The sequence below is a fragment of the Caldicoprobacter faecalis genome, assembly GCF_900115765.1.
GTDB classification, from domain to species: Bacteria; Bacillota; Clostridia; order Caldicoprobacterales; family Caldicoprobacteraceae; genus Caldicoprobacter; species Caldicoprobacter oshimai.
On record NZ_FOXR01000004.1, the window covers coordinates 57672 to 115342 of the forward strand.

Annotated in this window: 53 protein-coding genes, 8 tRNA genes, 2 pseudogenes and 1 riboswitch (2 of these 64 cut by a window edge); of the genes and pseudogenes, 14 read left to right on the top strand and 49 right to left on the bottom strand. The window is 46.2% G+C overall.

Annotated elements, in window-relative coordinates; translation table 11 throughout:
- Nucleotides 1-1227, top strand: partial view of an NCS2 family permease gene (locus tag BM241_RS02640; protein ID WP_092281976.1) — the 3' portion only. The gene continues 195 nt to the left of window position 1, outside the view; only the last 1227 of its 1422 coding nucleotides appear in the window; the start codon falls outside the window, past its left edge; the stop codon is at nucleotides 1225-1227.
- Nucleotides 1228-1356: 129 nt separating this feature from the next.
- Here BM241_RS02640 and BM241_RS02645 read toward each other — a convergent pair whose 3' ends face one another.
- From BM241_RS02645 to BM241_RS02695, 11 genes are all read right to left on the bottom strand, one after another.
- Nucleotides 1357-3984, bottom strand: a complete 2628-nt coding sequence (locus tag BM241_RS02645) for an ABC transporter permease (RefSeq protein WP_092281977.1) — start codon at nucleotides 3982-3984, stop codon at nucleotides 1357-1359.
- Nucleotides 3981-4664, bottom strand: coding sequence for an ABC transporter ATP-binding protein (locus tag BM241_RS02650; protein WP_025747162.1), 684 nt, complete (start codon nucleotides 4662-4664; stop codon nucleotides 3981-3983). The genes BM241_RS02645 and BM241_RS02650 overlap by 4 nt, the downstream gene beginning before the upstream one ends.
- 217 nt (nucleotides 4665-4881) lie before the next feature.
- Nucleotides 4882-5439: a hypothetical protein gene (locus tag BM241_RS02655; RefSeq protein WP_207648952.1), complete on the bottom strand. Its 558-nt coding sequence runs from the start codon at nucleotides 5437-5439 to the stop codon at nucleotides 4882-4884.
- A gap of 106 nt (nucleotides 5440-5545) precedes the next feature.
- A complete protein-coding gene (locus tag BM241_RS02660; protein ID WP_092281979.1) occupies nucleotides 5546-6202 on the bottom strand; it encodes an ABC transporter ATP-binding protein in 657 nt (218 codons plus the stop codon).
- Nucleotides 6203-6221: 19 nt separating this feature from the next.
- Entirely contained in the window at nucleotides 6222-7028 is an 807-nt protein-coding gene (locus tag BM241_RS02665) for a hypothetical protein (protein WP_092281980.1), read from the bottom strand.
- Nucleotides 7025-7657 (bottom strand): hypothetical protein, encoded by a 633-nt coding sequence (locus BM241_RS02670; RefSeq protein ID WP_143094039.1) that lies wholly within the window; start codon nucleotides 7655-7657, stop codon nucleotides 7025-7027. Before BM241_RS02670 ends, BM241_RS02665 begins: the two co-directional genes overlap by 4 nt.
- Nucleotides 7658-7785: 128 nt before the next feature.
- A complete protein-coding gene (locus BM241_RS02675) occupies nucleotides 7786-8616 on the bottom strand; it encodes a hypothetical protein (RefSeq protein ID WP_207648953.1) in 831 nt (276 codons plus the stop codon).
- 86 nt (nucleotides 8617-8702) lie between these two features.
- Complete coding sequence (locus tag BM241_RS02680; RefSeq protein WP_092281981.1) at nucleotides 8703-8969, bottom strand: hypothetical protein; 267 nt, start codon at nucleotides 8967-8969, stop codon at nucleotides 8703-8705.
- Between the two features lie 395 nt (nucleotides 8970-9364).
- Nucleotides 9365-10369 (bottom strand): sensor histidine kinase, encoded by a 1005-nt coding sequence (locus BM241_RS02685; RefSeq protein ID WP_207648954.1) that lies wholly within the window; start codon nucleotides 10367-10369, stop codon nucleotides 9365-9367.
- 189 nt (nucleotides 10370-10558) lie between these two features.
- Nucleotides 10559-11227, bottom strand: a complete 669-nt coding sequence (locus tag BM241_RS02690; RefSeq protein ID WP_025747170.1) for a response regulator transcription factor — start codon at nucleotides 11225-11227, stop codon at nucleotides 10559-10561.
- A 320-nt stretch (nucleotides 11228-11547) separates the two neighbouring features.
- Complete coding sequence (locus BM241_RS02695; RefSeq protein ID WP_025747171.1) at nucleotides 11548-12717, bottom strand: class I SAM-dependent rRNA methyltransferase; 1170 nt, start codon at nucleotides 12715-12717, stop codon at nucleotides 11548-11550.
- A gap of 259 nt (nucleotides 12718-12976) precedes the next feature.
- Between BM241_RS02695 and BM241_RS02700 the strand changes: the two genes are divergently transcribed.
- The 6 genes from BM241_RS02700 to BM241_RS02725 all read left to right on the top strand — a co-directional run bounded on the left by BM241_RS02700 (nucleotide 12977) and on the right by BM241_RS02725 (nucleotide 13545).
- Nucleotides 12977-13050, top strand: a tRNA-Gly gene (locus BM241_RS02700).
- Between the two features lie 7 nt (nucleotides 13051-13057).
- Nucleotides 13058-13134: transfer RNA gene (locus BM241_RS02705), tRNA-Arg, on the top strand.
- A 20-nt stretch (nucleotides 13135-13154) separates the two neighbouring features.
- Nucleotides 13155-13231, top strand: a tRNA-His gene (locus BM241_RS02710).
- A gap of 17 nt (nucleotides 13232-13248) precedes the next feature.
- A tRNA-Gln gene (locus tag BM241_RS02715) sits at nucleotides 13249-13323 on the top strand.
- A 6-nt stretch (nucleotides 13324-13329) separates the two neighbouring features.
- A tRNA-Lys gene (locus tag BM241_RS02720) sits at nucleotides 13330-13405 on the top strand.
- A gap of 54 nt (nucleotides 13406-13459) precedes the next feature.
- Nucleotides 13460-13545 (top strand) — tRNA-Leu (locus tag BM241_RS02725).
- A 190-nt stretch (nucleotides 13546-13735) separates the two neighbouring features.
- On the opposite strand, the pseudogene BM241_RS02730 reads toward BM241_RS02725, so the two are convergent.
- From BM241_RS02730 to BM241_RS02740, 3 genes and pseudogenes are all read right to left on the bottom strand, one after another.
- Nucleotides 13736-13980: pseudogene (locus BM241_RS02730) on the bottom strand (TIGR04076 family protein); the annotation flags it as partial.
- Between the two features lie 31 nt (nucleotides 13981-14011).
- Nucleotides 14012-15691: an ABC1 kinase family protein gene (locus BM241_RS02735; protein WP_035146061.1), complete on the bottom strand. Its 1680-nt coding sequence runs from the start codon at nucleotides 15689-15691 to the stop codon at nucleotides 14012-14014.
- A gap of 87 nt (nucleotides 15692-15778) precedes the next feature.
- The gene (locus BM241_RS02740; protein WP_092282013.1) at nucleotides 15779-16120 is read right to left on the bottom strand and encodes a phasin family protein; all 342 of its coding nucleotides are present in this window, start codon (nucleotides 16118-16120) and stop codon (nucleotides 15779-15781) included.
- An 814-nt stretch (nucleotides 16121-16934) separates the two neighbouring features.
- Here BM241_RS02740 and BM241_RS02745 point away from each other — a divergent pair.
- Together BM241_RS02745 and BM241_RS02750 are read left to right on the top strand one after the other, a co-directional pair.
- Nucleotides 16935-17009: transfer RNA gene (locus tag BM241_RS02745), tRNA-Gly, on the top strand.
- A 28-nt stretch (nucleotides 17010-17037) separates the two neighbouring features.
- A tRNA-Arg gene (locus BM241_RS02750) sits at nucleotides 17038-17114 on the top strand.
- A 31-nt stretch (nucleotides 17115-17145) separates the two neighbouring features.
- Here the strand turns inward: BM241_RS02750 and BM241_RS02755 are convergent.
- The 8 genes from BM241_RS02755 to yfmF form a co-directional block, all read right to left on the bottom strand.
- Nucleotides 17146-17361 carry a hypothetical protein gene (locus tag BM241_RS02755; RefSeq protein WP_025747174.1) on the bottom strand — a complete coding sequence of 72 codons (216 nt, stop codon included), beginning with the start codon at nucleotides 17359-17361 and terminating at the stop codon, nucleotides 17146-17148.
- Nucleotides 17362-17558: 197 nt separating this feature from the next.
- Nucleotides 17559-18458, bottom strand: a complete 900-nt coding sequence (locus BM241_RS02760) for an acetamidase/formamidase family protein (protein WP_092281983.1) — start codon at nucleotides 18456-18458, stop codon at nucleotides 17559-17561.
- 59 nt (nucleotides 18459-18517) lie between these two features.
- Nucleotides 18518-19042 carry a cysteine hydrolase family protein gene (locus tag BM241_RS02765; protein ID WP_025747176.1) on the bottom strand — a complete coding sequence of 175 codons (525 nt, stop codon included), beginning with the start codon at nucleotides 19040-19042 and terminating at the stop codon, nucleotides 18518-18520.
- A gap of 286 nt (nucleotides 19043-19328) precedes the next feature.
- On the bottom strand, nucleotides 19329-19709 hold the full coding sequence (locus BM241_RS02770; RefSeq protein ID WP_035146064.1) for a phage holin family protein: 381 nt from the start codon (nucleotides 19707-19709) through the stop codon (nucleotides 19329-19331).
- 30 nt (nucleotides 19710-19739) lie between these two features.
- On the bottom strand, nucleotides 19740-20042 hold the full coding sequence (locus tag BM241_RS02775; protein WP_025747178.1) for an MTH1187 family thiamine-binding protein: 303 nt from the start codon (nucleotides 20040-20042) through the stop codon (nucleotides 19740-19742).
- A 210-nt stretch (nucleotides 20043-20252) separates the two neighbouring features.
- Nucleotides 20253-21197 (bottom strand): prolipoprotein diacylglyceryl transferase, encoded by a 945-nt coding sequence (lgt, locus tag BM241_RS02780; RefSeq protein WP_025747179.1) that lies wholly within the window; start codon nucleotides 21195-21197, stop codon nucleotides 20253-20255.
- A 28-nt stretch (nucleotides 21198-21225) separates the two neighbouring features.
- Nucleotides 21226-22512 (bottom strand): EF-P 5-aminopentanol modification-associated protein YfmH, encoded by a 1287-nt coding sequence (yfmH, locus tag BM241_RS02785; RefSeq protein WP_025747180.1) that lies wholly within the window; start codon nucleotides 22510-22512, stop codon nucleotides 21226-21228.
- A complete protein-coding gene (yfmF, locus tag BM241_RS02790; RefSeq protein WP_025747181.1) occupies nucleotides 22496-23788 on the bottom strand; it encodes an EF-P 5-aminopentanol modification-associated protein YfmF in 1293 nt (430 codons plus the stop codon). Before yfmF ends, yfmH begins: the two co-directional genes overlap by 17 nt.
- Nucleotides 23789-24063: 275 nt before the next feature.
- On the opposite strand from yfmF, the gene BM241_RS13085 reads away from it, so the two are divergent.
- Together BM241_RS13085 and BM241_RS02800 are read left to right on the top strand one after the other, a co-directional pair.
- The gene (locus BM241_RS13085; RefSeq protein ID WP_084054628.1) at nucleotides 24064-24255 is read left to right on the top strand and encodes a zinc ribbon domain-containing protein; all 192 of its coding nucleotides are present in this window, start codon (nucleotides 24064-24066) and stop codon (nucleotides 24253-24255) included.
- 156 nt (nucleotides 24256-24411) lie between these two features.
- A pseudogene (locus tag BM241_RS02800) lies at nucleotides 24412-24591 on the top strand (AMP-binding enzyme); the annotation flags it as partial.
- 48 nt (nucleotides 24592-24639) lie between these two features.
- Here BM241_RS02800 and spoIVA read toward each other — a convergent pair.
- The 14 genes from spoIVA to pdxS form a co-directional block, all read right to left on the bottom strand.
- The gene (spoIVA, locus tag BM241_RS02805; RefSeq protein WP_025747182.1) at nucleotides 24640-26118 is read right to left on the bottom strand and encodes a stage IV sporulation protein A; all 1479 of its coding nucleotides are present in this window, start codon (nucleotides 26116-26118) and stop codon (nucleotides 24640-24642) included.
- A gap of 188 nt (nucleotides 26119-26306) precedes the next feature.
- Entirely contained in the window at nucleotides 26307-27335 is a 1029-nt protein-coding gene (locus BM241_RS02810; RefSeq protein WP_092281984.1) for an NAD(P)H-dependent glycerol-3-phosphate dehydrogenase, read from the bottom strand.
- Between the two features lie 70 nt (nucleotides 27336-27405).
- Nucleotides 27406-28002: a glycerol-3-phosphate 1-O-acyltransferase PlsY gene (gene plsY / locus BM241_RS02815; protein ID WP_025747184.1), complete on the bottom strand. Its 597-nt coding sequence runs from the start codon at nucleotides 28000-28002 to the stop codon at nucleotides 27406-27408.
- 47 nt (nucleotides 28003-28049) lie between these two features.
- Entirely contained in the window at nucleotides 28050-29363 is a 1314-nt protein-coding gene (gene der / locus BM241_RS02820) for a ribosome biogenesis GTPase Der (protein WP_092281985.1), read from the bottom strand.
- A gap of 34 nt (nucleotides 29364-29397) precedes the next feature.
- On the bottom strand, nucleotides 29398-30726 hold the full coding sequence (locus BM241_RS02825; RefSeq protein WP_340147902.1) for a DUF512 domain-containing protein: 1329 nt from the start codon (nucleotides 30724-30726) through the stop codon (nucleotides 29398-29400).
- Nucleotides 30727-30816: 90 nt separating this feature from the next.
- Entirely contained in the window at nucleotides 30817-31293 is a 477-nt protein-coding gene (locus BM241_RS02830; protein ID WP_177206073.1) for a DUF3189 family protein, read from the bottom strand.
- 5 nt (nucleotides 31294-31298) lie between these two features.
- Entirely contained in the window at nucleotides 31299-31778 is a 480-nt protein-coding gene (locus tag BM241_RS02835; RefSeq protein WP_025747188.1) for a DUF3189 family protein, read from the bottom strand.
- Between the two features lie 211 nt (nucleotides 31779-31989).
- Nucleotides 31990-33123 (bottom strand): stage II sporulation protein P, encoded by a 1134-nt coding sequence (spoIIP, locus tag BM241_RS02840; RefSeq protein WP_177206074.1) that lies wholly within the window; start codon nucleotides 33121-33123, stop codon nucleotides 31990-31992.
- Complete coding sequence (locus tag BM241_RS02845; RefSeq protein ID WP_025747190.1) at nucleotides 33116-33808, bottom strand: DUF1614 domain-containing protein; 693 nt, start codon at nucleotides 33806-33808, stop codon at nucleotides 33116-33118. Before BM241_RS02845 ends, spoIIP begins: the two co-directional genes overlap by 8 nt.
- A gap of 149 nt (nucleotides 33809-33957) precedes the next feature.
- Nucleotides 33958-34019: riboswitch (Fluoride riboswitch) on the bottom strand.
- 55 nt (nucleotides 34020-34074) lie between these two features.
- Nucleotides 34075-34617, bottom strand: a complete 543-nt coding sequence (locus BM241_RS02850) for a pyruvate kinase alpha/beta domain-containing protein (RefSeq protein WP_025747191.1) — start codon at nucleotides 34615-34617, stop codon at nucleotides 34075-34077.
- Between the two features lie 105 nt (nucleotides 34618-34722).
- The gene (locus BM241_RS02855; RefSeq protein WP_092281988.1) at nucleotides 34723-35460 is read right to left on the bottom strand and encodes an RluA family pseudouridine synthase; all 738 of its coding nucleotides are present in this window, start codon (nucleotides 35458-35460) and stop codon (nucleotides 34723-34725) included.
- 124 nt (nucleotides 35461-35584) lie between these two features.
- On the bottom strand, nucleotides 35585-35992 hold the full coding sequence (locus BM241_RS02860) for a secondary thiamine-phosphate synthase enzyme YjbQ (protein ID WP_035146070.1): 408 nt from the start codon (nucleotides 35990-35992) through the stop codon (nucleotides 35585-35587).
- Nucleotides 35993-36322: 330 nt separating this feature from the next.
- A complete protein-coding gene (locus BM241_RS02865) occupies nucleotides 36323-37396 on the bottom strand; it encodes a bis-aminopropyl spermidine synthase family protein (protein WP_025747194.1) in 1074 nt (357 codons plus the stop codon).
- Between the two features lie 792 nt (nucleotides 37397-38188).
- Complete coding sequence (gene pdxS, locus BM241_RS02870) at nucleotides 38189-39067, bottom strand: pyridoxal 5'-phosphate synthase lyase subunit PdxS (protein ID WP_025747195.1); 879 nt, start codon at nucleotides 39065-39067, stop codon at nucleotides 38189-38191.
- Between the two features lie 311 nt (nucleotides 39068-39378).
- Here pdxS and pdxR point away from each other — a divergent pair, with 311 nt between their 5' ends.
- A complete protein-coding gene (gene pdxR / locus BM241_RS02875; RefSeq protein ID WP_092281989.1) occupies nucleotides 39379-40860 on the top strand; it encodes a MocR-like pyridoxine biosynthesis transcription factor PdxR in 1482 nt (493 codons plus the stop codon).
- A 115-nt stretch (nucleotides 40861-40975) separates the two neighbouring features.
- On the opposite strand, the gene BM241_RS02880 is transcribed toward pdxR, so the two are convergent.
- On the bottom strand, nucleotides 40976-41671 hold the full coding sequence (locus tag BM241_RS02880) for a Crp/Fnr family transcriptional regulator (RefSeq protein ID WP_092281990.1): 696 nt from the start codon (nucleotides 41669-41671) through the stop codon (nucleotides 40976-40978).
- 135 nt (nucleotides 41672-41806) lie between these two features.
- On the opposite strand from BM241_RS02880, the gene BM241_RS02885 reads away from it, so the two are divergent.
- Nucleotides 41807-42514 (top strand): ATP-binding protein, encoded by a 708-nt coding sequence (locus BM241_RS02885; protein WP_025747198.1) that lies wholly within the window; start codon nucleotides 41807-41809, stop codon nucleotides 42512-42514.
- A gap of 229 nt (nucleotides 42515-42743) precedes the next feature.
- Nucleotides 42744-44390 carry a hydroxylamine reductase gene (hcp, locus tag BM241_RS02890; protein WP_092281991.1) on the top strand — a complete coding sequence of 549 codons (1647 nt, stop codon included), beginning with the start codon at nucleotides 42744-42746 and terminating at the stop codon, nucleotides 44388-44390.
- A 190-nt stretch (nucleotides 44391-44580) separates the two neighbouring features.
- On the opposite strand, the gene BM241_RS02895 is transcribed toward hcp, so the two are convergent.
- The 12 genes from BM241_RS02895 to mtnA all read right to left on the bottom strand — a co-directional run.
- On the bottom strand, nucleotides 44581-45534 hold the full coding sequence (locus BM241_RS02895; protein WP_035146071.1) for a DUF1861 family protein: 954 nt from the start codon (nucleotides 45532-45534) through the stop codon (nucleotides 44581-44583).
- Nucleotides 45535-45816: 282 nt separating this feature from the next.
- Nucleotides 45817-46707: a beta-1,2-mannobiose phosphorylase gene (locus BM241_RS02900; RefSeq protein WP_025747200.1), complete on the bottom strand. Its 891-nt coding sequence runs from the start codon at nucleotides 46705-46707 to the stop codon at nucleotides 45817-45819.
- 262 nt (nucleotides 46708-46969) lie between these two features.
- The gene (locus BM241_RS02905; protein ID WP_025747202.1) at nucleotides 46970-47965 is read right to left on the bottom strand and encodes an ABC transporter ATP-binding protein; all 996 of its coding nucleotides are present in this window, start codon (nucleotides 47963-47965) and stop codon (nucleotides 46970-46972) included.
- The gene (locus tag BM241_RS02910; RefSeq protein WP_092281992.1) at nucleotides 47958-48941 is read right to left on the bottom strand and encodes an ABC transporter ATP-binding protein; all 984 of its coding nucleotides are present in this window, start codon (nucleotides 48939-48941) and stop codon (nucleotides 47958-47960) included. The genes BM241_RS02905 and BM241_RS02910 overlap by 8 nt, the downstream gene beginning before the upstream one ends.
- 1 nt (nucleotide 48942) lies before the next feature.
- Complete coding sequence (locus BM241_RS02915; RefSeq protein ID WP_092281993.1) at nucleotides 48943-49824, bottom strand: ABC transporter permease; 882 nt, start codon at nucleotides 49822-49824, stop codon at nucleotides 48943-48945.
- Entirely contained in the window at nucleotides 49821-50807 is a 987-nt protein-coding gene (locus BM241_RS02920; protein WP_025747205.1) for an ABC transporter permease, read from the bottom strand. Before BM241_RS02920 ends, BM241_RS02915 begins: the two co-directional genes overlap by 4 nt.
- Before the next feature lie 25 nt (nucleotides 50808-50832).
- Entirely contained in the window at nucleotides 50833-52707 is a 1875-nt protein-coding gene (locus BM241_RS02925) for an ABC transporter substrate-binding protein (protein WP_025747206.1), read from the bottom strand.
- Between the two features lie 126 nt (nucleotides 52708-52833).
- Nucleotides 52834-53874: a LacI family DNA-binding transcriptional regulator gene (locus tag BM241_RS02930; RefSeq protein WP_025747207.1), complete on the bottom strand. Its 1041-nt coding sequence runs from the start codon at nucleotides 53872-53874 to the stop codon at nucleotides 52834-52836.
- A gap of 267 nt (nucleotides 53875-54141) precedes the next feature.
- Complete coding sequence (locus BM241_RS02935; RefSeq protein ID WP_242948234.1) at nucleotides 54142-54801, bottom strand: MgtC/SapB family protein; 660 nt, start codon at nucleotides 54799-54801, stop codon at nucleotides 54142-54144.
- A 141-nt stretch (nucleotides 54802-54942) separates the two neighbouring features.
- The gene (locus BM241_RS02940) at nucleotides 54943-55716 is read right to left on the bottom strand and encodes an alpha/beta hydrolase (protein WP_025747209.1); all 774 of its coding nucleotides are present in this window, start codon (nucleotides 55714-55716) and stop codon (nucleotides 54943-54945) included.
- 295 nt (nucleotides 55717-56011) lie between these two features.
- On the bottom strand, nucleotides 56012-56533 hold the full coding sequence (locus BM241_RS02945) for a YhcN/YlaJ family sporulation lipoprotein (RefSeq protein ID WP_092281995.1): 522 nt from the start codon (nucleotides 56531-56533) through the stop codon (nucleotides 56012-56014).
- A gap of 108 nt (nucleotides 56534-56641) precedes the next feature.
- Nucleotides 56642-57671 carry the 3' portion of an S-methyl-5-thioribose-1-phosphate isomerase gene (mtnA, locus tag BM241_RS02950; protein WP_092281996.1) on the bottom strand. It continues 50 nt past the right edge of the window, so 1030 of the gene's 1080 nt are visible here — the last part of the coding sequence; its start codon lies off the right edge, out of view; the stop codon is at nucleotides 56642-56644.

A 57671-nucleotide genomic window follows, 5' to 3' on the forward strand; every position in this document is an offset into this window, starting at 1 on the left:
CTTTTTGCTAACGTACCTTACGCACAGGCTCCCGGAATGGGATTAAACGCTTTCTTTACTTACACGGTGTGCTTCGGGCTGGGGTTTAGCTGGCAGCAGGCACTGGCAATGGTTTTCATCTGCGGCATCATAAACATCATCATCACAGTAACCAAGATTCGTAAATCCATCATCAAATCAATCCCCGTCAGCCTGCAAAATGCAATCGGCGGCGGTATCGGCATCTTCATAGCCTATATAGGAATCAAGAATGCCGGGCTGTTAAGCTTCACTTCCGACCCCGGCACATATACATTGCTGGAAAGCGGCACAGTCATATCCAATTCCAGCATCGTACCTGCTCTCGTAACCTTCGATAATCCGGCCGTCATTCTCGCAATCATCGGTATCGTCTTAACTTTTATTTTGCTGGTGTTCAAGGTAAGAGGGGCAATTTTAATCGGCATTATAGCCACCACCATCATCGGTATCCCCATGGGAGTGGTGGATGTTTCGCAGCTTGGAACCACCTCGGGAATCGGTGAGGCATTTGCTAAGCTGGGCACCACCTTTGGTGCAGCCTTTGGCCCTGAAGGAATGGGTTCCCTGTTCTCCGACCCCGAAAAGATCCCTCTAGTGCTGATTACCATATTCTCCTTCAGCCTTGCCGACACCTTTGACACCATTGGCACTTTCATAGGCACCGGCCGTCAAAGCGGCATATTCACCGACGAGGATATAAGGCTCATGGAAACCAGCAGCGGCTTCAAATCCAAGATGGACAAGGCTTTGTTTGCCGACGCCATCGCCACTTCGATCGGCGCCATATTTGGCACCTCCAATACCACCACCTATGTTGAAAGCGCTGCGGGCATAGGTGCTGGCGGGCGTACCGGCTTGACCAGCGTTGTCACGGCGCTTTTGATGCTGGCCTGCATCTTCCTGGCACCCGTAGCCGGCCTGGTGCCCGCACAGGCAACTGCAGCGGCCCTCATCGCAGTCGGCATCATGATGATGTCAGCCTTCAAGGAGATCGAGTGGGATGATATAGAGGAAGCAATCCCTGCATTCTTTGCAGGCATCTTCATGGCCCTTTGCTACAGTATTTCTTACGGCATTGCAACGGGATTCATATTCTACTGCCTGATCAAAATCTGCAAAAAGCAGCTTAAAGACATCCATCCCATCCTGATAGTATCGACGCTGCTGTTTATACTAAACTTCATCATGCTTATCTTTATTGAATAAACTTTATCCCGCATAGCGTAAAAATTGGACGTTGTGTAATCATCAAAAAGGGCGCTGCCTAATACTCAAGCCGGCGCCCTTTTTGTTTGCCCTCTGGTCAATATAACCCTTTGCAAGGCCATTTATTCCTTACACGCTTTCGCTCTTTATGGCGTCCATAATGTTCTCATGCCGTATCTTCCTCATGGAATACACCATGCTGGCAAAGACCACGAAAAACACGCTCAAGACGCTAACCACTATGCTGCCTGTCGGCAGGCGGAAAGGCATTTCAACCCCCTGCCGTATGCTGATATGGATGAGGTAGGTGATCAGCACAGAAACCGGCAGCCCGTAAAGCAGGGCTTTTAACCCGTAAAATATACACTCATAGTTCAGCATCCTGTTAAAGCTGCTGTCAGTCATGCCCACCGATTTCAGCATGGCAAATTCTATTCTCCTTAAGTTAATATTGGTGGAGATGGTATTAAACACGTTTGCAATGCTTATGAGGGAAATGAGTATTATAAACCCGTAGGAGAACACCGATATAATGGTGACGATATTGCGGCTGTTCTGTATATACCCTGCTATATTAAGCAGGTTGTGCGTTGGAAGACCCGCATCCACAAGTATATCCATTATGTCCTGCTCGGCTTCAAAAGGATCTACAGCAGCGAAATACATATTTGCAGGGCCCCAGATTTTCTCGTCACCATCAAAAATGGCCTTTCTTATTTCATCGCTGACCACCACAAGGATTGAATTAAAGGAGGAAGCATAATCCGGCACCCCGAACGGAGCCTCATTGGCAAAGACGACAAGTTGGATATCCTCCTTCAATTGCCTTTCACCATCTTCCTGATGAACAACAGTCAAGGCTATGCTCTCGGGCTTTTTGCTGCTAAATATGCTGGAATTTATAAACCTCTTTTGCTGGTCATCATAATAGTGCTGGTAATCTATTGCAATCCCGGCAGGAGAATCGGGATTTGTAAAGAGCGATTCATCAAGCCCCAACTGGCGGACGTAGTATTTAAAGGTATCGCGGTCAACGCTGTACAAGATCACATTTATGGGAGCCTCTTCTCCGTGGGGGATAAAACCATTATCAATCATCTCGTCATAAAACGATTGATTAAGGTACTCTTTCGGAATATCAGTAAAGGCATAAAGTTCCCTCACAATGGAGCCCTGTTCTATGCTGTCCAGCAAAACGATATCCCTGTAAACCTTAATGGTGGAATCCTTCAAATCGCCTCTTTCGTTGGTAAAATAGTACAGGTCATAATCCACATCCTGATATACATTGGAAACGCTGTCCATAAGATACATCGAAAAGGACGAGGCCGATACGAACAGGACTATGCTCATGAACAGCGAGATCACAGTACTGCGGTAACGCTTGCGGCTCCTCTTTAAATTTTTCAGTGCCAGATCTCCTTCCATGCCGAACAGCTTGCGTGTCAAGCGCCATGTCCTGACCTGCCGCGCAGTGAGCTTGATGTCAGTCGTCTGCCTGATGGCATCAATTGGCGATATCTTTCCGCTGCGCCATGCCGGTATATAGGCCGATATCAGTATGGTAACTAGAGCCAGGACCACCGCCGTTATCACGGAGGGGATGGACACCGACAGCGTCATAGACACGCGGTCACCCAGAGACATGATGCTGGCAAACATATCCCTCAATAAATGCAGCGTAACGCCTATGCCGGCGATGCCCGATAATATACCTAGGGGTATGCCTATAGCTGCCAGCACAAGGGCCTCGAAAAACACCGAATGCTTGAGCTGCTGTGCGGTAGCGCCGATGCTGGATAGCAGGCCAAAGTACTTCTTGCGCTCGCTGACCGAAATGGAAAACGAGTTGTAGATGAACGACACCGAGCCGGCCATAATCAGTGCAATCAATATGGCCGCAAGGCTATACAAAACAGCTGTAAAATTGTCGTTCTGGCTTATACCCATAAACCTAAGCAAGTCGTCATTGTATTCATAATCTTTGTACTGCAGCTTATCCATACCAAGGCTGTCATATATGTCGTACACCCTTCGGGGATTTTTGAGCTTTATATACACATTGGCCGTGTCGTTCTCCCCCAGCTTGCTTTTATCAAGAACGGTGATAAGGGTATATCCTGGGGCAGAGTACTCCTCTATCGCAAACGGTGGCCTTTCGCAGATCCCCACCACTTTATACGTCCTGGTACCTGTGACCACCAGCTTCTCCGATGCGCCATCCTCCTCGTGCCTGTAATAATCCTTCTGCCCCAGGACGGTACCATCGTCTAAAACCCGGTAGCCAATGTCGAGCTCAATGGTATCGCCTACCTTATACTGCACGCCGCCGTTGGTGAAGACGTGATAGGGCACGACAACCTCGTTTTCATTTTGTGGAAGCCTGCCGCTTTTTAAATGCACCGGCAACATCTCAAATGCCTTTTCATCAAACCCCAGGACATACAGATAGGGCTTATACTCGTTCAAACCGCCCTCGAGCAGCGCATAGCCTATCCCTTTGGTTACAGCAACCTCCTGTACCTCCCGGTTTTGGCTAATGCCCTCAATTGTATCAAGGTCAGCGTTGTAAAGAACTGCGTGCCAGTCTCCCGTATCGGCCTTTGTATAGTTAATCAGGAAATTTTGAAAGCTGGATATAAAAGTGGTCACGGCAGCTATCATGGCTGTGGACAGAATGATGCCAATGATGGTGACGATGGTGCGGGTTTTGCTCCTCTTCAGCGTTGCCAGCGTAACCCTGTTCATGACGTTCATGGCCTGATCACCTCATCACTTACGATCCTGCCATCCTCGAGGCTGATGATGCGGCTGGCCTGCAGCGCAATCCTCTCATCGTGCGTCACGATTATGAGGGTCTGATTGTACTTCTGATTGTACAGCTTGAGCAGTTCGATGATTTCGGCGCTGTTTTTGCTGTCCAGGTTGCCCGTGGGCTCATCCGCCAGTATCAAAGCGGGATTGGTTATGAGAGCGCGGCCTATGGCCACCCTCTGCTGCTGCCCGCCCGACAGCTGGTTTGGTAAATGCTTTGCCCTATCCTTAAGGCCCAGAGTGGTAAGCAGCTCATTCAAGCGTGCCTTATCTTCCTTTCTGCCGTCGAGCAGCAGAGGCAGCATTATGTTTTCCTCCACATCGAGCACGGGAATCAGATTGTAGAACTGATAGATCAGGCCGATCTGCCTGCGCCTGAAAATAGCAAGCCTTGACCTGTCCAGGCTGTAGATGTCAGTGCCGTCGATGTATACCTTGCCCGAGGTGGGAAAATCCACCCCGCCTAGTATGTGCAGCAGCGTCGACTTGCCCGACCCTGACGGCCCGACAATGGCCACAAACTCGCCCTTCTCCACCGAAAAGGAGACGTTGTCCAGAGCGGTGACCGCCGTCTCCCCCTTGCCGTATACCTTTGTGAGATTTTCAACCCGTAGTATCTCCATATAGCACCTCCAGAGCATTTTTAGTTTCGAGGATGAGTCTACCACAACGGTGTGACATTCAGGTGACCGGTTCTGTGACAGTTTTGTCACTTTTAAATGCTCTGGAGTATGCTCTCTATGCAGAATGGCAGTTCCGGTTCTTATCCCTCCCCTCTTACGGTACAGGTAATCCCATTTATTCCCATATGAATAAGAAATGGTTTTAGAGCATTATAGGCTAATTATTTATTGAATTTAAAAATTGTTCCAAAACTTGTTTTTTGATTTTATTGTATTTATTTAATTCTTCCTGGCTGTAAGCAATGACCTCATACTCCGCTATCTGTCCATAGCAATACTCCTGTTCCCGAGACAGGACTTTATCAAATAAAACTCCCGCTGTGCAGTATTTATCGATGCCCCTATTGTGTGACAGCATATATATGTCCTTATTCCTATAAAATGGATTATATCTCATGTAGTCCATATACGGCCATTTTTTTAGAAATAAGATGTATTCCTCCCCGTACTTCATAAAATTATATCCGCCGTAAGCAAAAAACAAACGTCCCTCAAAATCGAAATAACACGGTTCAAAAACGTATATCGTGCTATTCGCCAGATCACTGTCCCCTTTATAGACAGAAATAACTTTAACACCTGTTAAAGATGTACCTTGCAAGAACTTCCTTTCGGAAGCTACCACCTTAACTATTACTTCGGAATCGGCAACCAGCTTTGAAAATGAAATATCCTCTTCATAAAGTGGTCCTCCCCCTGAAACTTTATATTCCAACAAATCATCCAAATTCATGTTTTGAATATCGACAAAAGAGGCTCGTACCATACCCGCCACAACCAACGCTGCGGCAATAGCCAAAGTCATAATCAAAATACATATCCTATTCATCTTCAACCTCACTCCCGGCAGGATATATTCTCCCGGCTTCTACTTTGAACTTTTCATCGCACAGCAGGTCGATATCCTCTTTGATATGGCTGGCAATTAGTATTGTTGCCCCCCTTTCCTTTTCTTCCAGCAGGATGTTCCTGACCAGCCCAACCCCTTCTTCGTCAAGCGAGTTGGTGGGCTCATCCAGCACAATAAGCTGCGGTTTCTCCATTATGGCCTGAGCTATGCCAAGGCGTTGCTTCATGCCCAAAGAATACTTTCCGTAAATGCGCTTATCATCTGGATCAAGGCCTACTCTTCTGATGGCAGCCCTTATGTCTTCATCTGTAATGATATTTTTTATTGAAGCCAAAAATTTTAAATTTTGAAAGCCCGTCCACTGTTCCCAGAATCCCACGTTTTCTATTATTAAACCAAGGCTTTCGGGGAATGAGACATCTACGCCAATCCTCTTTCCAAACACCCTAACCTCACCGCGAGTAGGTTTTATTAATCCGCATATGGCCCTAAACAGCATGGTCTTTCCCGAAGCATTTCTCCCAAAAAAACCGTATATCTTCCCTCTTTCCAGCTCCAGGGTTATGTCATCTAATATCGTCTTCCCCTTGATTATCTTGGTCAAATGATATATTTCAACCGCCATCATCTCTGCATACCTCCCGATTTTAATAATTTCTATCGGTTATCTCCACCGTCTTTATAACCCTTATTCCCACAAAAACAGCCAAAACCAGGTAAGCCCCTAATACAAGAAACGACCAGTAAACATTAAATCCCGGTACTGCCAAAATATCTAAAGGCTGAATATAATCCAGCAGAAAACCGTCATCATGCCACGGTAAGACAGGTTGCAGTACGGGGTTAAGCTTAATTAGCAAATGCTGCACTGGATCACTTAGTTTAACAATGGCTGGAAGATGTGCAAAAACGTACGCAAGCAAGGTCAAGAATAGGGACATTTCACAGCTTATATACAAAGATAATACATTTATCAACAAAACAAATACTAATGTGACCGTAACATTGAGAAGAATACATACAGAGGATACCAATAAAAGGCCCTGTACCGACGCTACAGGCAAATTATTAGCAAAGCCAATTATCACACTAACGGCAGTAATTATAGCAAAGTATAGAACTAAATGCTTCAGTATATGAAATAGTTTATCTAGAAACCATTTTACCCTGTTATCCTTCCTTGTAAAAACATAAACCGAACTTATTCTAAAGTCATCATAAAAAAAATCTCCAAAGGCTATAAGAATATATAACTTAGGGGCAATATACGTTAGAGATGCTATAAGCTCAAAAGTTATTTTTTCTTCAGGATACGGCAAAAAATTCGCCGTAAACATCACTAGCAATTCTATTGAAGCCCCTTCAGCCAAGTTTGTTATGAAGTCAAGCCGAATCAACGAAGATAAAACCCCGATGACTACGGCCGTAATAAACACCGATACTTTCTTTATCATAAACCGCTCCTCCGTATATCCGTTTTCCCCAGGATTTTCACGCCCATCAAAAGCAAAAATAAGGATAAAAATGACAAGTAGCTGCAGTGCACCAGCGACAACAGCAGGAATTTCATCATAGGCAGCTCAAGACCAAAAATGAACTCTAGCAAGATTCCTGTAGTGGTCATAGCATATCTATCCAATTTAATCAGCGTCAGTATATAATCCAGGCTACCAGTAAAAAGACCAACTAGAAAACCTACATACCGCCTTTTGCTTACAAATGATGATATCAGGTAAATAATCCCTGTTGGCAGAAATATCAGGTACTTTATAATAAAATCCCCTAGCATAAAGGCAAGAATTTTCGCTTCCAGAAGATGCGGCACTCCTATATACATCACAGCCGTTACAATTATAGGAAGTTCGAGAAGGATGACATATAACACCGTATCTATTGAAAGCAGCTTGATTTTTTCCTTCCACCATATATCAATATTTTTAAACCTTACCAATATCAGTGTGTGATTGAGTATATCTTCATGGCTTATGATTATAAGAAAAATTGGTACATAATATAAAGCGAAATAGATTAAACGGGAAAAGAGCAGGTATATGTCATTTATGCGGAGGTTCTCTGTTAGCAAATTTGCCTCTTGGCCTATAAGTACTGATATCCGAATATTAAAAGCCAGTATCATCAGATAAAATATTACTCGCTTCTTCCCAACCATCAAAAATATTTTACTCAAAAACTTTTTACAAAGCCGCAATTTTAAATTTCTTCCCTTCTTGCGTTTAAAATAATCACAAATATACTTGTCATCAGCAAAACCGCCATTATGCACATAAACACCATGTAATCTAACCCTTTTACGCCCGTGGTGGGATATAAATAATAAGTTAAGCAATAATTTGCATTTCCGAGTAAAGCAAATACAAAATTTTGTGTAAAATAAAGGACAGTGGGTAAAACCACAACTGTATACCTATTTACCTTTCTAAAAAACGATATAGCATAGGAAAATATGGCAACTACACCGCCGAAAACGCCATCCAAGAACATGAACCACAGATTATGTAAGTATGGACTTATAGTGTGCAGGCCTTGAAAGTAAAGTCTGGTAAGATAATATCTGTCATAGGCGGGATTTCCGCCATTTACTTCGGAAACCGTATAGAGAGGAAAAGCAACCATACAGAGAAGCTGATTCAACAGTAAAGGCAAAAAAATCACTATAAAGCCAGAGAAAAAGGTAACGATACCTTTGCTCAGGATATACGAACTTTTATTGCAGCGGCTAACGATAAAGTTAAGAACACGTTCTTTCTTATCCCCCAAGTAAGTATCTGCAAACGCTATACTGGCCGGTAGGGTGAGAAAAAACAGATAATATATATCTCCTACAAAGCTGAAGTTGCCATTTCTATAACCTATCCACATCTGATAGGCAGAAGGCAACTCTGAAGTATAACCTTTATAGTATGTAATAGACGTTAAAATAAAAAGGATCGAGATCAATACAACTTCAATCGTCAGCACTATGTTAAACTCTCTTCTTTTGAGAAGCTTGGCAAATTCAGTTTTCAAAACATTAAACAACACAAAATCTGCCTCCTTTTATAAGTTCGGGGCTATGATAAATACCATAGGCCCGGGTAAAATCTGCTCTGTTTGCATTATTCCAACCCTTACCTCAAATCTGCATATCCGCTCATCGTTACGCTTACATATGTTATATCGTGATTTTGTGCATAAAGCATGATAAAAGTGCCTGCTCGCTCATCTACATTAAAACTTATTGTGTATATCCCTTGCCCTTCATAGCATGCATAATTATCTGATATCCTTGAGCCGTCTTGCCTGACTACCCAGAAATCTGCCGCATCATACTGAGCGCCAACATAATCAACCCTATTTAATACATAATCATCATTATAGACTTTGCTACCACTCATTACGACTATATCTTGCTTGAACCAGGGGAGCGAAACTTGATAATACCCACTAACTGCAAAAGCTGTTGTGAATGACAAAAGAGTAATTGCCAAGCTCAGACACAGCAACAGCTTTCCTTTTTTCTCATCAAACCCTTCCCGAAATGTACGGAACCTACCGGCAAGTCCCCTATATTATTTATATTAATATTTCATCCTAAGAATGTAAATCGTAAAAATATTTTATTTTTAGCCAAATACAACCTTTAAGTCAAAATATGTAATATAATTTCCATAATTTATACTAAGTCTCAATTTTTTTCTTTTTAAAAACAGCACAGGCTATGATAAAGAATTTTTGCTGTAATTTGTACAACAAAGTGACGTCAAAACACAAAAGAAATACCAAAGCACACCTATATAACCGCTTTATACAGGCGAATGAAGAAGGTGGCCCCTCTACCTTCCCGGCTTTCCACCGTGATATCCCCGTTTTGCTCCTTGATTATGCTTCTGGCCATGGCAAGGCCGATTCCAACGCTGTCGGGCGATGCATTTTTGCCCCTGTAAAAGCGAGTAAATATATGGGGGAGGTCCTCTTTGCTGATGCCCGGCCCGTTATCGGATATGCGGATTTCAAAGTAAAGCGGGTTGTCCTTTGCGGCAATCTCGATTTTACCATGCTCTGGAGCGTGCTCTATGCAGTTCTTCAAGATGTTTATAATCGCCTCGGTAGTCCATTGCAGGTCACACGTTAAAGTTTCATCCTGCCCTGTAACGGTACAGGTGATGCCTTTCACTTCCATGGGTATGAGGAGGGGTTTTAAAGCGTTTTCTATGAGGGTGCGCACCTTAACCCTCTCTCGCTTCATCTTCACCACGCCGGCATCCAGCCTGGCCATCTTAAGCAGCGAGGAGACCAGCCATTCTATGCGCTTTAATTGGGAGGAGATGCGGGCAGTGAATTCCCTGCGCTTTTCGGGCGGCAAGTCCTCGTTGCCCAGCAGATCAATCATGACCATCATAGAGGTGAGGGGTGTTTTGAGCTGATGCGATATGTCAGCCATGTGCTCCGACAGGAGCAGTTTTTCACGCTGCAGCTTTTTGTTGTACTCCGAAAGCATCAAAGTCACCTTGTATATCTCATTCTTTAAAATGCTCAGTTCCCCCTCGACATTGTCGCGTATGTCAAGCGAATGCTCTCCCGCACAGATCCGCCTTAAATAATCGGACAGCTTCCTTATCTGCCTGTAGCGGTAGGCCGTGAAAGCAAAAAACGTCGAACACAACAAAAAAGCCGTAATCAAAACGAGGATTCCGGCTTCCCTGCTGCTTGAGAAACCTATAATAACCAAAACAGTGCTCAAAACGGAAACTGCCACGGCAAACCTCTTTATTTCCCTATTTCTCCATAAAGACACTTCCAAATCCTCCTATATAATGCTTTTGTTTGCCAACCCCATGCTAAAACTACTATATCTGGCATCTTCTCGTTATTTTGTGAGAACGCTTTTGCTTAACAATGCTATTCCAAAGCTGCTATATCCTGTATCCTATGTGACTTCCTGCCCTCCAGCGTGGGCAATATACTAAAATCTATACCCAAACCTCTATACTCGGTATCCTATTCCCCGCACGGTCTTTATAATGGTGGGATTCTGAGGGTCGTCCTCTATCTTTTCCCTCAAGCGCTTAATGTAGACGGTGAGGGTGTTGTCATTGACAAAGTCACCCGATACATCCCAGATGCTTTGGAGCAGCTGATCCCGGGTCAGCACCTGCCCCCTGTTGCTGATCAGCGTGAGCAAAAGGCGGTATTCCAGGGCCGTCAAAAACACCTCCCTGCCGTTCTTCTTTACTTTCCCCTCGGCCAGATTAACGGTTAAGCCCCCGATGTTGATTATATGGTCTTCGCTTAATTTGTTTGCCCTACGGAGGACAGCCCGAATTCGGGAGTGAAGCTCCCTCAGCCTGAACGGCTTTGTGATGTAGTCGTCGGCCCCTATGTCAAGCCCCATGACCACGCTTCCCTCATCATCCCGGGCGGTCAGAAATATTACCGGTGTATCCCCTTTTTCCTTAAGCTTTTTACACACATCAAATCCATTGCCGTCGGGAAGGGATATGTCGATGATGGCAAAATCAAAGTACTCGGATGCTATTCTTTCCATGGCCGATGCGGCATTATAGCAGGTTATAACTTCAAAGCCCTCCTGTGACAGGGAATACTCTAGCCCCACAGCAATGGCTTCATCGTCCTCAACCAGCAGCAGTTTCATCATACACGAGCGCAGGGGACCCCATCTTCTTCAAGATGGAGTCTCCTGCGCTCTTTCCTCCTTTCTAACATTAGAGTCTTTGCTTTATCCATCGTTCCTTCTAAAGTCCTTTGAAAATATATTATCACGGCAAAGTGCACTTTTCAAACGCCGGCCTATAAGTTGCTAAACTGCTCGTCTCTAGAAAATAAAATTATACACCTTTTCTTTTAAACTTCAATTAAGAAAGATTGCCGGACAAAAATAAAGCCTTTTTGGATGAAAGCTCCAAAAAGGCGAATAATCGGCGCATAAAAAACAAAATGCCCGACATCTTTCAATCAGCATACCTGCAGAATTACGCATTTCAAATACTCGGTCTCTTTCGATGACAGCAGCACCGGATGGTCCTTTGCCTGAGAGCGCCGCTCTACCACCCTGACATCCCTTTTGGCGTCAATGGCGGCGGTATACAGGATGTCCATAAACAGCTCGGGCTCTATATGCTGCGAGCAAGAACAGGTTATCAAATACCCACCCGGCCTTATTATCTTCATGGCCCTTAGGTTTATTTCCTTGTATCCCCTTATGGCGTTTTCCACGGTATCACGGGACTTGGTAAAGGCCGGCGGATCGAGTATAACCACATCAAATGTATTCTTTTCTTTGTGATACTTCCTTAAAACATCAAATGCGTTGCCTACTTCGAATTTGCATATATCTTCGTAACCGTTTAAAGCAGCATTTTTCCTGGCGAATTCCACAGCATGTTCTGAAATGTCAATGCCCAGAACGCTGGCAGCCCCGTAATGCGCCGCATGCAAAGCGAACGCCCCAGTATGGGTAAAACAATCCAGAACCTTAGCTCCCTTCACAAAGGGCTGTATAGCTGCTCTGTTTTCCTTCTGGTCAAGGAAATAGCCCGTCTTTTGGCCGTTTGCAACATCAACAAAAAATTTTATGCCGTTTTCCACCATAATGACGTTTGTGTCAAAGTTTCCCTTAATATACCCCTTCCTTTGATCTAGGCCCTCAAGTTCCCTCACCGGCACATCGTTTCTCTCATAGATCCCATCGGGTTTTATGATATCGTCCAGTATATCTGCCAGGAGATACTTGTACCTGTCAATGCCCAGCGCCAGGGTCTGCATTACAAGGTAGTTTGAAAATTTGTCCACTATAAGGGCAGGAAGGAAATCCGACTCGGCAAAAACCACTCTGCAGCTGTTCAAATCTGCAAACTGCTTTCTATATTCCCAGGCACTGCGTATTCGCCTGTAGAAAAAGTCGGCATTGATATCCTCCTGTTCCCGCGTCAACAGCCGTATGGTAATCTGGGATCTGGGATTGTAGTAGCCCCTCCCCAGAAATTTCCCTCTGTATGAATACACGTCCACCACATCTCCGGGCTCGCAGTTTCCCTCGATCCGCTCTATGTCGCTTTTAAATATCCACGGATGACCGTACACAGTTCGCCTTTCCCTGTTTTTAAATATATAAGCTTTTGCCATTCAATACTGCCCTCCTCAAAACCAACGTTTAGTCTGGTTAATCCCTACAGCTTGGCCCGTACTGAAATATTCTATCATATTTGCTATTCATATCTACTCAATAAAAAATTTCTTCTGGACGTCTTGAATTTTCCTCTCTCATACATGACGTTTGGGCAGAATGATAAAAAATAAAAAAAGCATGTTGACAAAACCCATGCTACAGGTTAAAATATATTTTGCTGTTAGGAAATAATAAATAAAGAGCTCAGATTGTGATGCGGGTGTAGTTCAATGGTAGAACTCCAGCCTTCCAAGCTGGCGGCGTGGGTTCGATTCCCATCACCCGCTCCATTAATGTGCGCCTGTAGCTCAGCTGGATAGAGCAACGGACTTCTAATCCGTAGGTCAGGGGTTCGAATCCCTTCAGGCGCGCCATTTTGTAAGAGCAAATTACGGTGGGTATAGCTCAGATGGTTAGAGCGCCAGATTGTGGCTCTGGAGGTCGTGGGTTCGAATCCCACTATCCACCCCAATTTATTTTTATGGTGTTGGGGCGTAGCCAAGCGGTAAGGCACGGGACTTTGACTCCCGCATTCGTAGGTTCGAATCCTGCCGCCCCAGCCACAACGTGACCCATTAGCTCAGGTGGTAGAGCACTGGACTTTTAATCCAGGTGTCCGGCGTTCGAATCGCCGATGGGTCACCATTTAAATTGTTATGACTTAAAGACAAGCGAGAAGTTTCTATGATGTATATAGGAGCGGGCGTGGCGGAACTGGCAGACGCGCTAGACTTAGGATCTAGTGGAGCACATCCGTGGAGGTTCAAGTCCTCTCGCCCGCACCACAGTAAAATCAAAGGTTCCAGGGTTTTGAAAATCCTGGAATTTGTTTTTAAAAAACAAAATACTCTTATTTAAATACAAGAGAAGCAAACTATAAAAGCAATTTTTCCCCCACGAAAATACCTTTCCCATCCGCTTTTTTGCATGAACGGAAAAGCAATATCTGCAGGGACAGGGAAGTATTGTAACTTATTACCATGAAGCCTTTATTTTTTCATCTTCAAACGCCTCCAGTCGAAACCGTACCACACCATCGGGACAGTCAACCCCCCTATATGCTTGTCGCTTCCGCCAAGATTACGCAAATCACCGCCACTGCGAACAGCTTCCATAAGCGGGAATAACTTTAACATAGACTTTGAGCAGAATCCATCCGGGCAACCGTATTCGCAGGTGAACGTATCGCCGACCTTGTGGCCGTTTCTGCAATGATTTTCCGGTTTTTCATAACATTATTTCCAACAATTTTTAGCAGCGCGATCTAATGATTGAGATCACCAGCCATACAACAATAACAACAGCTAGTGCCAAGCCAGCTTTCAATACAGTGATGTTGAAAATATACATCTCGCCACTTGTACCGGCACTAAGGCCGGAACTTATAATGACTCCGGCAATGATAATGCTTACAGCAAGCAATATTATACTGAAAGATACCCTGTTAAAAAGCCGCTCTAATTGCTTTTGAAGCCCCTCCATATCTTTCATTTCGAAGTGAAGGGTAAAATCCTCATCAGCCATTTTGCCCAAAATGTTCCGCATTGCAGCCGGAAATTCGCTCAATAGCTCCCCGTAATTTAGTAAGCTCTTTCTCATTTTCCCATACATCTTTCTGGCCGAAAATGACTGATAGAACAGCTTCTTAGCAATTGGTTCGGCAATAACAAGTGCGTTGAGATCAGGAGCCAATTTTTCCAGCAGCCCTTGAAGAGTACCCAGCGTCTTGGCCAGCAATGTAAATTCACGGGGTATTTTCACTCGGTTCAAAAACGCAACATGGAAGATTTCACGGAATATCTCCTCAATTTTCATCTCATTCATAGGCATGGTAAGATATTTTTCAATTAAAGCATCTATATCCTTTTTAAAATTCTTAACCCGGCTTTGATCAGTTATGGCTTTCATATCAACAAGGGATTTAACCACCAGATGGCTATCTCTAAAGACAACGCCTATAAAAAATTTTGAAATAACGCTCTTTTGAAATTCGTTAAGGCGCCCCACCATTCCCAGGTCGAGAAATACAATGGTGCCATCTGGCATAACCTGAATATTGCCTGGATGCGGATCAGCGTGGAAAAAACCGTCTCTGAATATTTGATTGCATATGCATGTGGCAAGATTCTCGGCAACCTTTATTCGATCAATGCCTGCCTCTTCCAAAGCTTTCAAATCACTGACCTTGATACCTTCAATATATTCCATAGTAAGAACACGTTTTGTCGTATAAATCCATTTTACCTTTGGAACCCTAATGCCTTCGTAGCGGCTGAAATTGTGCATGAATCTCTCCGCATTTTTCCCTTCTTTTGTAAAATCCAATTCATCTTTGATGGTTTTTTCAAAATCCTTTACCATGCCGCTGAAATCATAAAGGTCCTTCAGTTTAGTATGACGGTCAACAAACCGTGCTATCTCCTTTAAAATATCCAAATCAAGATCGATGATTTTTTCGACTCCCGGCCTCTGAACCTTTACGGCAACCTGTTCCCCCGAGGCCAACCTTGCGCGATGAACCTGGGATATAGATGCCGCCGCTACAGGTTCCTCATCAAATTCCATGTAAATGTTCTCAAGATTGTCCCTAAACTCGGCTTCAATGAGAGCCTTTACCTCCGAAAAAGGGAATGGCTGCACCGAATCTTGCAACTTTCTAAGTTCTTCTATAACGCCGGGCGGTAATATATCCTGCCGCATGCTCAATAATTGTCCCAGCTTAACGAATGTTGGGCCCAGCTCTTCCAAAGCCAGTCTTAAACGCCTTCCCACAGAAACTTCGCCAGGTGCGATACCGGCCTCCGAAATTTTATCCTCCCTCTCCAACTCACCACGGAGCCCAAGCCGTTCAAGCAGCAGGCCAAAACCGTGCTTTATAAAAACAGCAAGAATCTCATTATATCTTTTGATTCGAATGCACCTGTAATCCATAATATCAACCCAATTCCGCAATGTTGAGTAACATTCGCACGCCTTCCCAAACTTCCTGGTTTTTTAGCACCATAAACTACTAATCCTTTACTTTATATCCTCATTTTTTTTGAATAATCCCATCTCTTGAAAAGCCTGCTGTATTTGTTCTCTTACAATTGCTCTGATTTCATCCTTTGTAATCAGATCTTCTTTTTTGGCCACATTTAGATCATCCAGCACCTTTGCAACCTCATTTTGAATCAGCTTTTTTAGCTCTTCCCTTTGCTCTTGGCCTCTCTTTACAAGTTCGGCCGCAAACTCCTTGGCGTCTTTTTTTGCCACCTCGCCTTTGCTGACCAGTTTTTCCACTAATTCCTCCACTTTTTCTCGGGAATACAACAAAAGCCCTAATCCTAAATCGATTGGCTTTTCAAATGCTTTTAACATGATACACACTCCCTTCATCCTCTTCTTTATATGCTTGCCGCTTATCAGCAGACAAGCATTGAAGCCACTTTGCAAGAATGGGAATTCTGGAGCCTGCAACGCGAACTACCAACCACCCTCTAGGAGTGGTGGCTTCGTGAGAAGTTTGGTGGTCTAAGCTACCCTTATTCTCACATGGTGTTTCACACACCCACTACTGACTATCCGCCCAACCGCCGACTCGCCAGCTACTTTGAGTCTTGTACATTAGCCATCACCTGGGAAATATTATATCACATTTTTAGCAATTCATCCCCATCCATTTTGTAGAATGTGGAGTCTTCTTGCTGTTATTAAATTTTTTGATAATCCTCATGACTGAGCATAAGCATCCATCTTAAAAGTTAATTATAGTAACCCTCTCATCTACCTTCAAGTGAAATTAGTGCTGCTCCAAGTGCTCCAATAATCTGTGGTTCAAATTGGATTATAAGTTTTTCACCACATACATTTTTAACTCACTTCCCTTACATAGAAACGGCTCTTTCTTTAAAGATGTCTAAAATTCCACGGAACTTGGAGTAGCGGTTTCTGCCTCTTGGTATATAAATTACTACAGAAAAACAAAAAGAGGATGAACCGCTTAATGGGAGTATATCACAATGCTAAGATCATTGCCAAGAATATTTCGTCCTAAAGATTTTTTACAACAACACTTACCAAAAATCTTAAAAAATCATACTAGACAAAAACAGATTAAATGATTATAATGTAATCTAGGATCCAGTGTAGGACACCTGGTTGGAGGTTTAAGTCCTCTCGCCTACACCATCATGCGGCAGTGGCTCAGTGGTAGAGCGTCGCCTTGCCAAGGCGAAGGTCGCGGGTTCAAATCCCGTCTGCCGCTCCATTTATTTCTGACAAAAATTTAAAACTATGCGCCCATAGCTCAGCTGGATAGAGTGACAGACTTCGAATCTGGAGGTCGCAGGTTCGAATCCTGCTGGGCGCACCAGAAAACCAGGGTTCTTAAGCCCCTGGTTTCCTCATTTGTTGAAAAAATCCTTTGCAAATACTTCAAATTCAATTCCACTCATCTTATCGATTGTTTTCATCTTGTCCTTACTTGTGGCCACTTTCACATTTATAGATTTTTCAAACACGCTTTCCCTAAATCTTCGCCATAATTCTTGCAATAAAACAAGGAGAATAGAAAAAGACGTAATGGTTATAACAAAAACTATCATTTCAAATTTTAACATAGTCTCCTCCTTATGCAATTTAAAATCTTGCTACCCTTATTCTCACAGAGTGGTTCACACACCCACTACTGACTATCTGCTCAACCACAGACTCGCCAGCTACTTTAAGTTTTACACAAAAAAATAGAGGCATTGCTGCCTCTCATTTCTGATTACCCTATATACCTCTCCCTAAGCTATCTACAGTTTTTGCAAATTCAAAAACTTATACCATATGCTTCCAATACCCAATTTGGCAGGCTAAAACGCGCAGTTTTAAGCGGATCCACAACTTGAGAAACCTCCACGTTGCCCGTTATGCTAAACAGCGTAGATATCTCCTCTATTGGCAACGTAGTGAATCGTTTAAATATGTCCGCCATATCATGAACCGCCATGGAAACCGCTGTATCCAGAGATTCATGCGATGCTATTGTGGCTGTCACATCTTTTGTCCTCACAAGAGGATTGTTCAGCTTCCAACCCTTCAATATTCTAAATTTCACTGTAACAGATCCAGCTACTTCAACGCCTGACACTCCTACTTCGCCATCGCCCATCACGGCATGCAGATCGCCAAGAGCAAACAAGGCTCCCTCAACGAATACCGGTAAATAGAGTTTTGCGCCTCCGCCAATTAATCTGGTATCCATATTGCCCCCATGAGGCCCAGGCGTGCCACAATTTACGCTGCCTTCCTTAGGTGCGACGCCGATTACCCCTATCATGGGTTTAACCGGAATAGAAATGTTTGAAGCAAGCACAACTTTGCCTTCTTTTATATCAACTACCCGTGAATAAAGCCCTTCCATCAAATCTCCCAGCACGCCCAAATCTTTACCAGTCGCTATGACGCCCCTATCGGCTATTTCAATTTTTTTGATTTCAACCTCTAAAACATCCCCTTCCTGGGCGCCTTCAACGTAAATCGGGCCGGTTGCCGGATTTATTTTGTCCCAGTCCATGGCTTCCAGCCTGTCATCATTTGTCTTAATCTGATTGAAAAAACAATCCGAGGTCTCAAGCTCTACCTCATCGCCCTCTTTCACAAAAAGTACAGGCTTGTTATCTCTTGAAAAACTGAATATATAATGCTCGTGTGATACTCTATAGCTCATTCGCTCAACTCCTTTCCATAAATTCCAGACATTCGGGAATCAATTAAACAGCAGATTGATTACTCTATTTTCACGCCTAGGGTATTCTCCATCTCCTTCAAGGCAAACTCGTGAGCCTCCTGGCTAAATGACGCTACTCCCTCCTTTATAACCGTCACGCTGTAGTTTCTCATCCTAGCATCAACCGCCGTATACAAGACGCAGATATTGGTGCAAACGCCCACGAGCACTAATTCTGAAATTCCCATCTCTCGTAACGTAGCATCAAGGTCTGTTCCAAAAAACGCACTGTATCTCCTTTTCGGTATAATGTAATCTTCCGGTCCAGGTGATAGCTCCTCCACAATTTTTGCTCCTCTAGTACCTCTTATACAATGTGGTTTAAACATATTAAACTCGGCATCACCAGGTCTATGATTGTCACATATGTATATGATCGGGATTCCTTCCTGCCTTGCGCTGGAAATGATAGTCTGGATCCTCTTGGTCACCTCTTGTGCCGCTTCACCAATGTAGAGCGCTCCGTCAGGCTTGATAAAATCGTTCAGCATGTCTATAACCAAAAAAGCTTTTTGAGTTTTCAAAGAGCTTCCCTCCTTAATTTTATTCATACTATCATTTCAATTTAAAATTGTGAGATATGGTATTACCTCGTCAAATCCTTAAGGTGAATGAAGGCCATCTCATTTACACTGCAGAAAATAATACTAAATTGCTGCTCTATCAAGTGATACTTCTCTAACATTGTACCATTATTGTACTACACAATTGAATACCACATCAATAGATTCATCAACATAAATTAACAAAATAAGAGGCCTTCTCGCAAGGCCTCTTATATTTTATACTTTTGCTATTATTTTTTAAAAATCACATGACGCGTGTGGGGATGATGGCATCAATGATGCCGATAATCAAAGCCGCCACAATAGCTCCGAATACGTTGATCTCCATCCCCGGCACGATAAACTGTGTCAGATAAATAATCAATGCCGACAACAGAAATCCCGATATACCCCGTCCAAATGGCGAGGCATCGATCTTAAACAGCTTCTGTATCAGGTAATCCAAAAGGGCAATCACAACCGCTGCCAGCAAAGCTGTGCCGAATCCCATATTGGAAAATCCGGGAGTCAGCAGCGCTGTCACCATCAGCACAATGGCAGCGACTACAAAGCGGATGATTATACCTAACCAGCTTCTGCCGCCTTCGTTCCTTTCAGTCTGCCTGTTTTCCATTCCTTCAGCCATACTCACACTTCTCCTTTCATATTAAATTATTTATTGACTCATATTGCGCTTGACCGACTGCACTTGCCTTTCCATATCCATTGGCCGGTCATGGCGCTCATCAATTGTCATACTGGTAATAACCCGTTCGGCTCCCATTTGAAACGGGATGCTGTGAATCTGCCGAGCCAAGTTCATCAATTGGTCAAGATTGCCCTCTATTACTGTACCGGTAGGCGTAATTTGATATTTAAGTCCTTGCTGCTCTATAAGCTTGCAAGCCTCAGCCACATAGCTGCTGAAACTGGGCTGACCGGTGCCAACCGGTATTATGCTGATGTCTAATACTGGCACACTCTCACCTCCAACAATTTTCTATCCGTTATTTTTTCCGACTTTTAATTTTTCATCCCATCTTTTTAAATCATATTAAACCATAAAAAAAGGAAAGGATTGACTCCTTTCCTTTTTCCTGACACGTACTGAACCCTCCAATATTACTGATTTACAATTTCAGGACATCTTACTCAAGTGTTCGGTGCCAGGAATGAGCTCAGTCCAATATCACTGATTAACAGTTTCAGAACCGTCTGAACCATGTTCTTGTTTTGTATCCTGTAAACTATCCTCTTCTTTTATATCCTTATTCCCTTCTTCTTTATGATTCCCTTCTTCTTTATGCTCTTCCTCATTTTTATCAAGCTGCGCTAATTCTCCATCACCGCCCGATAAAGCGCCCTGTTCAGGAGCAAGCTCGACCCTCTTTCGCCTGACTACAAGCATTATAATGGAAAAGGCTATCAACAAACCTGCCAGCAGCTGTGAAACCCTGAAGGGCCCCCAATACAGGCTATCGGTACGAAGCCCTTCAATCACGATACGTCCACACGAATAGAGAAGCAGATAAAGCAGGAATATATCCCCCGGCCTTTTCCTCCGCTTTCTGTAATACATCAAAAAGATGAACACCAGCAGGTTCCACATCGATTCATAGAAAAAGGTAGCCATATGCCACTCTCTCTTTGCCTCTATGTATACAGCAAATGGAAACCACTGCCATGCCCTGTCGGTTACTATTCTCCCGTAGGCTTCCTGGTTAAAGAAATTGCCCCACCTGCCGATTGCCTGGCCAAGTATAAGGCTAGGCGATACAATATCCACCAGGTCCCAAAAATTCATCTTCCGCCACCGCGAAAATATCATAGCCGCCACGATGCCACCTATTACCGCACCGTATATGGCAAGGCCACCCTCCCAGATTTTAAATATATCTATCGGATTATCCTTATAGATATCCCACTGAAAAGCCACATAATACAGCCTTGCGCCTACAATGGCAAACGGGATGGCCAGGAGGGCAAAATCCAAAATCACCTCAGGGTCAAACTTAAGCCTCCTGGCATATCCCATTGCCAGGTAAATCCCTATGAGCACCCCCGTCGCAATGAGTATCCCGTACCAGTACACAGGGCGGCCAAAAATCTCAAATGCCACCGGATCCGGCCACATAAAACCTTCCCCCTTACCTTAAAGACTTCTAATTCGGCAATATGATGGATACGCTGCTGTGGTAATTTTCAAAAAACCTGTTGAAGTGGTCCTTGACCTGCCCATAGTTTATCTGCATCAGCCTCTCAATGTAATCAAATAGCCCTATATCCTTGAAAACCAATGACACAAACTGCACGCCAATGGTCTCCAGCGAGTTGAACATCCTTATATACTCCCCAATCTTCTTTTTCTTGATCCGGGAGAAATACTCCACATCCCAGGGTTCCTTCTTGAGCCTCTCTATCTCCTGGTAAACCATATCCACAACCTTTTCAGGATTGGGCGACTCACCGCCCATTATGATATGCCCGTAATCCTTTTCTCCGGTATACTCGGCGCTAAAAGACAGATCAATCAATCCTTCCTCGTACAGTTTGCTGTAAAGGTCAGAGCTTTGCCCCACCAGCATATCCAGCATGATGTCATTGAGTATCATCTTATCGAGCAAAGCCTGGCCCCCCTGCCCTACCTGAGTGTCTTTGAAGCCCAGCATAAACAGCGGCCGGGGTACCGGCAATTTATCCTTCACCATCTGGCTGGCCACCAGGGGAGGCTCATTGGGGTATATTCTCTTTATTTCCCCCTGTTTTGACACATTTTTATCCTTAAAATGGCGCTCCACCTGCTGTATAACTCTGTCGGCATCGATATCCCCTGTTACAAATAAAACCATGTTGGAAGGATGGTAAAAAGTCTCATAGCATTTGTACAGCATTTCTTTGGTTATTCTCTGAATGGATTCCACTGTGCCGGCGATGTCGTTTTTTACAGGGTGATTCTGGTACAGCCCTTTGAGCAGGTTGAAGAACACGCGCCAGCTGGGATTGTCCTGATACATGACTATTTCCTGGGTAATAATGCCCTTTTCCTTTTCTACCGTCTGGTCAGTAAAATAAGGGGTGCCCACAAAATTGAGCAGTATATCCAAACACTCGTAAAAATTTCCAGTAGATGTAAAATGATAGGCCGTCATGTTAAAGCTGGTAAAGGCGTTGGGGCTGGCCCCCAGCTTTGAAAAAGCGTCAAACACGCTTCCTTCCTCCTGCTCAAACAGCTTGTGCTCCAGAAAATGTGCGATACCCTCCGGCACCTTTATGGGCTGGTTCTCCCCAGGTACGACAAACTGATTGTCATTGGAGCCGTAATTTGCCGCATAAATGGCAAACTGCTTTTGATAGCCCTCCTTGGGCAGCACGTACACGTTTAACCCGTTTTTTAGCTTTGAATGTATCAGCTTTTCGTTTAATACGTCGTTTTTAATTTCCTTTCTCATGGACAATATATCCCCTCTTTCTATTTCTCAAAAAATATATGGTATCCAGCTTGACCTTACTGGAGATTTCCACCACTTGATCCATGGTAACACCCTTTATTTTTTCTATCAATTCCTCCAGCGTAACGTCGGAATCCATCACGCTGTTGCCAAGGTAATAGTCGATAAGCTGTGACGGCTGGTCCATGCTGCCTTTAAGCGAAGTGACCAGGGCATTGACGGCCCCTTCAAACTCCTGCTGCGTGATCTGGCCGCTTGCCATGGCATCCAGCTGTTCCATTATTATGTCCACCGTCTGCTGATACTTGTCCACATCAATACCAGCCCCAACGAACATGAGGCCTTTGAATTTCTCCAGCCGGGCGAAAGCGTAATAAGCCAAGCTGGCCTTCTCCCTGACATTGATAAACAGCTTAGAATGAGGACCACCGCCCAGAATGCTGCTGTATACCAGCAGGGGAAAATATTCCTTGTCAGCGGCACTTATATTGGTTCTAAAGCCCATGGTAAGTTTGCCCTGATTCACGTCCATCTCCTCTGTAACCGTCTTAGGAACTACCTGCAGCTTTTTGTAGGTAGTCTTGGGTATTGTCTTCACCTGCTTTCTCTCCACTGAAAAGCTGCGTTCGAGCAGCAATCTCACCTTGGCCGGGTCCACATCCCCCACCACAAACACGTCCAGCGGGCTGGTCTGCACGACATCGAGATACACGTTGTAAAGCCTGGCATCGTCCAGGTTCTCCAGTTCCTTTACATCACCAAACACATATCTGCTGTACTTTTCACCCTTGCACATCTCCTGAGCACATCTCTCCAGGCTGTACTGGATCTTGTCATTGACCAATGACTTGATCCTGTTCTTCATGTTTTCCTTCTCTTGAGCTACATAGCTCTTTTTAAAGCCGCCATCTTCTAAAACGGGGCGGTTAATCACCCGGTTTAAAAAATAAAAAGCCTGTGCCAGTATCCCCTGCTCTGCTAGGTAATCGTCGTTTACCACTTCCATGGAAAAGCGCAGTATCTGCCTTTCTCCCTTTTTTTGCACTCCCACGTCAAACAAGGCGCCATACAGGCTCTCCAGGTGCCGTTCAATGTCCTTTAAGGTCTCGAAGCCCTCGCATCCTCGCTTTAGCACCGCTGGAATTAAAGCGTTGTAGGTATAGTCCTCATCCAGGTCCCTGTGGAAGCAAAAACTTATGGTGACGGTTTTAAATTTCTTGGTGGGTAGAACCCACAGCTTCACGCCCTTGTCTACATCCATGTTTTCAATCCGCATATATTTACCTCCTGATTTGACGTAAATTCCCACAAAAAGAAAGCCACATTTTAAGCTTTACTTTATATTTTCGCCTCCGGCCCAAAAAATCCTCTAAAAATTATTATTCTTAGGGAAAATTTTTCTATACCTTTTTTGTATTTGCCATTGTCGTGGTGGTTGAGAATTTGAATATAAAAGGGCTTGTGAGGACGAATCTTGCGAAACATATATTGGACAGTTTGTGGTCGAAGTTTTTGTATTATTTGTCTTACAAGGCAAAGTAGTATAACGGGTTGTTATTTGTTGCGGAAAGGACATTCCCGTCGTCGAAGGTATGCAGCAAACGCGGGCATTATTATGGTGAACTTAGACTATGGGAGCGGGTATGGGAATGTCCCGTATGCAAAAGCGTACATGACAGAGACAAGAATGCAGCCAAGAATTTAAGGGGATATAGCGCGGCTTTGATAAAAGGAGTAGGGTAGGGACTACCCGAGTGGAGCTAACAGCAATCCTATCGGGTGAGGAACCCCGCCTGCGCATTTACTCGCTGGTGAGAAAAGGCAAAGGTTTGGTGGGAATGTTTAACGGATACTACAGAGACCCCGAGCGAACAAAGGAGGTGTGGCACGACGGCATAAATCGTGGCAAAGGGGTACAAACCGTTTCAGGAGCTCATCGCAGAGCTGCAAGACCACGTAAAGAAGACCACCGCACCCTATAAATATCCCAGGATAATCGAATTTGTCGACGAATTTCCCAAAACCATCAGCGACAAAATACGCAGGGTGGAAATAAGGGAAAGGAATAGCAAGAAGTAGGTTCAAAAATAAAAGGGATGTTCCTGGACTTGCCCAGGCACATCCCTTTTATAATATTATACATATCAGTCCTCCGCTTCCCTCGTTTATGATTCTCTGCAGGGTTTCTTGAATCTTGAACTGAGCATCCTCGGGCATCCTCATCAGCTTGTTGGCCAGCCCTTCCTTGACCAGCTCATGCAGGGACTTGCCGAATATGTTGGTCTCCCATATCTTTGCAGGATCGTTTTCGAACTCCTCCAGCAGGTACCTTACCAGCTCCTCGCTCTGCCTCTCTGTACCCACAATGGGAGATACCTCGGTCTGAATGTCTACGCGTATGAAGTGCAAGGAAGGTGCACTGGCTTTAAGCCGCACGCCAAACCGGCTGCCCTGTTTCACGATTTCAGGCTCTTCCAGCCTCAGCTCTTCCATAGAGGGCGGCACCACCCCATACCCCGTTTCCCGGACATCGCGCAGTGCGTTGGCAATTCGGTCATACTCCTTCTTGGCTATGGCCAGCTGCTTCATCAAGCCTATCAGCTGGTAATCACCTTCAATCTCATAGCCACACTCTTCGCCCAGCACCTTGTAAAACATGCCGGGCTTGACATCTATGTTGATGGCCACCTTCCCATTCCCCAGGTTTATATTGCTCACCCTGGGCGGCTCTATATGCTCCAGTTGCTCTTCTTGGCCACCAATCTTCTCTATGTCCCGCACCCTGTACACATCCTGGGTGATGCCCTTTACATATTCCAGTATGTATTTGACAAGCCAGTGGTCTTCATCAAGGCTCTGGACCCACTTGGGAACGTCGATCCGTATCTCGGTCAGCGGGAACTCAAAAAGCACCGTGCTCAATATGTTATGTATGTCCTCTGTAGTAAGGTTTAACACATCAAGGGCCAGCACCGGCACGTCATATTTCTCCTCCAGGGCATCCCTCAACATAAGGGTCTCTTGGGCAGTAGGATTTTTTGAGTTGAGGATTATTATAAAGGGCTTGTTGAGCTCTTTGAGCTCCCTGACGACCCTTTCCTCGGCCTCCACATAGTTCACCCTGGGAATGTCTGTGATGCTCCCGTCGGTGGTAACCACAAGGCCTATGGTTGAATGGTCGGTAATCACCTTTCTGGTGCCCAGCTCGGCCGCCTCTTCAAAAGGTATATCGTAGTCAAACCAGGGCGTGCGAACCATGCGCGGGCCGTCCCCCTCCATGTGCCCTATGGCTCCCTTGACCAGGTAGCCCACGCAGTCGACCATCCTCACCTTAAGATTGGCGGTCCCCTTTATAGTAATCTCCACGGCCTCATTGGGAACAAACTTGGGTTGGGTGGTCATGATGGTGCGCCCTGTCCCGCTCTGAGGCAGCTCATCCTTTGCGCGTTCCTTCTTAAACCCGTTTTCCATGTTTGGCAAAACCAGCAGTTCCATGATTTTCTTAATTAGCGTTGACTTGCCCGTTCGAACAGGCCCTACAACCCCTATGTATATATCGCCATCGGTTCGTTCAGCTATGTCCCGATACAAGTCAAATTTCTCCATCCGTCCCCCTCCTTTTCTTCTTGGCATCGTCGATATATAACGCCGTGTAACTTCGCCCAACTTCGGCCGAATCGAAACATCGCCTCATCCAACAGCCGTCCAATCACGATTTTGCATTAGTAATATATATTGGAGGGAGACAAAAAATATGACAAGTAGTCAAAAAAATGGCATTCCATCAAGGTGCATTACCATTTTATGTCCATACTGCTTACCACTTCTTCTATCTCATGGGTCTTGCTTCTCAACATCAGCTCGGTCACCGCTTCTTTGGGGTCCTTGCCCTCGAACAGCACATGATAGAGCTGTTCTGTTATAGGCATTGAGACACCGTGCTTCTTTGCCAGCTGATAAGCCGCTTTGCATGTAGTGACCCCTTCCACCACCATTCCAATGCTGTCCAACACCTCGTCAAGAGGTCTGCCCTGGCCTATGAGAATCCCGGCCCTTCTATTGCGGCTGTGCATGCTGGTACACGTCACTACCAGATCTCCTATGCCGGCCAGACCGGCAAACGTCAAAGGATGAGCACCCATGGCTTGCCCCAGCCTGGATATCTCGGCTATACCCCTGGTAATAAGCGCTGCCTTGCTGTTGTCTCCAAACCCCAGCCCATCGCTGATGCCAGCCGCCAGGGCAATTATGTTTTTAAGGGCTCCTCCCATCTCAACGCCTATGACGTCCGGATTGGTGTACACCCTGAATTTGGGACCCATGAAGACGTCCTGTACAAACTCGGCATCTTCCTTCCTGTAGGAAGCACACACCACAGCTGTAGGGATGTCGCGTCCCACTTCCTCAGCATGGCTTGGACCCGAAAGAACGGCAATGCGCGCAGCAGGTACTTCCTGTTCAACGACCTGCGAAAGGCGCAGAAACGTATCCATTTCAAGCCCCTTTGCCACGTTGACCACCACATGGCCTGAAGGTACAAAAGGGGCTATCTGCCGTGCCATACCCCTTATATACTGCGACGGTACAGCCAGTACCGTCAGCTCTGCACCCTTTAAAGCCTCCTCTACTGACTGAGTGGGAAACACATTGCTGGGTATCAGCACCCCCGGAAGATACTTTATATTCTCCCTTGCTTTTTCAATCTGCTCACATATCTCCTTTTCCCTCACCCACAGCTTGACCTCTATACCCTTCTTGGCCAGCATGGCGGACAACGCCGTGCCCCAACTGCCTGCTCCGATAATTGCGACTCTATGTACCATACGCAATCCTCTCCCCGTATTCTATGCTCCGACTCATACCCCTTCATTGTGTCTCTAGCTGCTGCCCGGCTTATTGCACTCTTGCCCGTTCACCCAGCTTATTTTCCTTCCCCTCTATCAGCCTGGATATATTGCTCCTGTGCCTGTACAAAGCCAGTCCCCCGACTAGCACTCCAAACAGCACCATCTTCCAATCATATCCGAACATGACCAGCAGTATGGGAAACAGAATAGCCGCCGTGATAGACCCCAGAGAAACGTACCTGGTTACGGCGATTATAATCACCCCTATCACAAAGAGTATGATGCTAATGAGGGGGAAGAGTACCAGCAGCACTCCAAACGAAGTGGCTATCCCCTTGCCTCCTCTGAAATTGAGAAATACCGGCCAATTGTGCCCCACAATAGCAGCAAACCCTGCCAGAGCAGCACCTGTCTCACCGCCCATCCATCTCCCTATGAGGGCGGCCAAAACCCCTTTCAGGATGTCAGCCAAAAATACCGCAATACCGGCTTTAACGCCCAGCACTCGAAGCACGTTGGTGGCCCCCGCATTGCCGCTGCCGTACTGCCTTATATCGATGTTTCTGACTATCTTCCCCGCCAAAAAAGACGGCGGAATGCTGCCCAGCAGGTAACCTGCAAGAACGGCAATAAGCAGCTTCACGCTCGCACCTCCCAAATTCCTACCTTTCCAACCCCTTTATCTCTTCTTTAACTTCTCTGGCGCACCAGCAACCTTATGGGAGTTCCAGTCAGGCCGAACGTTTTGCGCAGGTAATTCTCCAGATACCTCTGATAGGAATCATGCATGAGCTCAGGGTCATTGACAAACAGGACAAAGGTGGGTGGCTTGACCGAAACCTGAGTCGCATAATAAATCTTGAGCATCCTGCCTTTTTCCGAAGGCGGAGCAGCCACGGCCACCGCGTCCGAGATGCAGTCGTTGAGCACCCCAGTGGAAACCCGCATGGTATACCGGCTGTACACCTCATCCACCAGCTCTAAAACTCTATGTACCCTTTGGCCCGTCTTGGCCGATATAAATACCATAGGAGCATAGGCAATAAAGCCCAGCCTCTGCAGGATGCGATTCTTGTATTCCTCCATCGTATAGGTATCCTTTTCTACCAGGTCCCATTTGTTGACCACTATCACCGACGCTTTCCCTTCATCGTGCACCAGGCCGGCAATCTTGGCATCTTGCTCAGCCACCGGCTGGGTGGCATCAAGCATGATGAGGGCAACGTCGCACCGCCTTATAGCGGCCAGGGCCCGGAGTACGCTGTAACGCTCCAGAGCCTCATTTATGCGGCTTTTCCTGCGGATCCCAGCCGTATCGATGATCACGTATTCCTTGCCTTCCATCTCAAAAAGAGTGTCGATAGCATCTCTTGTGGTGCCCGGAATATCGCTCACTATGACCCGCTCTTCGCCTAGGATACGGTTTACCAGCGAAGATTTGCCCACATTGGGCCTGCCCACTACAGCTATCTTTATTATCTGGTCTTCTTCCTCTTCAACCTCTTTATCGGGCAGGTGTTTCACCACCCTGTCCAGAAGGTCGCCTATCCCCCTCTTGTGGATTGACGAAATGCCAATGGGCTCACCCAATCCCAGGCTGTAAAATTCCAGTACCATCGACTCATCCTCATAGTTATCGATTTTGTTTACCGCCAGCACCACAGGTTTCCGTGTTTTGCGCAGGAAATTGGCTATTTGCAGGTCAGCCGGCGTTACCCCCACCTGCCCATCCACGAGAAAGATAATCACATCGGCGGTATCTATGGCAATCTCCACCTGTCGCCTTATATGAACCAGCAGCTCATCATCGCTTTCGGTGTCCAGGCCTCCTGTATCTACCAGAGTAAATTTCCTGTTCAGCCATTCGGCATCGGCATAAATCCTGTCACGGGTCACCCCCGGCTGGTCATCCACTATGGATATCCTCTTGCCAACAATTTGATTAAAAAAGGTGGACTTTCCAACGTTAGGGCGACCCACAATGGCTACTATGGGTTTATCCATCTCTCCATCACACCCCTCTTTCAACGGCATCTGTCTATCTTTGATATGCTATCTTTGATACGGTTTCAAGGAGCTCTCTGCCATCTACAGGAACCGGGATAACGGGAACACCCAGCGATGCGCTTAAGCTTTCCAGGGTGATATCGTCCAAAAACACATCTTCGCCTCTGCGGAGCATGGTAGAGGGTATGAGCAGTGCCTGTCCCAAATCTTTATCCTTAAGCTGGGCTATCATATCCCCTCCCGTTATCAGCCCTGCCACCGTAACGCTCTCGCCAAAAAAGCAGTTGACAACGGGATAAACATGCACAGTCACTCCCATGGCCTGCTGCACCCTGTCCATCAGCGCCCTTATGGTGGGATAGGCCGATACTCCTGTAGCCACCGAGATCTCCCTTACAGCCACTCTTCTGCCGCGATAATCATCGATGGCCTCATCGAATTCACGAACCAGCTTAGCTATCAATCCTACCCCGTTCTCGATCTGAGGAAAGTCCTCGTATTCCTCATAAGGAGGAAATTCTTTGCCGGCCAGGATATAGAACTCATCAGCCGCAAACACAAATGCGGTATCGCTTTCTTTACGGCATTTCCTCTGCCACTTTTCCACCTGCTCCAGAACCCGGGCGGCAGACTCCGCATCAAAGGACAGTATGTCCTCAAGCCCCTGACGGTATTTGGTCAGGCCAACGGGCACCACCGCCACCGACTTTACTATAGACCTCATGTTCCACAGGTCGGATAGCGTGCGCTCCAGCTCTGCACCATCGTTCCAGTTGCGGCACAGCACGATCTGACAGTGTATAGATATACCCGCCTTTTCAAACTCCTTCAAGATGTTGAGTACTTCTCCCGCTCGCTTGTTTCCCATCATCCGCTGGCGCAGCTGGGGGTTGGTGGTGTGCACCGAAACGTACAGAGGGCTTATATGCCTAGACGTTATTCGCTTTACATCCTTTTCGGTCAAGTTGGTAAGGGTTATATAGTTTCCCATCAAAAAGGATAGGCGCCAGTCATCATCCTTATAGTAAAGGGTGGAGCGCATGCCCCTGGGCAGCTGATCTATAAAACAAAATATGCAACGGTTACGACATGCCCGCTGCCTGTCCATGAGGGGCTGCTCAAAAGTCAGACCTAAGTCCTCGTCAAGGTCCTTTTCGATCTCCAGCTCCCATACCTGCCCGTCGCTCTTCTCTATAGTAATGTTTACCTCCTCGCTGCTCGTCCATTCCATATAATCCAGGATATCCTCTACCGCCCGCCCGTTGATGGCCACCAAAAAATCTCCCGGCTCTATACCCATCTCTTCAGCAATGCTGCCGGCCTCTACCCCTGCAATCCTGTGTTTTTTAATCAGCTCCAACCTCTCCCCATTTTAAAATTTATTAGCTGTTTATAGCACCTGCTACTAAATATGGTCACACTTCTATTATCATGCAAAATCGGCGTCAAGTCAATAACAATCGTTTCGTGCAGCAAGAGTCTGCTTGACCCTGGTCACCAAATCCACCAGAAGTGGATAGCTCCTCCTTATACCCCATATGGTCATAGGCCTGCCTATAAACGGAATGCCCAGCTTTCTGGATGTGACCCCGCCTATGGCGGTCATGGGATGAAGCTGCACCAGAGCGCTGACAAACAGCACTTCCCGCTGCGAAATACCACTGGCGTTGAGATAACTTTTAATGGCGGGTATGACCACGCTTTTCCCATCCTTCATCCCCACAACGTAAACATCCCATCCCAGGTCATCCCGTCCCATGTATATCGGCGTGCCTAGCTCTTTACTATCCATTTTATCATAAAAGGGTATGGCTTTAAACTCGGAAGTTTCGGGTATACGGTCATGGGGGAGATAATTCAAGTGGATGGAAGCGCATGTGATGGATGTATGAGCCCCTCCATAGCAGTGATAAAACAGGACTCCCACCCGTTTCACCTCTCTTTGTTACTTTGCCTGGCCTCCTTTAGCCTTTGCTTTTCCTCATTGACAGCTTTGGCCAGGCATCTGTATTTATGCCCAAACCAGTAATAAAACAGCTTTTCACAAAACCGGCTGTTGACGCCGTGTGCCAGCAAAAAGCCTATAACCCTGGGCAAAACCCCTTCTATCCTTCCCACATCAATATGATAGAGCTCCTCGTCCAGCTTAAATATTCTATTCATGTGCGTCTGGGCTCTCTGTATGACCGAAAAAAACCTTTTGCATCCAAGTGCATATATCTCCCTTAGCTCTTCATCCACTCCTACGTATATTAAATTCCCGTACTGTTCTCCGTATAAGCGGCACATCTCAAAATGTCCTTTTATGAGCTGATTGTTTGGAAGCCTGTCGCCCTTGTATACCCCTGCATGAAGTGCAGCCATCAAGTATGCTCCATAAGTTCCCCTGTAACCGCAGTATATGACTTTCAACTCCGGTTTCTCCTCTCTCAAAACTTTTAAATTAAAGCCTAAAATTATTGATTTTAAAGTCTATTTTGCTGCAAAATCAAAATTTAAACTCATAATGAAATTACGCAACCCCTATACACAAGACAACATCTGCACCATTGGGACAATGTAGACCTTTACAAAACACAAAACCGAGCTGCTGGACCTGCCAGCAACCCGGTTACCGGTACCATCATTCCCTCTTTTGCTGGTCATCATCCTTACCGGAATTCCCCGTAATCTTTGAAAACATCTCTCTCGGTCCACCGCTCAGTACCATAAATATCCCTGTTCCAAAGGCCAGAAACAGTACCAGCCACAGTATTCCCCTTCCACTACCGCGTTGAACTTCTTCATCTATAGGCCTCGGTCGGTAAGTCCCCTTGTCCTCGCCTTCTTGGGTCTTACCCTGTATGGTACCCCCGAACATGGCCTTGTCCACCACATCGGCCATATGCCGCGCCGACCTTTGCGCCGATTCCTTGCTGTTTTCGTGGGTACCAAACTCAAATATCAATGAGCGCGGGGAAAGCTCCTGATTGTATGCCCCTGCCCCTATATATATATCCTTTATAAGCCCGGGATATACTTTATCGGCCACTGCCTTGATCTTGTAAGCCAGCTCCTCGTTGGCCTTTCTGTTCTGATTCCTTGAGCCCACCACGATTCTAACCTTGGTCATGGGCTGTCCCGCCACTCTGGTAACGTAAATGCGGCCGGGTACGGCATCCCTGTGTATATCAAAGATAGCGGCAACCGGCGAATACTGCCTTATCAGGTTGATGGCCGTCTGCCTGGAACGCCTGTATGCCCCGGCATCATGGGGGTCGTGGGGTGTTTTGTCAAGTACCACGTTAATTCCTCTCTCTCGTAAGGCATCTCTGAAGGCCTCAGCCACATCAAAAATGCCTCCACCACCAGGTCGACTGTGGGTACCATCCGATGGCGCATAGGATTCATCGCTGTGCGTGCAGTACAGCAGTATATTCCCCCTCTTATCAACCTGTGGTGCCAGCGCATCCACCGAATCTACAAGCTCCTCTATTTCTGGGAGCTTAACGTCACCCATGTATTTGAGTACAGCTCTCTTTTTTTCTTTATCCACCGAAATGACGGAATAACGCTTGTTATCGCTGCTGATGTATTCATCCTTTACCAGTACTTCTCTGGCCATCATGGTCAGCTCTTTGCCCGCCTCATCAATCAGGGTATAGTACCCCGGCTCTTTTTCGAACCAGTCGTCGGCACATACATTGGGAGCGTAACAGCTCATGGCAATGGCAATCAAAAAGCACACAACTACAACCTTGCTCATTTTCCTACTCATTTCCATCACCTCCCGCATTTTCACCGCCTTCCCCGCCTTTTTTCATAAAAGAACCGTCCTGATAGACCATGGCTTTTTTGGCCGTTCCACCCTGTATTCGCTCGCGAAACTCTCCTACAACCTCTGCCAGTATCACCGCCAGCAAACCTGCAATTACCACAGCATCCACCGCTCCTGCACCGCCCAAACGAATTCTAGTTGGAATACCCCTCAACATGTTTTCAATCCACTGGGCCAAGTCTGCCAGAAGCACGCCCAGCACGCCAGCTATGAAAGAGGCCCTGCGTGAGCGTCCAAACAGATACCCAATAATTCCGGCGATGACACCATAGACATAATTGGGATCAATCATAATGGTCTCAGGCTCTGAAGGCATATAGCGCCCGGCAAGATATACTCCTAAAGCCGATAGCACAGCCGCTATAGCTGCTCTGGCTCTTTCCATTCCCGTACCGGCTTTGGCAAACAGATATATGACTAGGATAAGCGGAACAACAGCTCCGCCGATATTTATATAGAAATTCCTTCCCAGCGGTATGTCCGGGATGAGGCTGCCTACAAATATGGCTACCATAAACAGAACAGCCGTTTTATCGCTCAAGCGCATCCTATCCAGTATGCGCTGGCCAATGCCAAAGAGCACTAAAATGGTCGCTACTATAAGGAGCGTCAGTCCCAAAGGCATTGTACTCCACCTTTCCTTTAACTTTTATTTGTTTTCCATTTTATATTTCCCTGAGTACAAGCCTTATATTCTTTTATTGAAACACGTACAGCATTTATAAAGCTCACCTTTACCTCCAACAAAAAACTCCTACAAATAACATGAATTTGTTATTTGTAGGAGTTATCGGCACTTTCGCGCATTTACGGCGAACTCCATCGCCTGGCATTTAATTTTAACCATATTAATATAATCCACATTATCTAGCAAGGCAACAGCTACACAAATCAATAAGGCTTGCATATGATCTCATGTATCCTGGTCTCAAGAATGCTGCTGGCATGGGATGGTGTGAGTATCACTGCGGTATCAGCGCCCTCGCTGGTACCACCCACCGCGATTATAGGCTGGCCGTATGGGATCAGGCCCGCATCCAGAGCCATGACGGCTATTTCCACACATACTTTGACTCCCTGACCAAACATCCTAAGGGTGTGGGCCATTATCTCTACCGGATATGTACCGCCAAACTTCCTGCTCAATCCCCTTTCTGCACCGCTCAGCACATGGGTTGTGGTAAGGACCTTGAGGCCGGATGCTATGAGCTGCTGACGCACTTCGTCGGGCATCTCGTTTTTGCCCTTTTCGCTAAATCCGTTTACGTGCGTCACGCACACCACTTCTAAGTCCTTTGCATCCTTAAAGAAACTAGCGGTGTACCCCGAGCAGGATGCCACAACCATATGGCGTATTCCCCTCTCCCTGGCGGTTTTTAAGGCCAGCTCCACCGTCTTTTCGGTGTTGTGCTTGCCCTCGGTTTTAAAATACACTTTGCATCGCCCCCTTGCTCATTATCCACGCAAAACTTCATGCAATTCACACTTTTAAAGCTCTGCTAGCAACTTCCCCTGCTGCCCCCCGCTCTCCCCAATTTTTTAAACCAACCCGTCTGCACTGTTTTTTAAACTCTCCAGAATTTTGAACTGATTCCAGGGATAACAATCGGGTGGAAAGCTCTTGAACACCATGTCTTCCTTTAAAGTGGGGTGAACGAGTTTGATTGCCGTAGACCACAAAGCAAGCTGTTGCCCCGGTCTGTTTACTTCCTGGCCATACTTTTGGTCCCCATACAGCGGGAAACCCTCGAACGAAAACTGAGCCCTTATCTGATGTGGACGGCCGGTGATCAGATTTACCTTCACCAGGCTTAAAACCCCGGTGTTTTCAGCGGCATCCAGGCTCTCCAGCACCTCATACTCCAGTATAGCCTCTTTTGCACCTTCTCTAGGCCCTTCAAAGCAGCGCACCGTATTGGTGGCACTGTCCTTATAAAGATAATGCTGAAGCCTCCCCCTTTCCGGTGGCTTTCCCCGCACCACTGCAAGGTAGACCTTCCCAAAGATTCTTTCGCGCACCTGGTCGGATAACCTGGATGCGGCCTTGGAGGTCCTGGCAAACACCATAACTCCTCCCACCGGGCGATCCAGACGGTGAACCAGGCCCAGATAGACGTTACCCGGCTTGTTGTACTTCTCCTTTATGTACTGCTTCAGCACCGATAGAAGGTCGGCATCGCCGGTCGCATCTCCCTGCGTTAGCATATTCACCGGCTTTTCCACCACCAGAAGATGGTTGTCCTCATATAAAACCTTTACATCGCTATTAAGCTGCATTTTCACCCAATCCCTACTTTTTAATTTATAATTGTTCACCTAGCTTCCATACAGTTACATATTCCTAATTGTAACCATTGTTGGCTTGACACAGCACACCAATTATTCTACCTCATACAGCCAATTATTTTGCCTCTACACAGCTTATGTATACTCTCCTGCGCCTGGGGCCATCGAATTCGCAGAAATACACGCCCTGCCATGTACCCAGTACCGGCCTACCGTTTGAGATGATGATATGGCAGCTTGAACCCATGCAGGAAGCCTTTATGTGCGCATGGGAGTTCCCCTCAACATGCCTGTAATCCCCGTGTGGTGGGAAGGCCCTGTCCAATGCCTTTATAATATCATGCACCACGTCGGGATCGGCGTTTTCGTTGATGGTTATCCCGGCTGTGGTATGGGGACAGAACACCACCGCTATGCCGTTTTGAACACCGCTCTCCCTTATGGCCCGCTCCACCAGATGTGTTATGTCGACAAACTCTTCAGCTTTGCTGGTCGAGATGGAGTACTCAAACAGGTTACCCACTTTAGCACACCTCACACTTAAGATTTTATTGTAAAAAGTCTATTTTGCTGCTTAAAACAAAATCCGCAATTTTGAAGCAAAATCACTTTACTGTCTCATGTGCGCAATATGGACACTTCGCCAACAAAAGATATCACCACAACACTGACAAAACAGCACCAACAAAGCGTCGGCGCCGTGGTTCGCATCCAACTGTAACATCCATCAGCTTTATCTCTACCAACAAACAATTCTCCATTATCTCCTATTATTAGACTCTACCACTTTTTTTACCTTATTTCAATAGAAACAAAACCCCCCTTCAAAAGCAGGGGGGGTATTATTTTCGGCTTATTTATTGTCTGGCTTGTAAATCAACGCTTCCTCATCGATGTACAGCTCACAGGGCATGGGCTTATTCTCCCGCTTCTCAAACCCGCTCAATACCTCTATCCTATACATCGAAGACCTGTACCAGTTGAGCCGGGGTTTTACCTGTACAAATGCGTAGTCATCCCTTATGCTCCCCAGCAGGTAATCCCAGTTGACATAGTGGTTGAACTCGTGAATTATGTCGGTAATGGCTACGTTAAACTTATTCACCAGCATTTGCTGGAAAAGATTCCACTTTTTTAGAGAAGACTCGGTACGGGTCAATCCAAAGTATCCTGCACAGCCCTCACCGCGGAGCCCGGTAAGCCCTCTGGTCATGCACACATCGAGCGCCTCCAGAGTCTCCGGCGGATCGGTGTTGAATGTATCGAAACGCCCCACATACTGTTCGGGAAGCTTATCCCTGAAATCGTACTTTTCAGCCTTCACAGGCAGCCCCAATTCTCTGGCCTTTTTATTGATGTACTCAACCAATCTGTCGTCAATCTCCAGGACTACCACTTCTTCCGGTAATCCCGATAGCCCTGCAGCAATGCTGAGCAGGTCGTCATCCCCCAGCACCAGCAGCTTTTTCCCCTCCAGGTCTCCCCTCTCAGCGATCAGGGCTATCCTGCTCACAACCGTCCGCGTGGTCACATATCCCTGGTCATAGTCTAAAATGGCTTCGGGCCTATCAACAGTCACCTCATCAAATTTTTGGGCCAGTTCACTCAAAGCCTCTCTCCAAATCCCTCGGCCCTCACAGGTGGGACATGTATAATCCTTTTTGGCAAATATTCTATTATCGCTTAAAAACTTTTCCCCTTCCGGCGTTAAGATTATATCTCCTTGTTCGCCGATGTTTACCAAACCCCGGCTTCTCATAGCCTCTACTATCTCTGCAACCACGTTAAAGGGCTTCTGTGACGCACAAACTATCTCCCAGAAATGAGAGGTTCTAGCCAGTCCCGACATTACCTTTTCAACATCACGCACAGTGGTTTCAACCTGCGTCTTTTGATGGACCTGCTCCGCTATTTGTTGAACGTCCACGCAATCACCTCCTTTGGGATTTAAAAAGGACCCTGCTTAATACAAGGTCCAGTCTAAGTATCAAATTCCTATTGGACTTGATACCACAGCGTTAATCATTATACAAATTTCTTCTTAATAAGTCAAGAGAATACTGATAATTTGTATTGTATCACCTGGTAAGTCTTTTAAAGTTTCCTGCAAATCCATCCTTAATAGAGGTAATATTGTACTCTGATATGAGGTTCCTGATCAATCCTTTTTCCCTGGTGTTATTATTCCTTTCTTGACCATAAAAAGCATCCTCCTATGTATTTTTTATTCTAATAGAGGATGAAATTTTACAATAAAATATTTTACAACTATATCTTCAAAGTAATTACCAATTATTTCATTGTTATGACACAAAGCCCATCCTTTAGCTGAATTTGATATTGAATATAATTTTTCTTTGGACTTATTATCCTTTACAATATCTTATCTAATTCCTCTTCTTCGGTAGATGCCAGCGGAACAGCTATTGACTTAGAAAGCCCACTTTTAATCTTCCTTCAAAATTCCACCTCACTTTACCTCAATCTGCCAACAAATTGAAAAATTTGTAAGCTATTTTGCTGTTTGGATTAAGTGGCAAGTTCAATGTTTGAATTTTTATACGAATTCAGGACTTTTAAAAAGTTATACAGCCAACAGCAAATACATAAAAAATTCTCCTTTCTGGTTCAAATTATCCAGAAAGGAGAATTGATCCATAACTTTACTAATAATTAAATATGTTTTGTCAAGTACCATCATGGTAAAAAATAAAATAACTTACCAGCCTCTCTCCGCATACCTGTCCTTTTCGTCCAATTTATCGATCTCCAAACCGTACATGGGCTCGCCCAAATCCTCCGACACCTCTGCCAGCACCTTTGGATCGTTGTAGTGCTTGACCGCCTCGACTATCGCTCTGGCCATCTTCTCGGGGTTGGAGGATTTGAATATGCCCGACCCGACGAACACTCCATCGCATCCAAGCTGCATCATGAGGGCCGCATCAGCAGGGGTGGCTATCCCTCCCGCGGCAAAGTTGAGAACCGGAAGTCTCCCATGCTGGGCCACATACTCCACCAGGTGGTAGGGGGCCCCCATCTCCTTTGCTGCCACCATCAGCTCCTCGTCTGTCATACCCTGCAGGCTCCTTATCTCGGACATCATGGTCCTCACGTGGCGCACCGCCTCGACCACGTTGCCGGTACCGGCTTCACCTTTGGTCCTTATCATAGATGCCCCTTCGCCTATCCTCCTCAAAGCCTCGCCCAGATTTCGCGCACCGCACACAAAGGGCACCTTGAATGGCTTTTTATCGATGTGGTACCGGTCATCGGCCGGCGTCAAAACCTCGCTTTCGTCGATATAGTCGATGCCTATCGCTTCCAGTATCTGTGCTTCCACAAAATGGCCTATCCTCACCTTTGCCATAACGGGTATGGACACCGCCGCCTTTATCTCCTTAATCAGCTTGGGGTCAGACATCCGGGCTACACCACCATGTCGCCTTATGTCGGCCGGCACCCTCTCCAGAGCCATCACGGCAACCGCCCCGGCTTTCTCTGCAATGACAGCCTGCTCGGGCGTCACCACATCCATTATGACCCCGCCCTTTAACCTCTCGTTTAGCTCCTTGTTCTTCTCAAAGACCTGCTCCATAACAAATCCTCCTCCACACAATTTTTTATAGGCTAAATCAGTAAATTGTTGCGATACAATTGTTTTTATTGTATAATTGTATTGTTAGTGTTATTAAATCACAAAAATTGTTATGTTGTCAATACGCAGCGAGATAATTTTTGTAATTGTTAAAACTTGGTTTAATATAAAGCCACGGCAAAAAGTAGAGCAAACAAAGGATTTAAGCGACACAAGGTGGACTGTTAACTCAGTGCCTCCCGAACTAAAAGTTGGATACTAAAAAGGCATATAAAAGGTAAAGCTTTGAGTGTAGAAGGAGGTAACAACCTGTGGATAAGAAATTATCAATATATTTGGACGACAGCATTGATACGCCTTTGTACATCCAGCTTTTTCTGCAGCTCAAAAACCTGATTGTAGAAGGGGTTTTCCGGCCAAACGAGAAGCTTCCCCCCATCAGAAAGTTGGCGCAGCAGCTGAGGGTAAACACCATAACGGTGGTCAATGCATACAAAAGGCTTGAAAGCGAAGGGCTGGCCTACTCCATAGTGGGCAGCGGAACATATGTCGCTTCCTCCACCAGGCATGAGCAGCCATTACAGCCCCGGGATGAAACCGAACACTTGAGAATGATGGAAAAGGGGCAGATACAGGTCAAGGAGGATACTATAAACTTTGCAAGTACCACGCCTACTCCTGATCTGTTCCCCGTCGACAGCTTCAAGGCTCTCATCAACAGGGTTCTGGATCGGGATAAGGGCGAGGCTTTTGGGTATCAGCAGGTCCAGGGCTACCAGCCCTTGAGGCAGTCAATTTGCGATTATCTAAAAAACTTTTCCATAGACGTTCTGGTAGATGACATACAGGTGATCTCGGGAGCCCAGCAGGGAATAGACATCGTTTCAAAAGCCCTGATTGAGTACGGCGACTGCGTGTTCGTCGAAAGCCCCACTTACAGGGGCGCACTGGAGGCTTTCAAATCCAGGGGGGCCAAAATAGTCGAAATACCCATGCAGGAAGACGGCATAGACATCGAAACCCTGAAACGCAGCCTAGCCACATACAATCCCAAGTTCATATATATAATGCCTAACTTTCAGAACCCAACGGGGTATTCGTATTCGCACGAAAAAAAGCTGGAGATACTGAAAATAGCCCGTGAGCACAATACGTTTATCGTGGAGGACGATTTCCTCAGTGAATTGTCGTTCACCGGTGGCCATTCTCTACCCTTAAAATCGCTGGACAGGCGTCAGGTAGTGATATACATCAAGAGCTTCTCCAAAATATTCATGCCGGGGCTGAGGCTTGGTTTCATGGCTGTGCCCGAATCCTTGCGCGGCAGGGTTCTTGCAGCCAAGCATACGTCGGATATCTCGACCTCTGGGCTTATACAGCGGACGTTTGACCTGTATCTCAGAGAAAACATATGGATGGAGCATATAAACTACATGAAAGACAAGTACAAAAAGAGATATGAAATCTTTTTAGAGGCTGTAAGAAAGAGCTTCCCCAAAAGCGTGAGGTACAAAGCCCCGGGCGGAGGGCTACACATGTGGTTTGAACTGCCTCCAGGGTACAGCGACCAGGAGCTGTATGCCCGGTGCCTGAAAAGAGGAGTGCTCATAACACCCGGCTCCCTGTTTTACAGCGAAGGCGCCGACACAGGCCATTTCAGAATGAGCTTTGCGGCAGTACATTCGGAAAAAATAGAGACAGGGGTCAAGATAGTAGGAGAAGTCCTTCACGAATATTTGGGAGAAAGCACGGCTCCCGCCATACAAATCCAGGAGTACAGCCCATTCCTGTAAGCTGTGCATACTTCGTTTTCGAACCTGCACACCAGTTTATCCGAAAGTTCATTTGATATACAGCTGTACGGGCCTTAATCATTATGTTGTGGCTGCCGTCAAAAGCCAATAGAGGTCACTGTGCCATCCTCTTTAAAGCCTGAAGGTCCTTGATCCGCACCGAGGCTCGATGGAAGTCTATGATCCCTTCATCCCGCATGCTGCACATCTCCCTTGACAGGGAAGGCCGCGACACGTTCAGAAAATCTGCCAGCTCATTGCGATTCATGGGCAATATAAAGGTGGTCTCCCCTGTCTTTTTGTACTGTTCCAGCAAATATGTGCTTATCTTGCCCCGTATGCTCTTTATGGACAAATATTCCACTTTTCTGCTCAATGTAAGCGCCCGTTCAGACACCATCATGAGCATATTCTCGATGAGCTTCCTGTGCCAGGGGCACAGGTGTCTGCACTCCCCCACAATCTTCTGCCGGCTTATAAAAAGCGCCTTGCACGGCTGCTGCGCTTCAACGGTCACCGGCCACTGGGATTGCGAAGAAAAGGCCACGATTTCGCCAAACACATCCCCTGGCTTGAGCAGCACCATTATGACCCGCGTTCCGGCGATGTTTTCCTTGTAGGCTGCCGCCTCTCCCTCCAGCATGATCCCTATGCCTTGGAACTCTTCCCCGGCTACGGCCAAGTAATTCCCTTTACCATACTCCTTTATCTTTGGCTCAAGGCACTTCAGCATTGAAACAACTTCATCTTTATCAAAGCCTCTGAATAACTCGGCTCTGGAAAGCACTTCTACATATTTTTCAAACGCCATATGACCACCCTTTAATCTTTTTGTAACACCAGATACCGACACGCCGATTGTAATTATAATATAATAACCGCGGTAGGACAACAGAGTAGAAAACACCAACGCAATGAAAATTTTTGTAAAAGGAGGTAAAGATCTGTGATAAGGAAGATTGTAAAGATCGACCAGGAGAAGTGCAACGGCTGCGGCCTGTGCATAGATGCCTGTCACGAGGGCGCGCTGCAGCTCATAAACGGGAAAGCCACCCTTGTGTCGGAGTCGTACTGCGATGGGCTGGGGGCCTGCCTGCCGGAATGCCCCATGGGAGCCATCACCATCGAGGAGCGCGAGGCACAGCCCTTTGACGAGGAAGCGGTCAAGCAGCATATAATGCAAAAGATGGAAGGGACGCTGCCGTGTGGCTGCCCGGGCACACAGGTCAGGGCCATGGAAAGGCCTTCTGACATGTCGGCACAGCAGCAGGGTCAAGCACCAGTTGAGTCACAGCTGCGCCAGTGGCCATGCCAAATCAGGCTGGTACCGGCAAACGCGCCTTACTTCCGCAACGCCCATCTATTGGTGGCAGCCGATTGCACCGCATACGCATATGCCAGCATTCATCAGGACTTCATGCGCAACAAGATCACCATCATCGGGTGTCCCAAGCTGGATGATGTGGACTATTCAGATAAGCTGACCGACATCTTGAAATACAACGATATAAAGAGCATTACAGTTCTCAAGATGGAGGTTCCCTGTTGCAGCGGTTTGGCATATGCGGTGAGAGATGCTCTTATCAAGAGCGGGAAGATGATCCCATGGCGCGTGGTCACCATCTCGATAGACGGAAAGGCCATTGAAGACTGATTAAAACTGACAGGACAATGACCGATTAAAACTGGCATAGAATGACTATTGTAGATGATTTTGGAGACTGATTGAGACTGACAAGGCAATAACTGACTAAAACTAACATGGAACGACTACTGTAAACGATTTTAAGGAAGAGATTATAAAAGATAAATGCCGACACGGACTTTGAAAACAGAAACCGGTACTTTTATATGATAAATTTTCGAAGGGGGTTGATATGTTTATGAGCATGTTTTGCAATCAATGCCAGGAAGTAGCAAAGGGTACAGGATGCACGTTAAGAGGGGTGTGCGGTAAAACCGACGATGTGGCAAATCTGCAGGACCTTTTAATCTATGTGCTGAAGGGAATATCCGTCTATACCACAAAATTGAGAGAGGCAAGCATTAAGACGCCTGAAGCCGATAAATTCATCATTGAAAGCCTGTTCTCCTCCATTACAAACGTCAACTTCGACAAGAAATACTTTGTAGAGAAAATAACCCAGGCGCTTAGCCTCAGGGACCAGCTGAAAGAACAGGCGATGAATGCAGGCATAAAGCTGGACGAAAATCTCCACGATGCCGCTGTGTGGACAGGTAAAACTCTGGCCGACTTTGAGGCAAAAGCGATAACCGTGGGCCTGCTTGCCGAAGAAAACGAGGACATACGTTCCTTAAAGTCGCTGGTACTGTATGGTGTTAAGGGTATGGCAGCCTATGCATACCATGCTCGAGTCCTGGGATATGAGGATGATGAGGTGTACGGCTTCATGCAGAAGGCGCTGGCCGCGCTCCTTGACGACAGCCTAACGGCCGACGATCTGGTGGTACTGGCCATGGAAGCCGGCAAATACGGGGTTCAGGTTATGGCACTGCTGGATAAGGCCAACACATCCACCTACGGCAATCCCGAAATCACCAGAGTAAACATCGGCGTGAGAAACAATCCTGGCATTTTGGTAAGCGGCCATGACCTGAAGGACCTTGAGGAGCTGCTTAAGCAGACAGAAGGGACCGGCGTGGACGTGTATACCCACGGCGAGATGCTTCCCGCCCATTACTACCCGGCATTCAAGAAGTATGAACACTTCGTGGGCAACTACGGGAACGCCTGGTGGAAACAGGATAAAGAGTTTGAGAGCTTCAACGGGCCCATCCTGATGACCACTAACTGCTTGATACCGCCCAAGGATTCCTACAAGGACAGGCTGTACACCACCGGCGTAGTAGGCTATCCCGGAGTCAAGCACATTCCGGTTCGTGAGGACGGTACAAAAGACTTCTCCGAGATAATCGAGCATGCCAAGAGGTGTGCACCGCCTACCGAGATTGAGACCGGGGAAATTATAGGAGGATTTGCGCATAACACAGTGCTCAGCCTGGCCGACAAAGTAGTTGAAGCTGTAAAAGCAGGCAAGATTAAGAAATTCTTCGTGATGGCGGGATGCGACGGCAGGATGAAGAGCAGGGAATACTACACCGAATTCGCCAGAAAACTGCCGCACGATACCGTCATACTGACAGCGGGATGCGCAAAATACAGGTACAACAAACTTAACTTGGGAGACATAGACGGAATACCAAGGGTGCTGGATGCAGGACAGTGCAATGACTCCTATTCCCTGGCCATAATTGCCCTCAAGCTCAAAGAAGCCTTTGGCCTGGAGGACGTAAATGAGCTGCCCATAGCTTACAACATCGCATGGTATGAGCAGAAAGCGGTCATAGTGCTGCTTGCGCTGCTGTACCTGGGCGTGAAAAACATCCACCTGGGGCCAACATTGCCTGCATTCCTGTCGCCCAACGTCGCCAAGGTGCTGGTTGAAAAGTTCGGCATTGGCGGCATAACCAACGTGGACGATGATATAAAGATGTTTATGGGTGAATAAATTACAAAGTATACCTCAGAAAAATGAACAATTCAAAAAATAAAAAGTGCTGACCTATGGTCAGCACTTTTTCTATGTGAATACAAATCCTGTGATAACCCTTCCATCACACACAAAGAACCTTTTGATTGCGAATCCTGTATCTGCAGAAAACCTGTCTCTGCTGTCCACTGCCAGAACAACCCAAGCTTCAAGCCTCATATTCGCTAAACGGATCAGGTATCACCAGCCACTGGGCCGTTGCATCTGAAACGCCGGCATAAAGCACAGCAGTCCCATCCTCCTGGCGCACCAGGCCTCCGCTAAACACCACGTTGTATAAGTCATTTCGCTTTGCCGGAGAGGGCAAAAAGTCATCCCGACAAGCGATGATCTTCAAATACGAATGAGTCATGGATTCTGGATCAAAGGCAAACACCATCGCATAATAGTGACGGTTACCCGCCTCGTCAAACCGAGCGATATGGCCCAGCACGCCCAGCAGCCCGTTTTTCAGCACGTGCACTTCGTTTACTCCGCCCCACTCCTGTTCTATGAAATGGGAATGGTAAACAGTAGCCCTGTTGATGTTATCTTCATTCAGCTCATCCAGCGAGTTAAGAGTTATATATCCAATCTTCCCTCTGCCTCCTATTTCTCCCTGGGGGCGGGTAAACACCGCTATCTTACCATCTCTCAGTCCCACAACCCTTATATCCTTCATACCGTTGGGACCACGGGCAAACAGCTTCATATCGCTGAAACTCTTGCCTCTGAAAAACAGCGTTCTCCAGCATATGATCTGGTTCTCGTTCATGGGGTTGGTATCAATCTGTACCCCACCGAATATGATCTCATCCCCCACTCTTGTGAGAAAAGGATCCTGAAAGCGCAAAAACTCGGGCGCTACAGATGACTTCATCCACTTGCCGTTGCTTTCTACAAACAGCCACACCTTTGAGAGCTCATCATGCCTGTTTTCCACACGCCCTGCCATATACTTCCTCGATTCATGGACAAAGGGCGCAGTGATGTTGTATATATCCTTCCGGGTTTTGGTGGCAAACTTCACCATGCCAGCCTTAATGGGCCGGCGGCTTTTATCCTGCACATATTCCTGGTAAAGCTCTACAGAGGAACGGGCAGTTTTGGCAGGCTCAAACACCTAGAATATCACTCCTCTTCTTTTTTTATAAATCTTGTGACCTCCTCCCACCTCTAAAGGAGGTGGGCTTCCTCCTTCACGGAGGGTCTACCCCTCTCCAGAGGCTTAAGCTCGGGCCGGTCCAGCCCTACGGCATGATTAAGGCCCATGCCAAGCCTTATAGAGGGTATTATACACCAAAATTATACACCAAAAATTGAAAATTGCTAGAGCTCCCGCCTTTCATCCCACTCTTAAAAGAAGTGGGCTTTCTCGGCGGGAGATCGTAAACAGCGGTTATAATTAGAATTGGATATCCTTCATATCCAGTACCGCTACCCCTATGACGGTATCGGCACCACCATAATAAACGTAAATCACATCGTCTTTAACTGCATGACCACAGCTGAACACCACATTTGGAACATATCCATTTTTCTCCCACTCGAGTTCAGGTTCAAGTATCGGCTCCTTTTGCCTTGCCAATACCTTTGTGGGGTTGGAAAGGTCCAAAAGTGCAACCCCTAGCCTATATACCTTATACTCATCCACCCCATGGTATATCAAGAGCCAACCATCTTTGGTCTTAATGGGTGGCCCTGCTATGCCTATTTTAACGCAGTCCCAGTTACCATCGATGGGTTTCATGACCACTGTATGGTCATGCCAGGTCTTCAGGTCGTCCGAAAAAGCGACCCAGATATGGGGATATCTCCTATGCAGCATCACAAACTTTCCACCAATCTTTTCCGGGAACAAAGAGGCATCTTTGTTGGGTTCATCCAAAACCACGCCCTTTTTCTCCCAATCTATCAGATTTCGCGAAGTCGCAAGGCAGATCCTGAAGTCGTTTTCTGATCTCCCACCGTAACCGGTATACATCATGTAATAGACGCCATCTATTTTCACTACCCTGGGGTCCTCTACCCCTCTGAGCTCCTGCTCGGTATTGTTGGTCATCACCGGCTTATCCAACCTCATGAAGTTAATGCCATCTTTGCTGACGGCATACCCCAGCCTAGACACGTACTGGCCGAAGTTCGGGTGTGGTCCTACATCGCTGGCTCTGTAGAGCATATGGAAAAGCCCATTTTCATAAATGGCAGCAGCGTTAAAGACAGCCGCTCTCTCCCACTCATGTTCGGGTTTGGGCAACAGTATTGGTTGATCAGATAGCCTTCTGAGTTTTATCACCTATCTTCACTCTCCTTTTATACTTGATTTAGTGCAACTACTGCTATTGCTGCATCTACCGCCTTTTGTGTCCTTTAGCTCCTATCCCCCTTTCTTCTTCGTTGTGCCCTATCATGTAAATACATAAACAGCATGGTGATTGCTGAAAAGCACACTGAAAGCAAAACCAGTACCAGTTCTAACCCTGTGCTCCTGAAAAAGGCTAGCCAAATTGTTGCCAGTACCATCACCAGTATCGAGGAGAATAAAGTTATTCTATATTTCATATAACCCCATCCCTGTTGCAAAAAACATGGCACGCTATTTCGTGGTTTTGCTCCACCGGTACAAGTTGTGGATCTCGTTCTAAACATTTTTCGATATAGTAATTACATGCATGGGCAAAGGGGCACCCTTTGCTGTCAGGTGTCCTTATTGGCACTGCATAAGACCTCAGCTGTTCCACCTGCCTGTTTCTAGCCAGCTCCGGATCGGCAACTGGGCTGGAGTTGATGAGCACCCTAGTATAAGGATGGAGCGGATTGTCAAGCACCTTTGTGCCTTCTCCCTTCTCTACTATCTTGCCCCCGTATAGTATGGCCACCTCTCCCTTTTCATAGGTAAAGTACTTTGCTGCTCCAATATCATGTAAAACCAATACCACAGCTATATTGTACTGGTCATTTAAATCTTTAAAGAGCTTAATTATGGAAGCTCTGAGCGACATGTCAATCATACTTATTGGCTCATCGGCAATTATTACCCGGGGCTCAGTGGTCAATGCCCGCGCAATAGCAAGCCTTTGGCGTCCGCCACCTGACAGATGGTGCGGATACTTATTGAAAAAATACTCCGCAGGAGTCAGTCCCACCATCTCCATCAATTCCTTGACTCTTTTTCTGAGGTCTTTACTCTTCAAACCATGTGCATATCTTAGAGGATCCGCTACTATATTGAAAATAGTTTTTGCCGGGTGCAAAGAGCTGTAAGGGTCCTGATGCACATATTGTACACTGCCCCGCAAGAGGCGCTTTTCTTTTTTGCTCATCCTGCCTATGTCCTGCCCAAACCACAAAACCTGCCCCTCTGTAGGCCATTCCAAATCGGCCATTATCCGAGCCAGAGTGGTTTTGCCCATACCGCTTTCACCTACAATAACCAGCCGATCCCCTTCGGTTATTTTTAAATCTATACCGCTGAGAACGAGCTTGTGAGACTTTCTCAAATACCCCCGCGAAAACACCTTGCTCACGTTTGAAACCTTTATTGCTTCATGCATCTTTTCTTCCTCCTTGGCTGTACAAGTGGCATGCCACCTGTGCCCCATCTTCCACCGTGATCAAAGGTGGCTTCTCTTTTTTGCATATATCCATCGCATGCTCGCACCTGGGATGGAACCTACATCCCGAAGGAGGGGTAAGCAGGCTTGGCGGTGCTCCCGGTATGGGTTTTATTTTCGACATATCGGCATTTATAGCCATTATAGACCCCAGTAACCCTTTGGTATATGGGTGCAACGGATTCTTGAAAATTCGAAACACCGAGTTGTATTCCACTATATTCCCCGCGTAGATCACCGCCACCTTGTCAGCAAGCTCTGCTGCTATGGCTATATCATGAGTGACAAATATAAGGGTTATATTGAGCTTTTTCTTAAGCTCCTTTAAAAGCTGCACAATATAAGCCTGGGTAAGAACATCCAGCGCCGACGTAGGCTCATCGAGTATTAAGACTTCGGGGTCAAGCAAAAGCGCCAGGGCAATCAGCACCCTCTGTTTCATGCCGCCCGAAAGTTGCATTGGATAGGAACACAAAACCGCATCGGGATTAAGCCGGACCATTTCTAATTTTTCCGATGCTTTTTGAATCAGCTGGTCATGATTCCAGTTTATGCGGTGTGCCTCTATGGTATCCTTGAAATGGTCAATAATCTTCATGGTAGGATTAAGCGACTGTTGGGCGGCTTGAGGCACCAGCGCTATCTCTTTCCACTTTATCCTGCGAAATTCTTCTTTTTTCAAAGCCAAAAGGTCTTTCCCCTTGTATAGCACCTTTCCCTCTAAAAGCCTCCCGTTTGGAGGCAACGTCCTGGTCATAGCCTCTATGATGGTGCTCTTGCCGGAAGCGCTCTCCCCCACGATGGCCGTCACTGAATTCTCCTGAACGTCGAAGGAGATACCATCTGCAGCCTTGATAGTCCCTTCTCTTACAAGATATACCGCTCTTAAGTTTTCCACCTTTATCAATGAATTCAACTCATTCATTCCCCCTAACCCGCGGATTGAAAATTTCTTCTATGCCCTGCGATAGCAGTATCCCCCCGTATATCAGCAATACTATATTAAGTATTACAAAAAACAAATAGTGGAACCCCTGTGTGGTATAAAGGGCCCCCGCCTGATACAGCGCATAGTTCAGCATAATACCCCAGTGAGTAGGGTCAAATTTAGCCAGTCCCAGAAACATAAGTCCTACCGAAAACTCCATAGCGCCCTTTATCTGCATGACAAAATTTATGAAAATATACGGTATCAACAGCTTCACGATATCATTGAAAAGTATATATCTAAGGGGCATATTGAGTATATTGGATGCCTCAATAAAATCTCTCGTTTTAATGGATAGTACCTGGGCCGATATCTGCTTAGCCAACGGAGCCCACAGCCAAATGGCAACCAATAAGGCTATTTGCAACACGTTTAAGTCTTTATCCATAAATATGGCAGATAGGATAAGCAACGCCGGGAAAGACGGAATCACCAGAAAAACCATTATTATGACATCTATTATCTTCCCAGCAATGCCTTCCAGATAACCTCTCGCCACGCCAACTATTGTCCCTATTAAAACAGCTAAAAAGCTGGCAAGCAAGGTCAGGGAAATAACCGCTCTGGAGCCATGGACAATCTGCTGGAATATATCAACCCCAAAATAATCGGTACCAAATGGGTGTTTCAGCGAAGGCTTTTGATACCTCTCTGCAAAATTTGAGTTCATATTCAAGGGCACCACCGAAGCACCCACTGTTGCCATCAATATATACATAAGCAATATGATTAACCCGATAAGGGACTTTTTGTTTCTAAAAAGAGGATGGATATAGTCATGATAGAAGTTCGTTAAGCTTTCTTTCGTCATTTCAATTTCACCCTCGGATCAATTAATGAGTATACAAAATCCGCAATAAAGGTAGCCGCTATCACCCCTATTACGATTAAAGTAAACAGCCCTGTTAGTAAACCAAAATCCCTAACCGCAATGGCCTTACCAAAGTAAAACCCTATACCTGGATAATTGAAGATGGATTCCACTAACGTGTGCCCTCCTAGCATATACCCCACGCCAATTGCCAGGCTTGCTACCAGAGGCAATACCGCATTGTTGCGAATGTACTTTTTAGCAATCACGGAGTCTCGTAGACCCCTTATCTCCGCAAACCTTATGAAGTCCTCTTCCATTACCTGAGAGGTATTACCTCGCATGGCCAACGTCCATGATGCCATTTGGGGTATGGCAGTTGCAAGCATAGGCCCTAATGCATGCAAAAACATCTTATATATAAACTCAAAAGAAAAAGAGGGTTCAACGTCAACAGGATAAGCCCCACCCAAAGGCAGCAACCTTAAAGTCACCGAAAATACAAACAAAATTAATACCGCCAGGATAAAAGGCGGAATAGCCTGAATGATGCTTGATACAGTCGAAATAATCCACTCTATCACGGTGCCTCGTTTCTGGGCAGCAAGGGCTCCCAAAAATATTCCCACTACAAAGCTTAATAGGGTGGCAAGCGAAATAACAAAAATGGTCCAGGGCAATGACTTTGATATTATATCGTTCACGCTGGTGTTATAAAAGGCAGAATACCCAAGATTGCCCTTTAAAAGGTTGGACATAAATTTGCCATAGCGAGTAAGCAATGACTCATCAGGGTCAATGCCCATCATGCTGCGAGCTATTTCCAATGCTTGCTCTATCTGCATGTTCCTCTGTTGGGCAATAGAAACAGCCAGGCCATAAGCGGGATCGCCTGGCATGTTATTGACCAGCACGAATATCCCGCTTACGGCTATCACAAACACGGCTAAAAGATATATAACCCTGTTTATGACGTAGTTCATCGGTATACCTCCGAAAATTTTTTGTCTATTTGGCTGCTGGAGCTAGCTTTCCTGTACCAATCAGCAGATTGTATATCCGTTCGATTCCGCCTGGTGCCAGAGACCACACGGCGTCCTCAACAGCTGGCCATCCTTCAATTCTATGTCCGTCATTGTAGTAAATGGGCAATACTTTTTCGTATAGGGGTATTACCGGCAAATATTCATTGGTGATATAGATAAGTTGCTGGATTATCTCCTTAGCCCTTGCTTCATCGTTACGCAGATTCTCCTGTAGTTCCAGCGTCAGGTCATAAGGCGAAAGCTCACCCCACGGAGTTGAGTATTTCTCTTTTGCCGGGAATTCGGTGATTTTAGAAACGTCGCCATTGTACAGCCTTTGGTAACCCGTCAGAGGATGAGGAAACCCCCACCATGCTGAACCGAACTCTATGGCCGCATCATAATCCCCGCCCCGCATAACTTGGTCTCTCATGCCCTCGGGGATTATCTGCATCTCCACTTTAAATCCAAAGTTGTTGAGCTGCTGGACCACCTCTCTTGCTGCCAATACCCAATCGTTATGAGGCCCATACACCGACAGCGTAAAAGCCACGGGTTGACCATTGGGCTGATACCACGTATTCCCTTGTTTCTTGTAGCCAGCATCAAGCAATATCTTCTCAGCTGCAGCAACATCAGCAGTATATTTTGTGAGCTTCTGGAGCGTATCCTGCTCTACCCACTGCTCTTCCATGCTCTTTAATATTCCATGGGCGTATTCTCCATAGCTGTTTGCCTGCCATACCGACACGTCTCTTACCTTGTCTTTCTCAAGTATATGAGCTATGGCCTTTCTTAAATTCACGTCCTTAAACAGCGGCCTTCTGAAATTGAATACCAAAGCTATGTCTGAAAGGTCGGACACCGTAACAATCTTTAGGTTTGGATTGAGGGTTGAAAGCTGATCCACCACATCTTTGGGCATGCTTGGATGTGCTGCATCCACCTCACCGGATATAAGAGAAGCCCATACAAATTCATTTGAAGACCATTTCTTGAATATGACCCTGTGTATCTTCATTTGCGAATAGGTCCAGTGGTACTTATTTGCTTCCAGCGCCATTTCAGACTGAGTAACTTTCACAGGTGCAAAAGCCCCAACAACAGGTAATTTGCCCAATTTGTTAAAAGGCGCAAAGGCGTTTATCTGCTCCCTCAATTTGTTGGCTTTCTCATCATATTCAGACTTCATATCCTCGGGTATTTCTTGCCCTTCCACTTGCTTGTAATATATCTGTCTACCCAGTTCTGCCACTTCTTTAGCCGCTTCAGAAAAGTCCCCGTAGACATGAGCTGGTGCAAGAGAAGCAATACCACCATCGGTTAGCAACGTATGAAGGAAAGAAGTGCTCCTTAGAGTGAAAACGACAGTGTAATCATCGGCAGCCTCTACGGCTTCAATCTCGTAAGGCCATTGCCAAATAGCCTGGATAAAGTTTACGGTATTTACTACATCCTTGGATGTAAAAGGCTCTCCATCGCTAAATTTGGCGTCCTTTCGCAAATGCACCGTTACCTTATTGCCATCAACATCCCAGCTTTCAGCCAGGCGCGGTATATATTCCCCTGTTTTGGGAATATAATAAGCGAAAGGCTCATAGGCAAACCACCAGGCACCGCCTATTCCACCCGCACCAAACGGGTTACCGTGAAATGGATAAGGCCAATCTGCAGCAAGCCTTAACTCTCCAGCCTGTTTATTATCCTGTGATGCACCCCCCGGCTTGTCCTCTTCAGGCTTGCCCTGTTCGGTTTGTTGAGGTCCCTCCTGTTTTGGCTGACCTCCCCCGCATCCGGCAAAAACGCTGACCATAAATAATACAACCATAAGCAATGCAACCCACTTTTTAAGCAACATTGTAAAATCCCTCCTGCAAAAATTATTTTTTATATTCTCCAGGCAAAAGTTCTGCCCAGCAAAGCACTTGTCCACTAACCCTGCAATATAATAAAACGAAAAAGCAGAAGAGCCCTGATAATGCCGTCAGACGCTCACAACTTGGTCCATCAACTCCTTCACCGACTCCCTTTCTATGAGGCTTACTTCTATACATATATGCTTACACTTTTCTCCAGGGTGTTGCATGATATATAAGAGCCTTTTGACCGCTTCCGCTCCCATAAGCTCCTTGTTCACATGAATGGTGGTCAGTCTAGGTGTCACCATATTACATACGTCGATGTCATCAAAACCGATTATGGAGATATCATCCGGAACTTTGATGTTCAATGCATTCAATGCATTGTACAGCGTAATAGCAGCATTGTCGTTGGAACACACCCAGGCAGTTGGCAGTTTATTCAATTTAGAGATAATGTTAGCTACCTGTCCATAATTCTTATCTAAAACAAGCTTCTCTATTCCTTCTAATACACAATACTCCAGGTCAACTTTTAGCCCCACATTTCTCATTCCCTCATTGAAGCCCAACCATCTCTCTTTAAAGCTTAAAGAATAATCTATCTCGCCAAAAAAGCCTATCTGCCTGTGACCTTTTTGAACTAGGTATTGCACTGCTCTGTAAGCGCCAACCATGTTCTGCGTCAAAACAGCATTGGTGGTAACTGTAAGCGATGCGTGATCCACCAGAACAGTAGGAAGGCCGTATTCCAGTATCTTTATCAAGTGCTCATCTCTGACAGTCCCCACTATTAAAATTCCTGAAACTATCTGCAAATTTAAGGGTACTTGAAAATTACTTGGATTTATAAAATTGACCAAAACGTCATAACCAGACTTTTTGGCTTCATTCTCGATCCCCAAAATTACCTTTGTGTAAAAAGAGGTGTCGCGAAAATTCCGTTCTTCAATCAAAAGGCAAATGCTTTTAAAAGAACTCTTAACAGCAAAGTTTGAATTTACACTAAAATAGCCGAGGTCTTCAGCTGTTTTCAAGACTATTTTCCGCGTCTCTTCGCTTACACCTTTTTTATTGTTTAGCGCTAAAGAGACGGCATTCACTGAGAGATTCAGCTTTTGTGCAATATCTTTCATTGTGACTTTTTTTCTTCTTACCTTTGACAAAGTAAACACCCTCGTCAATTTATACCGCTTTTTCGTTGGCCCTCTTCTACCTCTTCTATAACAAATTATAAAACATATTGCTTGTAATGTCAAGCTAAGATCGCTTTAATTTATAGTGCATTGTTACTTGATATTTAAATATAAAGAAAATTTTTTTGATTAAAAAAAGAGGGCTTTTTCAGGTTAAAACGATATAAATAACATTACACGACCCAAAAAAGCCCTCGATTTCCAATATAGCCCTCAAAATCGAATCCTCACTCCCCTTTAATCCTCCTCTGTATAAATCTCAACCCCTTCTACCGTTTTTAGCTCTTCCATCAATTCCTCTCGTTTCATACCACGGGGAAGCATCACATAAAACTTGGTTTGAACCCACGGCTCGTCGGTGGGTTCTATTTTTATATCCCTTATCTGAACGTTCAAGCGCCCCATACACTCGGTCACTTTCGCAATCTGGCCCGGAACGTTTCGTATGTCAAGCTCAATCTCCTCTATTTCTAATCTCTGTTTAAGAAACCTTTCCATCTTTTTGAGCAGTATCAATGTAACATATGCCAGCACTGCGACAAATATGGACACGCCGTACAGGCCGGCGCCCACCGCCAACCCGATGCACGCCACAACCCACAGGCTGGCAGCAGTGGTTAGACCGCGTACTCTGGCCTTATCCTTGAGTATGGTACCGGCCCCCAGAAAACCGATGCCGCTTATGACCTGGGCGCCCAGCCGAGCCGGATCCAGATTGACTATGTCATGATACAGCCTGAACAGGTGCATTGACGTGACCATTACCAGCGTAGAGCCCATGCAAACCAGCGTATGAGTCCGAAATCCAGCAGGCCTGTTTGTAATCTCTCTTTCCAGCCCCACAAGCCCGCCCAGTATCATGGCCAAAACCAGCTTGAAGACATCCTCCCAAAACATAGTTCCACTGCACCTCGCCATACAAACCAGTGCACTTATACATTGATTTGCATGGTTGGGGTATTTATAATCCGCCCTCTAGAGCTGCTCCAGCCCCAACAGGCGGTATTTGGAACAGCCCAAACAAAGCCGGGATACAATTCACGCATGGCTTTTTAGAAACTCTACCGTCTTCTCAATTACTTCCTGTTCCCACTCCCATTTATTGAACGTGTGATCAGCTCCCTCTATCACGTGCAGCTTGGCTCTATCTCCATATATTTCCAGATATCTGTAGGATGTCTTGAGAGGCACAGCTTCATCCCTGTCTCCGTGTAAAATCAATACCTGTTTGTCATAAGGAGCGGCTATTTTAAATATGTCCAGGGATTGAACATCCTCCACAAAAGCTTTACCCACAAGGTTTCCGCCCAGGTCAAAGTACTCCATAGAGCTTATATCGATTCCTGCGGCCTCAATCTGCTTTATCCTCTCCTGGATAAGCTGTCCCATATTGCCGGCCGGAGCCCACAGGCAAAGAGCGGCAATGTCCTGCGGATGGCGCCCTGCCAGCATGCTGGCCACCGCACCGCCCATGCTCAAACCCACGGCAAAAATCCTGTTTGTGTCCACAAACTCCAGGCTTTTAGCATAGTTTAAAATCGCTTCAGCATCGTCAAGCTCCCCTGACAGCGTCATGTCCTTGAACTCTCCATCGCTCTCACCGCTTCCCAAAAAGTCAAACCTTAAACTGGCGATACCCGCCTGCTCAAGCCTCCTCGACAGCTTGACAAATATAAAGTGCGGTTCCATCTTGTTGCCGGTAAAACCATGGAAGATTAAAGCCACCGGAAGCTTTTCAGAGGCGCCTTCGGGCTTGTGCAGCATTCCCCTCAACGTCATCCCATTTTTATGTAACTCAACAGCTTTTTGCATAAACGCATACCCCCTATCTTTTTGTTAATCCTTAAATGATATTGTTGTTTTAGTAAAAGTATACTATATTTCCCTGGTAAATTACTATAATTTGGTCGCATTTTTTATATTTTACTGTATAACTTGCAGTACAGGAAAAGCATCGACGTAATACATCGATGTCAGATATCAGCGTAAGCTGAGCATGACCGTCAAGCAATAGCCAAATCAGCTAAGCGAAGCGGCAATTTGGGCCAACCAGTACAAGCCGGCATTCGTTAAAAATTAAGGAATAGGGCTTTGAAAGCCCTATTCCTCACTTGGGCTGTATCCTGTTGAGCAGCTCATTGATCTCCTTGACAAAGGCCGACAGTGGCCTGCCCCGACCTATATCCCTGAAAATATCCTGTATACGGCTTACCATGTCAGGATCGGCGGTAACAGCTACTCTATTAATCCTGGTATCGGTCCTTTTAACCACCTGATCGATCTTTTTCTTTATCTCGTCGGTCATTTTACCCTTATACTGCTCGCTGAACTGCACTCCTATTATGGCGGTATTGCCGCTTATGACACATGTGGCCGACTGGATCTCCTTAAGGTCAGCCACGTTATCGGCAATACGGCGTGCCCTGTCTACATACTGCCTGTTGTCAACCCGGGTGGGCGTCACATTGGGCGCAGGCGGCGTAGTGGGCGTTCTGGGTGCAGTCCACCTGGTTGCACGCGGCACGTTTTCGGTGCGCTGCCGCGGCACAGGCCTTTGCGTACAAGCAACAACAAATATTAAAACCAGTAACATACAGACAAACAAAACAAGGGACCTTCTTAATTTCATAGTTATCGCCTCCTTGTTTTTAGTTTGCCTGCTGTACTGGTTTTTATTTGATGAAATATAATGCAACCCTGTATAAAGCTGCTACACTTTAAAAGTCACACTTCAGTCTCATTTTGAGTTTTTATTAACCAACTTTTCCAAATTTTGCTTGTAAGGCGGATATACAATTCCACGATCAGTGATTATAGCAGTGACATATTCGTTTGGCGTCACGTCAAAAGCCGGGTTGGCCACTTTTACCCCGTGAGGCGCAATCCGTATTCCACCTATATGGGTGACCTCGCGCTCGTCCCTCTCTTCAATGGGGATGTCCTCACCGCTATCCAGCGAAAGGTCAAGGGTGGACACCGGAGCCGCCACATAAAACGGAACCTTGTTCTCCTTTGCCAGCACCGCCAGGGTATACGTGCCTATCTTGTTGGCCACATCGCCGTTGGCGGCAATCCTGTCAGCCCCTACGATGACGGCCGATATGACGCCCTTTTTCATGAAATACCCCGCCATGCTGTCGGTGATCAGGGTAACCGGAATGCCTTCCTCCATCAGCTCCCAAGCCGTCAGCCTTGCCCCCTGCAGATAGGGACGGGTCTCATCGGCATATACCGAGATATTTTTGCCCGCCTCATGGGCCGCCCGTATCACCCCTAGGGCGGTGCCGTAGCCTACAGTAGCCAGCGCACCGGCATTGCAGTGCGTGAGCACCACATCGCCATCCTTCAAAAGCTGCTGGCCAAAGTAGCCTATCCTGCGGTTTGTCTCAACATCCTCCTGTGCCATCTTGTCAGCCTCTTTGAGCAACATATCCTTGATATCGCCGACTGACCTGTGCTTGTTATCAAAGGCCACCTTCAGCATCCGCTCTATGGCCCAGAAAAGGTTGACAGCTGTGGGGCGGGTATTTCTGAGCACCTGCGCCACCGCTTCAACGTGTTTGAGAAACCCTTCCACATCATCGCCCTTGTATTCGGCAGCGCCCAGCACCATCCCGTAAGCCGCCGAAACGCCAATTGCGGGAGCTCCCCGCACTATCATATCCTTTATTGCCCTGGCCACATCGCTGTAGGTATAGCACTCCACATACTTCTTCTCGTGTGGGAGAAGGGTCTGGTCCAGAAGGCAAAGTCTATCGTTTTTCCAC

Bases quoted from the DNA above. Each gene is read 5' to 3' on its own strand.
- BM241_RS02845 (WP_025747190.1), bottom strand. From the start codon at position 33,808: ATGCCTTTGGGACTGACGCTCCTTATAGTAGCGACCATTTTAGTGCTC.
- BM241_RS02755 (WP_025747174.1), bottom strand. From the start codon at position 17,361: ATGTTAAAATTTGAAATGATAGTTTTTGTTATAACCATTACGTCTTTT.
- BM241_RS02645 (WP_092281977.1), bottom strand. From the start codon at position 3,984: ATGAACGTCATGAACAGGGTTACGCTGGCAACGCTGAAGAGGAGCAAA.
- yfmH (WP_025747180.1), bottom strand. From the start codon at position 22,512: ATGAGAAAGGAAATTAAAAACGACGTATTAAACGAAAAGCTGATACAT.
- BM241_RS02695 (WP_025747171.1), bottom strand. From the start codon at position 12,717: ATGGCAAAAGCTTATATATTTAAAAACAGGGAAAGGCGAACTGTGTAC.
- spoIVA (WP_025747182.1), bottom strand. From the start codon at position 26,118: ATGGAGAAATTTGACTTGTATCGGGACATAGCTGAACGAACCGATGGC.
- yfmF (WP_025747181.1), bottom strand. From the start codon at position 23,788: ATGCGGATTGAAAACATGGATGTAGACAAGGGCGTGAAGCTGTGGGTT.
- BM241_RS02925 (WP_025747206.1), bottom strand. From the start codon at position 52,707: ATGTTGCTTAAAAAGTGGGTTGCATTGCTTATGGTTGTATTATTTATG.
- BM241_RS02665 (WP_092281980.1), bottom strand. From the start codon at position 7,028: ATGATAAAGAAAGTATCGGTGTTTATTACGGCCGTAGTCATCGGGGTT.
- hcp (WP_092281991.1), top strand. From the start codon at position 42,744: ATGAGCATGTTTTGCAATCAATGCCAGGAAGTAGCAAAGGGTACAGGA.
- spoIIP (WP_177206074.1), bottom strand. From the start codon at position 33,123: ATGAGTAGGAAAATGAGCAAGGTTGTAGTTGTGTGCTTTTTGATTGCC.
- lgt (WP_025747179.1), bottom strand. From the start codon at position 21,197: ATGTGGCCGGATCCGGTGGCATTTGAGATTTTTGGCCGCCCTGTGTAC.
- BM241_RS02855 (WP_092281988.1), bottom strand. From the start codon at position 35,460: ATGCAGCTTAATAGCGATGTAAAGGTTTTATATGAGGACAACCATCTT.
- BM241_RS02680 (WP_092281981.1), bottom strand. From the start codon at position 8,969: ATGAGTGGTAGCAAAGTCTATAATGATGATTATGTATTAAATAGGGTT.
- BM241_RS02760 (WP_092281983.1), bottom strand. From the start codon at position 18,458: ATGAGCTATAGAGTATCACACGAGCATTATATATTCAGTTTTTCAAGA.
- BM241_RS02940 (WP_025747209.1), bottom strand. From the start codon at position 55,716: ATGCAAAAAGCTGTTGAGTTACATAAAAATGGGATGACGTTGAGGGGA.
- BM241_RS02810 (WP_092281984.1), bottom strand. From the start codon at position 27,335: ATGGTACATAGAGTCGCAATTATCGGAGCAGGCAGTTGGGGCACGGCG.
- BM241_RS02915 (WP_092281993.1), bottom strand. From the start codon at position 49,824: ATGACGAAAGAAAGCTTAACGAACTTCTATCATGACTATATCCATCCT.
- BM241_RS02935 (WP_242948234.1), bottom strand. From the start codon at position 54,801: ATGTTTTGGGAGGATGTCTTCAAGCTGGTTTTGGCCATGATACTGGGC.
- BM241_RS02920 (WP_025747205.1), bottom strand. From the start codon at position 50,807: ATGAACTACGTCATAAACAGGGTTATATATCTTTTAGCCGTGTTTGTG.
- BM241_RS02650 (WP_025747162.1), bottom strand. From the start codon at position 4,664: ATGGAGATACTACGGGTTGAAAATCTCACAAAGGTATACGGCAAGGGG.
- BM241_RS02660 (WP_092281979.1), bottom strand. From the start codon at position 6,202: ATGATGGCGGTTGAAATATATCATTTGACCAAGATAATCAAGGGGAAG.
- BM241_RS02905 (WP_025747202.1), bottom strand. From the start codon at position 47,965: ATGCATGAAGCAATAAAGGTTTCAAACGTGAGCAAGGTGTTTTCGCGG.
- BM241_RS02740 (WP_092282013.1), bottom strand. From the start codon at position 16,120: ATGTTAAAAGCATTTGAAAAGCCAATCGATTTAGGATTAGGGCTTTTG.
- BM241_RS02945 (WP_092281995.1), bottom strand. From the start codon at position 56,533: ATGAAATTAAGAAGGTCCCTTGTTTTGTTTGTCTGTATGTTACTGGTT.
- BM241_RS02880 (WP_092281990.1), bottom strand. From the start codon at position 41,671: ATGGCGTTTGAAAAATATGTAGAAGTGCTTTCCAGAGCCGAGTTATTC.
- BM241_RS02735 (WP_035146061.1), bottom strand. From the start codon at position 15,691: ATGGATTACAGGTGCATTCGAATCAAAAGATATAATGAGATTCTTGCT.
- der (WP_092281985.1), bottom strand. From the start codon at position 29,363: ATGGATAAACCCATAGTAGCCATTGTGGGTCGCCCTAACGTTGGAAAG.
- BM241_RS02770 (WP_035146064.1), bottom strand. From the start codon at position 19,709: ATGGCTGAAGGAATGGAAAACAGGCAGACTGAAAGGAACGAAGGCGGC.
- pdxS (WP_025747195.1), bottom strand. From the start codon at position 39,067: ATGGAGCAGGTCTTTGAGAAGAACAAGGAGCTAAACGAGAGGTTAAAG.
- BM241_RS02690 (WP_025747170.1), bottom strand. From the start codon at position 11,227: ATGAAACTGCTGCTGGTTGAGGACGATGAAGCCATTGCTGTGGGGCTA.